This is a genomic window from Streptomyces sp. NPDC013455 (genome assembly GCF_040632975.1).
GTDB lineage: Bacteria > Actinomycetota > Actinomycetes > Streptomycetales > Streptomycetaceae > Streptomyces.
In genome coordinates this window covers 1-57671 of record NZ_JBEYCX010000012.1, presented here as the reverse complement: position 1 = coordinate 57671, position 57671 = coordinate 1, and the positions used below count along the sequence as shown (strand labels likewise).

Here is a 57671-nt window from a genome sequence, read left to right as displayed (position 1 = left end):
GACGCCCGAGATCGCGCACATGGTGATGAACACCCACGTCGCGCCGGCCAGTTCGAAGATGGCGCCGACGAGGAAGACACCGATCGGGGCCGCGCTCATGGACATGAAGAAGACCGCGCCGAGCACCCGGCCCTGGACCTTGTCCGGGGCGACGGCGGCCAGGTAGGAGAGGAACAGCGTGCTGATGATCGGGCCGCGGATGAACACCAGGGTCACGATGATGCCCAGCGGGATCACGCCGGGCGTGACCGCCAGCAGGATCGCCACCACCGGGCCGATCCACGCGCCGTAGAGCACGATCACCGACGGCTTCACCTTCTTGAAGACCCACCCGGCGATCAGCGAACCGAACAGGCCGCCCAGACCGGCCACGGCGAGCGTGGCGCCGATGAACGACTCCGACGCGCCCCGCCCCCGCGCCACCGCGATCAGCGCCAGGAACACACCGGAGTGGGTGAACGCCATGTTCGACCCCATGATCCAGATGATCAGCGGGCGCAGGATGGGCTGCCGGAACAGGAACCGGAAGCCCTCGGCCGTGCCGCGCTTCTCCTTGGCCGCCCCGCTCGACTCGCCCTGCATCGGCTTGCGCACGAACAGCAGGAGCACGGTGGAGATCAGGAACGACACCGCCGACGCCAGGTACGGGAACGCCCGCGCCACACCGAACAGCGCACCGCCGATGGGCGGTCCGGCCACGGTCGCACCGAAGTAGCGGATCTGGTTCTGCGCGGTGGCCTGGGTCAGCTGGGACGCCGGCACCAGCGCCTTGATCGCGGCCAGTCCGGCGGGCTGCGACAGGCCGAAGCAGACGGCCGAGCACAGGGCGATCGCGAAGATCACCACCATGTTCGTGTGCTCGGTGAAGATGAGCACGCTGAACAACGCCAGCAGCGCGACCCGGACCAGGTTGCAGCCCATCAGCAGCAGCCTGCGGTCCACCCGGTCGGCGAGTGTGCCGGCCGGGAGGGAGACCAGGCTCGCCGTGATCAGCTGTGCCGAGCCGACGATACCCGCGTACAGCGTCGACCCCGTGGTGGCCAGGATCAGCATGGGGTAGGCGATTTCCGCGGTCTCCTTGGCCAGCGCGGCGAACGCCTCGCTGCTCCACAGCGCCTGGAAGTCCCAGTTCTTGATCAGCGGCTTCTCCGGGGCCTCCGGTGCCGCGGCCGACGCCTCGGAGGTTGCGGTTTCCGGCGCCTCGGGTGCCGGCACGTCCGCTCCGGGCCCGGCCACGGGCGGGTCGGCCTCGGCCACCCGGTCCGGTGCGCCGTCGAGCTGTTCGCGCGGTTCAGTGGACATGCACGGCCTCAATTCCGCTCCGGCGCGAGGCCGAGCAACGTGGTTCGCAGGTCTTCGGCGAGTCGGTTCACGTGTGGCTCGGTCAGCACCGACCAGTGGTCGCCCGGCACCGGGCGCACGCGCACGCCCCCGCCGTACAGCGGTGTCAGACGGGTGGTGAGCCGCTTCGCCCCGCGTGCGTCCACGCCCACCTTGAACACCACGGCCGGGCAGTCCACCGGGCGCGGCCGGTACGGCGCGAGCACGCGTGCCTTGTCCAGGAACAGCTTGCGCAGCGCGGGGTCGCGGCGCAGCCGCCGGCCGACCTCGCCGACGTTCAGCACACCGGCCACCTGGAAGAAGGCGTGGCTGTACAGGAATTCCGGATCGGTCCCGACGGGCCGGCCGACCCGGCCCGGCAGATACGCGTCGATGCACAGCAGCACGTCGACGGTCTGGCCGCGGGCGACGAGCAGACGGGCCATCTCGTGCGCCACCACGGCGCCGAACGACCACCCGCCCAGCGTGTACGGGCCCTCGCTCTGGACGGCGAGCAGCGCGTCCACGTGGTGCGCCGCCACCTGGAGCACGGACCGGTGCGTCCCGTCCGCCGGGTCGGGCTCCAGCCCGTACACCGGCCGGTCGGTGTCGAGCCGGTCGGCCAGCGCTTGGTAGCTGAGCGCGGTGCCGGCGGCGTCGGCGGCCAGGAACAACGGGCGGCCCGCCCCTTCCCGCAGCCGTACGGCACCGACCGGAGCGCGCGTGGCCGGTGTCTTCGGCCGGTCCCGCTCGGCCAGTTCGACCAGGTGCCCGAACGTGGGCCGGCGGGAGAACTCGGCCAGCGACACCACGAGCCCGGACTGCTGCCGTAGCCGGCTCATCATGTGCAGCGCGTTCAGCGACTCGCCGCCCAGCGCGTAGAAGTGGTCCGCGTCCGAGGCGGGCGGCTGTCCGAGCGCCGTGGTCCACACCTGCTCCAGCGCGGGGCGCACCGAGTCGCCGACCGCCACCGTCCGCGCCTTCGTCCGCACGGCGGCCCGTACCGGCTCGTCGCCGTTCGGGTCCCGGCCGAGGAACGGGTGCGGCGGCAGGGAGCGGCGCGGCAGGGAGCCGGTGCCCGCGAGCACGGTCTCGCCCAGCACGTCCACCCCGCGCTCCCACAGCCCGCCCAGCGCCCGCAGCAGGCCGAGGTCGCCGTCCTCGGCGCGGCCCAGCATCGGCAGGCCGGTACGGCTGCCGTCCCAGCGCTCGTTCCAGCGCACCGTGCCCAGCATGGATCCGCCGGGGCCGAGCTCCAGGAACGTGTCGACGCCCGCGTCCAGCAGCGTCTCCACGCCGGCGTCCAGCAGCACCGGCCGGGTGAACTGCGTGGCCCAGTAGTCCGGTCCGGCCACGGCCTCCGGGTCGGCCCAGGTGCCCGTGGTGTTGGACACCAGCGGCAGCACCGCGGGCGACGCCTCGGTGCCGGCGACGACCCGGTGCAGGATCTCCGCCGCCGGGGCCAGCAGGGAGCAGTGCCCCGGCCGGTCCACGGCGAGGACCCGCAGGTCCAGTCCGGCCAGGGCGTCCCCGGCCAGCAGTTCGTCGACGTCGGCCTCGCGTCCGGACAGCACCACGCCGCCGCGGCTGATCACCGACACCTCGACCGGGCTGTCCGGGCCGATCCTGCGCCGGATCTCGTCGGCGGTGCAGGTCACCGCGACCATGCGGCCCGGCGGTGTCTCGGCCCACGCCACCCGCGCCCGCTCGTGCACCAGGGCGGCGGCGTCGGCGGGCGACCACACCCCGGCCAGGGCGGCCGGCGCGTACTCGCCGATGCTGTTGCCGAACATGGCGACCGGGGTGATCCCCCAGTCCATGAGCTGCCGGCCGAGCGCGTACCCGAGGGCGAACAGGCCGAGTTGCTGGTGGGCGCCCTCCTCGAACCACTCGGGCCCGCCGTCGACCTCGGCCACCACGGGGGTCAGGTCGACACCGCACCGCTCCAGCACGGCCTCCCGCAGCTCGTCGAACCGGCGGCGGAAGCCGGGCAGCAGCCGATAGGCGGGCGCGCCGGCGTTGTACCGCAGGGTGCCGTGCCCGGGGAAGAGGAACGCCACCTTGCCCAGCGGTCGTTGCTCCGGGTCGCCCGCGGCGGCCAGCACCTCCGCGGCGTGCGCCGGGCCGGACACCGCGAGCGCCTGCCGGTGCCGGTGGAGGCGCCGGCCGGCCAGGGTGCGGGTCACCGCGCGCAGGTCCGGCTCCCGGCGTACCGCGCCGGCCAGGTCCGCACGCAGCGCCGCAAGCGCCTCCGGCGTGGCGGCGGACAGCGGAAGAATCGTTCCGCCCGGTGGCGGTGCGTCCTGCTCGCGGGCCGGCGGGCCCTGCAGGACGACGTGCGCGTTGGTGCCGCCCACGCCGAACGAGCTCACCGCCGCCAGCCGGGTGCCGCGGTCGGGCCACGGCTTGTGCTCGGTGCACACCCGGAACGGTGTGTCCGCGAGGTCCAGCATCGGGTTCGGCTGGTCGAAGTGGAGGCTGGGCACCAGTTCGCCGTGTTCGAGCATGAGCACGGTCTTGATGAACGAGGCCACGCCCGCGGCCGCGCCGGTGTGGCCGAGGTTGCTCTTCACACCGCCGAGCGCGCAGTACCCGACCTCGGCGGTGGACATGCGGAACGCCTCGGTCAGCGCCTGCACCTCGACGGGGTCGCCGATCGGGGTGGCCGTGGCGTGCGCCTCGACGTAGTCGATGTCGGCCGCTTCCACGCCGGCGAGCTTCTGCGCGTAGCGGATGACGTCCCGCTGGCCGGGGATGGAGGGCGTGGTGTAGCCCATCTTCTCCGCGCCGTCGTTGTTCAGGGCCGAGGCGAGCACCACCGCCGCGATCCGGTCGCCGTCGGCCAGCGCGTCGGCCAGCCGCTTGAGCACCACCACGCCGACACCCTCGCTGGGCACGGTGCCGGTGGCGGAGGCGTCGAACGGCCGGGTGTGCCCGTCCGCGGAGAGCGGGCCGCCCGGCTCGTGCCAGTAGCCCCACTCACCCTTGGGCGCCACGGCGACACCGCCCGCCAGCGCCGCGTCGCACTCCCGGCTCAGCAGGCTCTGCACCGCCATGTGGATCGCGACCAGCGAGGTGGAGCACGAGGTCTGCACCGTCAACGCCGGTCCGCGCAGCCCGAGTTTGTAGGCGACGCGGGTGGCGACGTGGTCCTTCTCCAGCCCGAGCACCCGGTCCAGGGGGTTCCAGTCCAGCCCCTCGCCGGAGTGGGTGCGGTCGGCGCCCGCGTACACGCCGATCCAGCCGTCGAACCGGGTCGGGTCCAGACCGGCGTCGTCCAGGGCGGCCGACGCGGTCTCCAGGAACACCCGCTGCTGGGGGTCGATGCGCGCGGCCTCGGCCCGGCTGTAGGCGAAGAACGGCCAGTCGAAGTCGGCCGAGCCCTCCAGGACGCCCTTGGCCGGCACGAAGTTCGGCTGACGCACGTCGTCCGGGTCGGCGCCCTTGGTGCGCACCAGGTCCTCGACGTCGAACCGGGTGATGCCCTCCACGCCGTCGCGCAGCAGCTCCCAGAACTCCTCGACGTTGTTCGCGCCGGGCATGCGGCATGCCATCCCGACGACAGCGACCGCGTTCTCGGTGTTGGTCACCTCGTTCCTCTCCCCCTCGGGTGTGCGACCGGTTCGGCGTCCGGTGGCCCGCCCGCCCTCGTGGGGCGGGCGGACCACGCGCGTCGGCTCAGCGGGACCGGGTCAGCTCCGGTCGCCGGTACGGCGGTCGCGCACCGCGCCCATCAGCCTGTCGCGGCTGCTGCCCGGGCCCGCGGCCGTGTTCTCGGCCGGGGCGGCCAGCAGCTCCGCCTGCCCGCGCACGGTTCCGGCGCGGAACAGGTCGACGGTCCGCAGCACCCGCCCGGACTCCTGGTTGAGCCGCTCCACGAGGACCACCAGCCGCAGCGAGTCGCCGCCCGCGTCGAAGAAGCTGATGTCGTCGTCCACGTGATCGGTCTTGAGGATCTCCTGCCAGATGGACCGGACGAGGTCCAACCGCGCGGCGGGGTCGTTCAGATCGGTCTTCTTCGCAGCGGGCTGGTTCAGCACGTTTTCCTCCGGGGCGTGTGCGAGGTCGGCGGCGCTGCGGCGCACTGCCGCCAGGAATTCGGTGGTCGTGGTCTCGGTGAACAGGGCCGCCGGGTGGTTCAGGGACAGCTCCAGCCGGTCCTGCCCGCTCGTCCGGTCCACGCGGACGAACAGCGCCAGGTCCCACTTGCTGTACTCCGGGCGCAGCGGCTGGAAGCGGCCCACCACGTCGGGGGCGAGCTCCAGTGGATCCGGCGCCTCGGCCAGGTTGACCAGGACCGGGGTCAGCGGGGGACGCGCCATGTCGCGGTCGGGGTCGAGCGCGGCCGCGATCGCGTCCAGCGGCACGTCCGAGTCGATGAACGTCTCCATGCCCGCGATCCGCGCGGTCCGGAGCAGCTCCCGCCACGAGGTGTCGGGCTCGATCCGGACGCGCACGACCAGTGTAGTCATGAACATGCCAATGACGTCCGCGGCGGCGGGATCGTCCCGCCCGGGCCAGACGACCGCGAACAGGAAGTCGGTCTGCCCGGTGGTGCGGGCGAGGGTGGCCGCCAGCAGCGCCACACCGGTCATGAAGACCGTGCAGCCCTCCTGCCTGGCGACGGACAGCACGGTCTGGGTGAGGCCGGCGTCCAGCAGCAGGTCCGCGGTGGCCCCGATCATCGACAGCTCGGGGTCCTCGGGGTCGCTGTCGTAGGGCAGCGCCACCGTGGTCGGCGCGCCGCGCAGCCGTTCCACCACGCCCGCGACCCGCTCGGCCAGGCCCTCGTCGTCCGAGGCGCCCTGCACCTGGGCCGGGTGCGCCGGGGTGGGCAGGTCCGGCTCGGCACCGCGGGCGAGCGCCCGGTAGACCGTGCCGATCTCGTCCACCAGCAGCTGCCGGGACACCCCGTCGAACACGATGTGGTGCACGGTCAGCACGAGCAGCGTGCGGTCGGCGCCGAGCCGGATCACCTCGGCCCGGGCCGGCGCCTCCTCGGCCAGTTCGAACGGTGTGTAGCAGAGCGCTTCCACGAGGCGCTCCACCTCGTCGGCGGACCAGTCGTCGGCCACCGCGTCGGTGAAGCCCACCTCGGGCGCGGACCCGTCGGTGCGGTACTCGACACGCATCGCGGCGGCGTCCAGCCGGAACCGGGAACGCAGCGCGGGATGCCGTCCCATCGCGCGTTCCACGGCGGAAGTCAGGAGGAGGCAGTCGACGGGTCCGGTGAATTCCAGGACGCTCGGCAGCAAATAGGTCGGGCGCAGTCGCTCGATCCGGTCGAGAATCCAGATGCCCTGCTGGGTCGGCGTCGCCGGATACCAAGCGCCCTCACCGGGACGCGGGCTATTCATCGAGATGCTCATCCCTCGCCCAAGTGACGAGGGGGCGCCGCGGCAAAGCCGGGACGCGGACATGCGGTAACGATGGCATGATTTCCCCCTAGAGATTCCACCCGAACGGGAGTGAATGCCAGCGTTCCCCCGTTGATCCCAGTCGGCGCGAGCCAGTGGTTTCGACTATCGCCGATGATCTCCAGGCCGGACTCTAGGTCGGGACGTCGAGTCCCGTCAAGCATGATCCGCTTCGCCAAAATCGGGCTCTTTTCAGGGCATTGCACCAGGTCCCGGTCGGCAGTGGTTGACGTTTTCATGAGCGTGATGATTGACTGGCTCGCCGGGATGACCACATGTCAAGTCCACGCACAGAACTGGGAGTTCCGGGGGATGTGATGACGACAGGTGTCGGCCCGTAAACAGCGGCAGATGACGTCATCGGCGAAATGCGACGTCCTGCGCGAATCAGCCGTCGTCCGGCCGAGCGCCCCGAATGGTGCCGGCCGAGGACGGTTCGCCTGATCGAGCGGTCGTACCGCTCTCCATTCTTCGGTCCACGGCAACGACGCCGCACATTCCGGATGCGGTCGGCCGTCGAATCACCATAATGCGCCGGGCCTTCGGGCACCTGGCCCGCGGCCCGCATCCGGAATAGCACCGTGCCCGCCCGCCGACCAGGAGTCTGCCGGATGGCTCGCTCCACAAACCGATGAGGACACCGGCCATGCACGTCCACGACGCAACCGTTTCCGGATGCCCGGTGCACATGGGTGGCACCGATCTGGTCGACCCCCACCTGTACAGCGACGGCGACGCGCACAAGGTATGGCGAGAGCTGCGCAAACAGGACGGGCTGACCTGGCACCAGGTCGACGAAACACGCGGTTTCTGGTCGGTCGTCCACTTCAAGGAAACCGATTATGTGCTGCGCAACACCGCGCTCTTCACGTCCGAGCGCGGCAACATGCTCTCCCTGCTCGGAATGGACGACCCGGCGGGCGGACAGCAGATCGCGGTGACCGACCCGCCGCGGCACACGATCATGCAGGCGCGGCTGAAGAAGGCCCTGGCCGTCCAGGCGGTCGACCGCCAGCGCGAGATGATCCGCGGGCTGGTCACCGACCTCCTCGCCCCGCTCGGCGACGGCGGTGTGTTCGACTGGGGACAGGCCATGCTGGCCATGCCGATGTCGGTCACCGGCACCATGATGGGCCTGCCGGCCGAGGACTGGCCGTGGCTGAGCAGGCTCACCACCATCTGCATCGCCGCCGACGACCCCGAGTACCAGGACGAGGGCGACCGCGCCACGACGCTGAGCATGGCCCACCACGAGCTGTTCGCCTACTTCCAGGACCTGGTGCGGTTCCGCCGCGACAACCTGGGCGACGACCTGATCAGCGTGCTGATGAAGACCACCTTCGAGGGCCGGCAGATGACGCCCAGCGAGGTCGTCTCCAACTGCTACAGCCTGCTCCTCGGCGCGAACGTGACCACGCCGCACGCGCCCAACTTCGTGATGGCCGAGTTCATCGACTCCGACGTGCTGCCGCAGTGGGCGGCCGAGCCGGAGGTCGGCGTCACCGCGGTCGAGGAGGCGCTGCGCTGGTCGTCGCCGGTCAACCACATGCTGCGCTACGCCACGCAGGACGTGGTCGTGCGCAACACCCCGATCGCGGCCGGCGACGCGGTAGTGGTGTGGCTGGGCGCGGCCAACCGCGACGAGACCGAGTTCCCGGACTCCGAGACGTTCGACATCCGCCGCAAGCCGAACAAGCACCTCGCCTTCGGCATCGGCCCGCACTACTGCGTCGGCCACAGCGTGGCCCGGGTGACCCTGCGCATCCTCTTCGAAGAACTCCTCGCGAACTACCGGGACTTCCAGCCCGCGGGCCGGCCCGAGCGGCTGGTGTCCAACTTCGTGTCCGGCTACAAGCACGTGCCGATCACCGCCAAGCGCCGTGACTGACGTCCTCTCCCGCCGGCAGCGGGCACTGCGCCACTTCGGGACGCCGGGCGACACCCGGATCCGGCTCCTGTGCTTCCACTACGCCGGCGGCACCGCCGCGATGTTCCGGGACTGGCCGGACCGGCTGCCGCCGGACGTGGCGACGGTGGCGGTGCAGCTGCCCGGCCGGGACACCCGTCTCGACGAACCCCCGCACCTGCACATGGAACCGCTGGTGGCGGAAGTGCTGGAGGTGCTGGACCCGCTGCTGGACGAGCCGTTCGCGGTGTACGGCCACAGCATGGGCGCCCGGGTCGCGCTGGCACTGGCGCACGCGCTGCGCGCCGCCGGCCGGCCAGGTCCGCGCGCACTGTTCGTGGCCTCCAGCGCCGCTCCCGCGCTGGGCACCAGGGTGCGCGGCTGGGACGAGCCCGACGACGGCCTGATCGCCTACCTGCGTGAGCTGGGCGGCACGCCGCCGATCGTGTTCGAGCGGCCGGACCTGCTGGAGCTGTTCCTGCCGCCGCTGCGCGCCGACCTCACCGTGGTGGCCACCTCCGGCGCCCCCGCGCGACCCCCGCTGGACGTCCCGCTGTACGTCTTCTCCGGCCAGGACGACCAGGAGGCGTCCCCGGAACGGATGGCGGCATGGCGGGAGGAGACCACCGGGCCGTACGCCTTCGACGTCGTGCCCGGCGGTCACTTCTTCGCCCCGGAGGGCGTGGCGCGCGTTCTCGACGTCATCGCCACCACCCTCACCGGACCCCGCTGATCAGTGCGCCGCGTCCAGCAGCGCGCGCTGGTCGGCGGTCAGCTCAAGGTCCACCGCCTCCAGGCTCTCGTCCAGCTGCGCCACCGATGACGCGCCGACCAGCGGGATGACCGGCAGGTCGCCGCCGATCATCCAGGACAGCACGACCTGGTTGGCGGTGGCGCCGGTCTCCCGCACCACCTCGTGCAGCGCCCGGAGCCGGGCCCTGGTGCCCGCGTGGTCGTGCAGCTCGCCCAGCGGCCGGTCCTCGCGCACGTAGGCGCCGGACAGCAGCGGCGTGTACGCCACCAGGGTCAGGTTCGGGCGGCTGCGCAGGTAGGTCATCAACTCCGCGCTGAACAGCCCCTGGTCGCCGTCCTTGGACCGGCGGCCCGGCACGTCACCGCGCGCCCGCAGGTAGGTGTGGTGGTACTGGACGACCTCGTAGCCCGGCAGGCCGGCGGCGTCCGCGAGGGCCCGCCACGACTCCAGCCGCCACGACCAGTGGTTGCTGGCGCCGATCATGCCCACCGACCCGTCCGCCACCAGCGAGGCGAAGGCCTCGACGACGTCCTTCTGCGGCACGTCCATGAAGTCCGCGTGCGCGTACAGCAGGTCCAGCCGCTCCACGCCCAGGTTCGCGCGGCTGCGCGCCGACGACGCGCGGATGACGTCGGGCGCCAGGCCCTCGGGGTTGAAGAAGTCACGGCCCGGTGCCTTCGGCCGGCCGCCGAGCTTGGTGGCGATCACCACCTCGTCGGTGATGCCCCGGCTGCGCCGCCACCGCCCGAGCAGCGCCTCGCTCTCCCCGCCCTGGGTGCCGTTGACCCAGAACGCGTAGTTGTTGGCCGTGTCGAGGAAGGTGCCGCCGGCCTCCACGAACCGGTCCAGGACGGCGAACGCCCGCTCCTCCTCGACGACCGTGCCGAACAGCATGGCACCCAGCGCGAGGGCGCTCACCTCACGGCGGTGCTGCGGGTCGGTGCCGATCTTCCGATACTTCATCCGGGTGTCGTCTCCAATGCGGTGGGGCGGTTCACGGTGCGCGGTCCCCGTCGAGGTCCAGGAACAGGTGGTCCAGCCCGACGTAGGCGAGGTTGGGTCCCCACTCGACGCCGTTCTCCGTCAGGGCGGCGCCCGGGAAGCGCCGGACGAACCGCCGCAGCACGGCGGCGGCCTCCAGCCGCGCCAGCGGCGCGCCGATGCAGTAGTGCACACCGTGCCCGAACACCAGGTGCCGGTCGGCGCGTTCGGCGACCGGCGCCAGGTCGGACAGGTCGTGGTCGAACAGGCCGCCGCCGGCCAGCGACACCAGGACCAGGTCGCCCTCGCGCAGCCGCGCGCCCTCGAACTCGAAGTCCCGGGCCACGACCCGGCCGACGTTGCGCAGCGGAGGCCGTTTCTCCAGCACGGACTCGACCAGCGACTCGACCTCGCCCGGCCGGTCGGCGCGGACCCGCTCCCACAGGGCGGGGCTGTCCAGCACGGCCAGCAGGCAGGAGCCGATCAGGGACGCGGTGGTCTCCAGGCCACCGAAGAGGATCATCGCCCAGGTCGCGGTGGTGCGGGCACGGTCCTCCGCGGTGTCGCGGGGGAAGCCGTCCAGGGCGGGGGAGAGCTCCAGCGCCTCGGTCATCTCCAGCATGACGCGGTGCGCGGTCTCGGCGTGGTCGCGCCGGTACATCGCGGCGATGAACCCGGACAGGGCCCGGGACCACGCGTGCAGGACGGCCGGTTCCTGCGGCACACCGACGATGTGGCCCATCACCCGTCCCGACACGCCCTCGGCCACGGTCGGCACGGCGTCGTGCCGGGCGTCGGCGGCCAGGTCGTCCAGGCAGGCGTCCACGATCGCCTCGATCGTCGGGGCGAGGGACCGGGTGTGGGAGGCGGAGAACATGCGCTGCATCGGTTTGCGCAGCGAGGCGTGCTCCGCGCCGTCGGTGTGCACGAACCACAGCCGCAGGAACTCGGTCAGGTCCCGGTGCTCCTGCCGGGACTCCTGAGTCATGTAGAGCTCGCCCAGCCGCTTAGACGTCTGGGACGAGAACCCCTCGTGGTTGAGGACGACGCGGGCCAGCGCCGGGTCGGACACGACCCAGCACTCCAGCCCGTCGTCCCACGTCATGCCGTCCACGTCGGCGCGGACCGCCCCGGTCACGACTGCTCCGCCTGCTCGATGAGCTTGTTCAGGCCCGCGGGGGTCGGCGCCAGCAGGAACTCCCGCAGCCGCACGGACACCCCGAGCTCGTCGCGGATCAGGCGCAGCAGCTGGAGCGCGCCGAGGGAATTGCCGCCGACGGTGAAGAAGTCGGTGTCCGCGGTCAGCTCGACGGGCTGCTCCAGGACGCGGGCGAACAGGTCGGGCGCCTTGCCGAGCGGGTCCGGTTCGGGCGTGGCGACCCGCTGCCCGGCGGGTGCCGCCACCGCCGCGAGCTTCCGGCGGTCCACCTTGCCGTTGCCGGTGACCGGCATCCGGTCCACCACGGCCCACAGGCTCGGCACCATGTACGCGGGCAGCCGGTCGGCCACCAGGTCGCGCAGTTCGGCGGTGCCCACCGGCGCGTCCGCCGGGACGACCGCGGCGAGCAGCCGCTTGTCCGCGCTGTCCCCGTCGTCGGTGACCACGACGGCCGCGTCGCGCACCCGCGGGTCGGCGGCCAGCACGTCCGCGATGGCCGACAGCTCGATGCGGAATCCGCGCAGCTTCACCTGGTCGTCGCGGCGGCCGAGGAAGCGCAGCCGCCCGGCGCGGTCCACGCGGACCAGGTCACCGGTGCGGTAGAGCCGGTCCGGGACGTCGGGGGAGAAGTGGCCGAAGCCCCTGGCCGACTCGGCCTCGTCGTCCACATAGCCGTGCGCCAGGCCCTCGCCCGCCGCGTACAGCTCGCCGACCGCGCCCGGCGGAACGATCCGGTGCCGCCGGTCGAGGACGTACACCCGGGTGCCCGGCACCGGGGTGCCGATGGGCAGGGGGCCGTCCGCCTCCGCGGCCGACGTGACCGAGTGGGTGGCGGTGAAGGTCGTGTTCTCGGTGGGGCCGTAGCCGTTGGTGACGACGATCCCGGGGTGGCGCTCCAGCACGCGCGCCACGTGGGCGTGCGGCACCACGTCGCCGCCGGTGAGCAGCTGCCGCAGGCCGCCGAGCCCGGTCGGCGCGAACTCCTCGACCAGCCGGAACAGGCCGGCGGTCAGCCATGCGACGGTGACCTTCCGGTCGAGGAGGAACGCCCCCAGCTCGCTCGGCGACGGCAGGCCCGCCGGGAACACCTCCACCGCCGCACCGGCCGCGAGCGGACCCCACACCTCCAGGGTGGACGCGTCGAACGCCAGCGGGGACAGGCGCAGCATCCGGTCGTCCGGTGCGAAGGGGGCGAAGGCGCATTCGTGCACGAGCCGTACGACCGCCCGGTGGGGCACCGCGACACCCTTGGGCAGACCCGTGGAACCGGAGGTGAACGCGATGTAGGCCAGGTCGTCGGGGCCGGCCGCCGTGGGCTCGTCGGCCGCGGGCTCCCAGGCCGGCTCCCAGGTCGCACAGGCCGGCACACCGAGGCACGCGACGGCGTCCGGGGAGGAGGCCAGCGCGGCCTTCGGCGCGGCCTTGGCCAGGATGTGCCGGACCTGCTCCTCGGGCTGGCTCATGTCCACACCGACGTAGGCGGCACCCGCCCAGGCGGTGCCGAGCACCGCCACGATCTCGGCGATCGACCGCTCCAGCGCGATCAGGACCCGGTCGCCGCGGCCGACGCCGAGCTCCCGCAGGCGGCGCGCCTGCTCGGCCGCGGCGCCCGCGAGCTGCGCGTAGGTCAGCTCCAGGTCGCCCTCGCGCACCGCCACGGCGTCCGGCGTGCGCTGCGCCGCCCGGCGGAACAGCTCGTCCGCGGTGACCGCCGGGAAGGTGCGGCGCGTGTCGTTGAGGGCGTCGAGGACCGCCCGCCGCTCGGCGGACAGGCAGCGCAGGTCCTCCACCGCGCCGCCGGCCGTGGCAAGTTCCCGGGTGGCCGAGGTGAAGTCGTCCAGGAAGGCACGCGCGTCGGCCTCCTGCCACAGCGCCGTCGCGTACTCCAGCTGCGCGCCCAGGGTCGGGCGGGACCGGCCGAACAGCAGCGACAGGTCGAACTGGGCGCCGCCGCCGTGGCCCTCCTCGATCCGCAGCCGCACGTCGCCGGCCTCGATGTGCTGCGGAACCAGCTGGTCGTGCATGCCGAAGCAGACCTGCACCAGCGGGTGCGCGCTCAGCCCGCGTTCCACACCGAGCCGGGTGACCAGCTCGTCGAACGGCAGCGCCCCCGCCTCGATGCCGCGCGCCAGGGAGTCCTGCACGGCGCGCAGGTAGTCCGCGGCGGACGCGTCGTCGTCGACCTCCAGCAGGATCGGCACCAGGTTGCCCGCGACGGCGATCAGCTCGGCGAGTTCGGTGGTGTCGCGGCCGTAGAGGGAGACGCCGACCAGGAGCCGGTCGACGCCGGTCCAGCGGCTCAGCGTCAGGCCGTAGGAGGCGAGGAGCAGGGCGAAGGGCGTGATGCCCAGCTCCCGCGCCCGGTCCTCCACCAGGATTGTCAGGTTCTTGTCAAGGTTGAGGGGGATGCGGTCGCCCGCCGGGTCCTGGACCGTGGGGCGCGGCTGGTCGGTGGGCACTTCCAGGACGGTGGGGGCGCCGTCCAGGTGCTTCAGCCAGAAGTCGGCCAGGCGGTCCCACTCGCCGCTGGTGCGGTCCCGCTCGTGGCGGCGCAGCAGGGCGTCCGTGGTGGGTGCGGGGCCGGTGTACGGCAGGGGCTCGCCCGCCTTGAGTGCCCGGTAGGTGCCGAACAGCTCGTTGAGGAGCAGACCGACCGCCCAGCCGTCGAGGAGCACGTGGTGCGCGACCAGTACGACCGCCTGCCGGTCCGTGCCGGTGACGAAGAGGTAGCGCAGCGGGGGAGCGGCGGTGAGGTCGAAGGGGGCGCGGCCGCGCTCGGCGGCGGTGGCGCGGACGAACTCCTCGAAGTCCGGGCCGTCGTGCTCGACGTCCACGATCTCCGGCTCGGCCCGGTCGAGTACGACCGGCACGATCTCGCCGTCCTGTTCGCGCAGCACGGTGCGCAGGGAGGCGTGCCGCGCCGCCGTGGTGGCGGCGGCGCGCCCGAAGACCTCGCGGTCCAGCGTGCCGCTGTCCACGTAGGACGTGAAGACCAGGTTGTACGTGGAGCCGCCGAGGACGTTCTCGATCATCCACATGCCCCGTTGCGTCGGGGTCAGCGAGGGCGTCGCCGGCTCGGGCGCCGTGGTGGGGGCGGGCGCCGTGCCGACGGCGTTCGCGAGCACCGTGGCCAGCGGCGCGGACGACAGCAGTTCCGCCATCGACAGCCGCAGCCCCAGCCGCTCCTGGGCCAGGGCGGTCAGCCGCATCGCCCGCAGCGAGTCGCCGCCGAGCGCGATGAAGCTGCTGCCGGCGAATGCCGTCCTGTCTGTCGCCGGTCCGAGGACCGAAAGCGCGAACTCGTCCAATGACATGCCGACCTCCGGGTTCTTGGGTGAAACTGCTGCCTGGACGCTGCCGACCGAGAAGTGGTCACAGCCAGGCGAGACCCCTTGACGGGGCCGTTCTCGCAGGCCGGATCAGCGTGTGAAACGGCGGGCGCGGGAGGAGCGAGGTGAAGTCCGTGACGGCGTCCGGGCGCCTCGTCGGATACGAGCGCGTGAGTCTGCGAAGGTCCGGTGAACGCGCGATTTGATCTCCCCCATGTTTAGGGATGCTAAAAGCCCTCCTTGATCACTGTCAACAGCGGATCCGCTGGTAACACGCTGGGGAAAAGGGGCAGTTGGCCGATTCCACCCTCAGCGAATGGCCGGTTTCATACTGCGGTGAACAATTCTCGTCGTACCGCCCGGGAAATTCGGTGGCACGCGATGCGAAGTGCGGCCAAAACCGTCCGGCGCGTGTGAATGCACCGGTTCCGTGCCGGGGACGTCAATGCGGTGCGACCGGTGACGTCTGGCATCAGAAAGGGCGGATGCCGATCGGCGGGCCATTATCCGAAGAGTCCGCCTTCGGCCGGCCTGATGGCCCGGCTTCCTCCCCGGCTGTCACGCTTGGTTACTATGCTCACTTCCATGCCCGAGGCCGACGAGCGAGGGCGGCGCCGTCATCGACGGACCGCGGAGGGGAGAGGGACGAGCATGCAGGCCGGCACTCCGCGTCCTCGCACCAGGACTGCTCGTGGCCGTTTCCCGGATCGCGGCACCGCGGAGGCGACCGCGGAACGCACGGCGGACGAGCGATCGGGGCCCCCGGCATGCTGAGGGAAGTCGCCGCCACCCGCTACCTCGAACCCCTGCGCTCCGGCGGCTCGGTCCCCGCGCTCGTGGAGGCCGACGACCTGGGCACCTACGTCGTCAAGTTCACCGGATCCGCGCAGGGCCACAAGGCGCTGGTCGCCGAGATCATCGTCGGGGAACTCGCCCGCGCGCTCGGCCTGCGCTTCCCCGAGCTGGTCCTCGTCCACTTCGACCCCGCCGTCGCCGCCGCCGAGCCGCACCAGGAGGTCCGCGAGCTGCACAGCGCGAGCGCGGGCGTCAACCTCGGCATGGACCACCTGCCGGGTGCCCGGGACTTCACCCCGGAGATCGCCCGGACGTTCCCGGTGGACCCGCTGGAGGCCGGCCGGATCGTCTGGCTCGACGCGCTGACCGCCAACGTCGACCGTACGGTGCACAGCTCCAACCTGATGGTCTGGCCCACGTTCGGCACCACGCCCCCGCGCCTGTGGCTCATCGACCACGGCGCGGCCCTGGTCTTCCACCACCGCTGGGACACCACCACGCCCGGCAGGGCGTACGACTTCCGCCACCACGCCCTCGGCCACTACGGCCCCGACGTGCGCGCCGCCGACGCCGAGCTGGCCCCCCGGGTGACGGAGGAGCTGCTGCGCGGCATCGTCGCCGAGGTGCCGGACGCCTGGCTCGCCGAGGACGCCGGGTTCGCCACGCCCGACGACGTCCGGGACGCCTACGTCGGCTACCTGGTGGAACGCGTCCGGCTCTCGCCCCAGTGGCTGCCCACCGATTTCCCGGGCCGCGAGCAGCTCGCGGCCGAGGAGGCCGCCCGCGCGGCCAGAACCCAGGCGGGCCGTCCGGACTGGCTGAAGTGGGTCCCCGACCTGCACGGCAAGCCGGCGGCGGAACAGGATTGGTCGGTGCACCCGCGATGAGTCGGACGGTCCAGATCGAGTACTGCACCCAGTGCCGTTGGCTGCCGCGTGCCGCCTGGCTGGCGCAGGAGCTGCTGACGACCTTCGAGGCCGAGCTGACCGAGCTGTCGCTGAAGCCGGGCACGGGCGGGGTCTTCGTGGTGCGCGTCGACGGCGAGGTGGTGTGGGACCGCCGCGAGCACGGCTTCCCGGAGCCCACGGCGGTGAAGCGGCTCGTACGCGACCGGGTGGCCCCGGGGAAGTCCCTGGGCCACTCGGAGAAGTAGGGCCGTCCGGCCGGGCGGGTGCCTCCCGGCCGGCCGGGGCCGCTCAGCCGCGCAGCTGCCGGTACGCCGGCAGGGTGAGGAAGTCGGCGTAGTCCTCGTCCAGGGAGACCTGGAGCAGCAGGTCGTGCGCCTGCTGCCAGTGCCCGGCGGCGAACGCCTCCTCGCCGATCTCCTTGCGGATGGCGTCGAGTTCCTCGGCGGCGACCTTGCGGGCCAGCTCCGGCGTGGCCCGGTCGCCGTTCTCGAACTCCACCCCGGCGTTGATCCACTGCCAGATCTGCGAGCGGGAGATCTCGGCGGTGGCCGCGTCCTCCATCAGGTTGAAGATGGCGACCGCACCGAGCCCCCGCAGCCAGGCCTCGATGTAGCGGATGCCGACCTGGACGGCGTTGACCAGGCCCGCGTACGTCGGCTTCGCGTCGAGTGAGTCGATCGCGATCAGGTCGCCGGCCTCGACGCGGACGTCCTCGCGCAGCCGGTCCTTCTGGTGGGGCTTCTCGCCGAGGACCTTGTCGAAGGACTCCATGGCGATCGGCACCAGGTCGGGGTGGGCGACCCAGGAGCCGTCGAAGCCGTCGTTCGCCTCGCGGTCCTTGTCGGCGCGGACCTTCTCGAAGGCGACCTTGTTGACCTCGGCGTCCTTGCGGGACGGGATGAAGGCCGCCATGCCGCCGATGGCGTGCGCGCCGCGCTTGTGGCAGGTGCGGACGAGGAGCTCGGTGTAGGCCCGCATGAACGGGGCGGTCATGGTGACCGCGTTGCGGTCCGGGAGGACGAACTGCGGCCCGCCGTCGCGGAAGTTCTTGACGATGGAGAACAGGTAGTCCCAGCGGCCGGCGTTCAGCCCGGAGGCGTGGTCGCGCAGTTCGTAGAGGATCTCCTCCATCTCGTACGCGGCCGTGATGGTCTCGATCAGAACGGTGGCCCGGACGCTGCCCTGCGGGATGCCGACGTAGTCCTGCGCGAAGACGAACACCTCGTTCCACAGGCGGGCCTCGAGGTGCGACTCGGTCTTCGGCAGGTAGAAGTACGGGCCCTTGCCGAGGTCGAGCAGCCGCTGGGCGTTGTGGAAGAAGTAGAGGCCGAAGTCGACGAAGGCGCCGGGGACGGGGGTGCCGTCGGCGTCCACGAGGTGGCGCTCGTCCAGGTGCCAGCCGCGCGGGCGCATGACGACGGTCGCCAGCTCCTCGTCGGGCCGCAGGGCGTACGACTTCCCGGACGCGGGGTCGGTGAAGTCGATGTTCCGGGTGTAGGCGTCGATCAGGTTGATCTGGCCGCGGACCACGTTCTCCCAGGTGGGCGCCGAGGCGTCCTCGAAGTCGGCGAGCCAGACCTTCGCGCCCGAGTTGAGCGCGTTGACGGTCATCTTGCGGTCGGTCGGGCCGGTGATCTCCACGCGCCGGTCGTTCAGCGCGGCCGGGGCGGGGGCGACCCGCCAGGAGTCGTCCGCGCGGACGGCCGCCGTCTCGGGCAGGAAGTCGAGCGTGGAGGTGCGGGCGATCTCGGCGCGGCGCTCGGCCCGGCGGGCCAGGAGTTCGTCACGGCGCGGGGTGAACCGACGGTGCAGCTCCGCCACGAAGGCGAGCGCCGCGTCCGTGAGGACCTCCTCCTGCCGGGGCAGGGGCTCGGCGTCGACGATGGCCAGCGGAGACGGCGCTGGTGCGGACATGAGCTGTCACTTCCTTCAGCGGGTGGCACCAAGTGCCAAGCGGCACGAATAGGGCGTTCAGCGCCCGCTGTGCGGACAGGCGCTTCTGATCAGTGGATAGTAGTTTCCTCATCGTGGAACTTCAATGGTTTGTTGATGTCGAGATTCTCTGAGTCGAGGCAAGGTGGCGCTCGGTGCCACCCCGTTCACTCAAGGTGGCTCAGATCGGCCTCGGTGTCGATGTCGTACGGCTCGGCGACGTCCCCGCACTCCACGAGCCGGATCCCGGCCTCGTGCGCCGCCAGGTAGGCCCGCGCCCCGCGGTCCCCGGTGGCCGTCCCGGCGATCCCCGCCCAGTGCGCGGCACCGAACAGCACCGGGTGTCCGCGCACCCCCGCGTAGGCGGCCGAGACCAGCGACGTTCCGTTCTCGTACGCGGCGAGCACCCGGGCCACCGCGGCCGGCCCGATGCCGGGCTGGTCGACCAGGGACACCAGGGCCGCCATCGCGCCCGTACCGGCGAGCGAGTCCAGGCCGGCGCGCAGCGAGGTGCCCATGCCCTCGGCCCAGTCCGGGTTGTCCACCAGGACGCAGCCGGGCAGCTCGGCGCGCCGCCGCACCTCGTCCGCCCGGGCGCCGAGCACCACGTGGATCCGCCCGCACCCGGCCGCGCGCAGCACCCCGGCCGCGTGTTCCACCAGAGGCCGGCCCCGGTGCGGCAACAGTGCCTTGGGGCGCCCGCCGAGCCGCCTGCCGCCGCCGGCGGCGAGCAGCAGCCCCGCGACGTCCCCTCGAAGATCCCGGTTGTCCGTCATGGGTCCTGCATACCCGACGGCGGCGGAACCGGCCGGTTGTTCCGGTGCCCGTTCCGTTGGGCTGAATTTCGGTCCGCGCTGTGGCGCTCCCGCACGGGGTGGCGTTTACTGACCCGCGCACGACGGCGTGCCAGGGGGAGGGCTGTGTTGCGGAGCTTGGAGCAGAGGCCGGTGACCGGCAGCGACGAGGACCCGAGGGTGGCGGAACTGCGGACCGCGGTGTCCCGCCTGCGCCGCGAACTCGCCGCGTTACCGGCGGACTTCCCCGACCGGGCGATAGCCGAGGACGAACTGGCGGCCCTGGCGGCGATGGCTGCGGGCGGTCCGCCGGAGATCCCGCGCCTGCGTGGCTCCCTGCTGCTGATAGCCGGGGCGATCGGCTCGGTGAGCGCGCTGGCGAGGGGGCTGCGGGGGGTGCGTGAGGCGGTGGACCTGTTCGGGGAGCCGCCACGCCGCTGAGGGACCCGCGACGGCGCCGCCCGCCGCACGCGGGGGAAGGATGTGCCGGTCGGCGGTGGGTGCGGGTGGCTGCCGGCACCGGTTGCCGGACGGGGCGTTCACGGTGGTGGTGCCGACGTCCGCCTGGCCCGGCCCGGCGGCCGCGGCCCCGGCGAGGGGCGGCGGGACGGCGCCTGGGGACGATGGAGGGCGGCTGCCCCGGGGGCGCCGCCGCTTGTGTGCGATCCCGCCGGGATCAGCCTCCCGAGCTGGCCAGCGCCTGGGACAGTTCCGTGGCCACCCGCTGGAGCGTCGGCACGATCTTCTCCGTCGCCGCCTCGGTGACGCGCCCGGCGGGGCCGGAGATGGAGATGGCGGCCGCCGTCGGGGAGTCGGGGACGGACACCGCGAGGCACCGCACCCCGATCTCCTGCTCGCTGTCGTCGACGGCGTACCCCATCCGCCGCACGTCCTCCAGCGCGGCGAGGAACCCCTCGGGCGTGGTGATGGTCTTGTCCGTGGCCGCGGGCATGCCGGTGCGCGCGAGCAGCGCCCGCACCTCCTCGTCCGGCACGCCGGCCAGCAGCGCCTTGCCCACACCGGTCGAGTGCGGCAGCACCCGCCGGCCCACCTCGGTGAACATCCGCATGGAGTGCTTCGACGGCACCTGTGCCACGTACACGATCTCGTCGCCGTCGAGCAGCGCCATGTTGGCCGTCTCGCCGGTCTCCTCCACCAGCCGGGCCAGGTACGGGCGCGCCCAGGTGCCGAGCAGCCGGGACGCCGACTCGCCCAGCCGGATCAGCCGGGGGCCCAGCGCGTACCGCCGGTTGGCCTGCTGCCGTACGTAACCGCAGGCGACCAGGGTGCGCATCAGCCGGTGGATGGTCGGCAACGGCAGCCCGCTGGCCGCGGACAGCTCGCTCAGGCCGACCTCGCCCCCCGCGTCCGCCATCCGCTCGAGCAGGTCGAAGGCGCGCTCCAGGGACTGCACACCGCCGGCGGCGGAGGGCTTGGCGGAGTCGGTGGTGCTGGCGCTGGACGTCGGCACGGCGCGTTCCTTTCGGGGTGGCAGGAGGGCAGAAGCCTACCCGGCAGCCGGTTGACTCCCTGCTTGTGCGTAGCTACGTTCTGCCTGCTGGAATTCTAATTCCGCTTTGTGGAAACGTCTAGAGCCGGACGATCGGTCCCCGTTGCCCTGAAGTGTGCCTCTTGACGGCGGGGGAGTGGGAGTGAAGACTCCTTCAACAGAACGTTGAAGTCCGTTACGTGGCTGTAAATCCCGTTTCCTGGACGTACAACGGCGGTAGAGAAAGGGGTTCGGGTGTCCGACGCTGAACTGGTGCTGCGCTCGACGCGCGTGATCACTCCGGAAGGGACGCGGGCCGCCACGGTCACCGTGTCCGCCGGCACCATCACGGCCGTCCTGCCGTACGACGCCGAGGTACCGGCCGGGGCCCGGCTGGAGGACGTCGGCGACCACGTCCTGCTGCCCGGCCTGGTCGACACCCACGTACACGTCAACGACCCGGGCCGCACCGAGTGGGAGGGCTTCTGGACCGCCACCCGCGCGGCGGCGGCCGGCGGCATCACCACCCTGGTCGACATGCCGCTCAACTCCCTCCCGCCGACGACCACCGTCGAGCACCTGCGGATCAAGCAGGACGTCGCCCGGGACAAGGCGCACATCGACGTCGGCTTCTGGGGCGGCGCCCTGCCCGACAACGTCAAGGACCTGCGCCCGCTGCACGACGCCGGCGTCTTCGGCTTCAAGGCCTTCCTGTCCCCGTCCGGCGTGGACGAGTTCCCGCACCTCGACCAGGACCGGCTCGCCCGGTCGCTGGCCGAGATCGCCGGGTTCGACGGACTGCTCATCGTGCACGCCGAGGACCCCCACCACCTGGCGGCCGCCCCGCAGCACGGCGGCCCGAAGTACGCCGACTTCCTCGCCTCGCGCCCGCGCGACGCCGAGGACACGGCCATCGCCACGCTGATCGCCCAGGCCAGGCGGCTGAACGCGCGCGTGCACATCCTGCACCTCTCCTCCAGCGACGCGCTGCCGCTGATCCGCGCCGCCCGCGCCGAGGGCGTCCGCGTCACCGTGGAGACCTGTCCGCACTACCTCACCCTGACCGCCGAGGAGGTCCCGGACGGCGCCAGCGAGTTCAAGTGCTGCCCGCCCATCCGGGAGGCCGCCAACCAGGACCTGCTCTGGGAGGCCCTCGCCGACGGCACCATCGACTGTGTGGTCACCGACCACTCGCCCTCCACCGCCGACCTGAAGACCGACGACTTCGCCACCGCGTGGGGCGGGATCTCCGGCCTCCAGCTGAGCCTGTCGGCGGTGTGGACCGCGGCCCGTGAGCGCGGCCACGGCCTGGAGGACGTGGTGCGCTGGATGTCCACGCGCACCGCCGCCCTGGTCGGTCTCGACCGCAAGGGCGCCATCGAGGCCGGCCGCGACGCCGACTTCGCCGTCCTCGCCCCCGACGAGACCTTCACCGTCGACCCGGCCGGTCTCCAGCACCGCAACCGGGTCACCGCCTACGCCGGCAGGACCCTCCACGGCGTCGTCAAGTCCACCTGGCTGCGCGGCGAGCGCATCGTCGCCGACGGCGAGTTCACCGAGCCGAAGGGCCGGCTGCTCGACCGCCCCCAGTGACCCTCCCCCGCGCTCCCGGCCCCGCCCGGGCGACGGACCCCTCCGCACCCCGGCCGACTCCAGAAAGGACCCCCTGATCACCGTGACGGCGCAGCAACAATCGAGTTGGGCCAGCTTCACCGGCGACGCGAACCCCTACGGAGGCGGCGACCCGTACGCGGACTACCGCACCGCCGACTTCCCCTTCACCCAGTACGCCAACCTCGCCGACCGGCAGCTCGGCGCCGGCGTCGTCGCCGCCAACGACGAGTTCTTCGCCCAGCGGGAGAACCTGCTGGTGCCCGAGCGCGCCGAATTCGACCCCGAGCACTTCGGCCACAAGGGCAAGGTCATGGACGGCTGGGAGACCCGCCGCCGGCGCGGTGCCTCCGCCGAGCACCCCTGGCCGACCGCCGAGGACCACGACTGGGCGCTGGTCCGCCTCGGCGCGCCCGGGGTGATCCGCGGGATCATCGTCGACACCGCCCACTTCCGCGGCAACTACCCGCAGGCCGTCTCCGTCGAGGGCACCTGCGTACCCGGCTCGCCCTCCCCGCAGGAGCTGCTCTCCGACGAGGTGAAGTGGACGACGCTCGTCCCGCGCACGGCCGTCGGCGGTCACGCGGCGAACGGGTTCGCCGTCTCCTGTGAGCAGCGCTTCACGCACCTGCGGATCAACCAGCACCCCGACGGCGGCATCGCCCGCCTGCGCGTGTACGGCGAGGTCGTACCGGACCCGGAGTGGCTGGCCGTCCTCGGCACCTTCGACGTGGTCGCCCTGGAGAACGGCGGTCAGGTCGAGGACGCTTCCAACCTCTTCTACTCCCCGGCCACCAACACCATCCAGCCGGGCCGCTCCCGCAAGATGGACGACGGCTGGGAGACCCGGCGCCGCCGCGACCAGGGCAATGACTGGATTCGCTACCGGCTGGTGGCCCAGTCCCTGATCCGGGCGATCGAGATCGACACCGCCTACCTGAAGGGCAACAGCGCCGGCTGGGCGTCGGTGTCGGTGCGGGACGGCGCGGAGGGCGAGTGGGCCGAGGTCCTGCCGCGCACCCGCCTCCAGCCCGACACCAACCACCGCTTCGTCCTGCCCGCGCCGGTGGCCGGCACTCACGCCCGGATCGACATCTTCCCCGACGGCGGCATATCCCGCCTGCGCCTGTTCGGCTCGCTGACGGAGCAGGGCGCGGCCCGGCTGGCCGCCCGGCACCAGGAGCTCGGCGGCTGATCCGCCCCCGCGCCCGCGTGGGGCGTCCCGGCTCGACAGCACCGGGGCGCCCCACGTGTTTCTCGTGGCTCCCGGCCTTGAGACCGGACGACGTGGCCGCCGGCCATTCCGGCGGCCACTGCTTTCCCGGCGGCGTGTCACTCCGGCGGCCGCTCTTCCCCCGGACCCGGAACTCTTCCGTCCGCCTCCCGCGTTCTCTCTCACGTGACCCTTCAGCAAGAGATCGTCGGCAACGCCATGCAGATGGCGGTCGTCAACCTGCGCCCCGGCCAGACCGTGTACTGCGAGGCCGGCAAGTTCCTGTTCAAGACCACCGGCGTGACCATGGAGACCCGGCTGTCCGGACCGTCCGGAGGCGGCGGACAGCAGCAGGGCGGCGGTGGCGGCGGCATGGGCGGGCTGCTGCGCCAGGCCATGGGGACCGCCATGCAGGTCGGCCAGCGCATGCTCGCGGGCGAGTCCCTCGCCTTCCAGTACTTCACCGCTCAGGGCGGCGAGGGCACGGTCGGCTTCGCAGGCGTGCTCCCCGGCGAGATGCGCGCCCTGGAACTCGACGGCACCCGCGCGTGGTTCGCCGAGAAGGACGCCTTCGTGGCCGCCGAGTCCACCGTCGAGTTCGGCATCGCCTTCGCCGGCGGCCGGACCGGCACGAGCGGCGGCGAGGGCTTCATCCTGGAGAAGTTCACCGGGCACGGCACGGTGATCATCGCTGGTGCGGGCAACTTCATCGACCTGAACCCGGCCGACTTCGGCGGCCGGATCGAGGTGGACACCGGCTGCGTGGTCGCCTTCGAGGAGGGCATCCAGTACGGCGTCCAGCGCGTCGGCGGCCTCAACCGGCAGGGCATCATGAACGCCGTCTTCGGCGGCGAGGGCCTGTCCCTGGCCACCCTGGAGGGCAACGGCCGGGTGATCCTCCAGTCCCTCACCATCGAGAGCCTCGCCAACGCCCTGAAGAAGGCCCAGGGCGGCGACAAGCAGGGCCCGACCGGCGGACTCTTCTCGACGCACACCGGCTGAGCCGGGGACGGCCTCGCCCCGCGCCGGTACGGCTGTGGGGGGAACGCGGGGCGAGGAGCATCCGGCGCCGGCCTCAGCAGTCGAAGTCGATCAGCAGTCGAAGTCGATCAGCCTGAACGTGGCGTAGTGGTCGGCGGTGTAGTAATCCTCCTCGTACCGCTGGCCCGTGACGATGCGCCGTGCCCCGCGCGTGGAGGAGCCGGGGGTGATGACGGTGTACTCGTGGTAGTAGCCGGAGGACTGGCGGGGCAGGACGCCTTCCCGGTTCTGGAAGACGGTGCCGTCCTGCGCGTACGGGTACGGGCCGCCCTGGTCGATCAGGTCGAGGGTGTCGTACGCCTGCGCGGGGAGGGCGCTGTGGCAGATGCTGCCGACCGCGGCGTTCGCCGTGGTGGCGGAGACCGTGCCGCCGACGAGGAGCGCGGACAGGACGGCGGCTGCGGCGCCGATGCGAGTGAGGCTGTGGGGGATTCTCATGCCCTCATCGTGACGCGCGTAGAGCATGGCATGTCAATGACAAGCAGGTAGTGTTAACCGTCAGGTCCGGTGAATTTCCCGGGAGTTCACCCCGCCCGGCCCTCCCCACCGGGCAGCCGGGCGAGGCCGGCCTGGACGCAGTAGTCGGTCAGGGCGTTGTAGCCCACCCGGACCTGGCCGAAGCGCGTGATGTTGGTGTTGTCGCCGGGGCTGCCCTGTGTGTTGCTGGCCCACACCGGCCGGTTGTCGGCGGTGTACACGACGTGGCCGGGGCTGCCGTGCCGCCCGCCCGGGCCGGTCCGCACCGCGGGTCCTACGAGGGCTGTTCCCGGCCCGGGATCTCCGCGAGGGCCACCGGCCGCCGTTCGCGCCGGGAGACCTCGCAGGCCTCGGCGATCCGCAGCGCCTGCAGCGCCTCGCGGCCGTCGCACGGGTTGGCCCGCTCGCCGCGCACCACCTCCACGAAGGCGTTCAGCTCCGCCTCGTACGCGGACCCGAACCGCTCAAGGAAGCCGGTCCACGGCTTGTCGGCGGGCGGCGGTCCGGTCGGCTCGGTGGAGGCGAGGGGCGTACGGTCGTCCAGGCCCACCACCACGGTGTCACGCTCCCCGGCCAGCTCCATGCGGACGTCGTACCCCGCGCCGTTCAGCCGGGTCGCCGTCGCCGTGGCCGGCGTGCCGTCGTCCAGCGTGAGCAGCGCCGCGCCGGTGTCCACGTCCCCGGCCTCCCGGAACATCGCGGGCCCGCCGTCCGACCCGGTGGCGTACACCTCGGCCACCTCGCGGCCCGTCACCCAGCGCAGCACGTCGAAGTCGTGGATCAGCGTGTCCCGGAACAGCCCGCCGGACAGCGGCAGCCACTCGGCGGGCGGAGGGGACGGGTCGCAGGTCATCGCGCGTACGGTGTGCAGCCGGCCGAGCCGGCCCGAGCGCACGGCCTCCCGGGCGCCGGCGTACCCCGCGTCGAACCGTCGCTGGAAGCCCATCTGCAGCACCGTTCCGGCCGTCTCCACCTCGGTCAGCGCCTGCAGCGTGCCCGGCACGTCGAGGGCGATCGGCTTCTCGCAGAAGACCGGCAGGCCCGAGCGGGCCGCCCGGCCGATGAGTTCCGCGTGGGCGGCCGTCGCCGTGGTGATCACGACCGCGTCCACCCCCCAGGTGAAGATCTCGTCCACGCCCGGCGCCGCGGTCTCGCCCAGCCGGTGCGCCAGGGCCTGCGCCCGTGCCGGGTCCGCGTCCGTCAGGATCAGGGAGCCCACTTCGCGGTGACGGCTGAGCGTCCTCGCGTGGAGGGTGCCGAGGCGGCCCGTACCGATGACCCCGATGCGCATGAGACCAAAGTGAGGGCCGACCCCGTACCCTGTCAACGTGTATGTCAGGACAATCGGACTACACGACTTCCCGTCAACCATGCACGGGACTACGCTCGGGCCCGTGCCGAAACCAGATGCCAACCCGACCGTGTCGCTCGACCTCCGTGTGGACCGCAGCTCCCCGGTGCCGTTGTACTTCCAGCTCTCCCAGCAGCTGGAGGCCGCCATCGAGCGCGGCGGCCTCACCCCGGGCAGCCTGCTCGGCAACGAGATCGAGCTGGCCGCGCGGCTCGGCCTGTCCCGGCCGACCGTCCGCCAGGCCATCCAGTCCCTGGTCGACAAGGGGCTCCTGGTCCGCCGCCGGGGCGTCGGCACCCAGGTCGTGCACAGCCAGGTCAAGCGCCCGCTCGAACTGAGCAGCCTGTACGACGACCTGGAGGCGGCCGGCCAGCGCCCCGCGACCAAGGTGCTGGTCAACACGGTCGTGCCGGCCTCCACCGAGGTCGCCGCCGCCCTCGGGGTCACGGAGGGCGCCGACGTCCACCGCATCGAGCGGCTCCGGCTCGCGCACGGCGAACCGATGGCCTACCTGATCAACCACCTCCCGCCGGGCCTGCTCGACCTCGACACCGACCAGCTGGAGGCGACCGGCCTCTACCGGCTCATGCGGTCCGCCGGGATCACCCTGCACAGCGCCCGCCAGTCCATCGGCGCGCGCGGCGCCACGGCCGCCGAGGCCGAGCGGCTCGCCGAGGCCGAGGGCGCCCCGCTGCTCACCATGCAGCGCACCACCTTCGACGACACCGGCCGGGCGGTGGAGTTCGGCGACCACACCTACCGCCCGAGCCGCTATTCCTTCGAGTTCCAGCTGCTCGTCCGGCCCTGACGGCTCCCTGGACGTTCGTCGCAATGTCCGGACAAGGTGACCGGCCGGTGCTCCCCGGTCGTGTCATGGGTGTCCGCCGTGTTCGATACTGGAGTGTTCGGGGCCGGTGAGGTCGCCGTCGGGACACGCCGGCGACGAGGTCGCCCGCCCCTCACGCGCGTCGGAACGCAGGAACACACCAAGCAGGAACACAACAAGAAGGGCACGGCCTCGTGGCACGGTTTCGGACCTGGGTAGGCATAGCGCTGGCGGGGGCACTCTCCGTGTCCCTGGCGGGATGCAGCAGCACCGGCGGCAAGCGGGCGGAGGACGCCCGCAAGGCCGCCGCCGCCCAGGGCAGGGCGGCGGTGAACACCCCGCGCTGGACCTTCGCGATGATCACCCACTCCGGGGACGGCGACACCTTCTGGGACATCGTGCAGAGCGGCGCCGAGCAGGCCGCCGTCAAGGACAACATCGAGTTCCTGTACTCGCACGACGACGAGGCCCAGCAGCAGGCCCAGCTGGTGGACGCGGCCGTGGACAAGAAGGTCGACGGCATCATCCTCACCCTCGCCAAGCCGGACGCCATGAAGGCCGCCGTGGCCCGCGCCGAGAAGGCCGGCATCCCGGTGATCACGGTGAACTCCGGCTCCGCCGAGTCCAAGGCGTTCGGCGCCCTCACCCACATCGGCCAGGACGAGACGATCGCCGGCGAGGCCGTCGGGGACGAGCTGAACGAGCGCGGCAGGAAGAAGGCCCTGTGCGTGCTGCACGAGCAGGGCAACGTCGGTCACGAGCAGCGTTGCGACGGCATCGCCAAGACCTTCCGCGGCACGCTGCGCAAGCTCTACGTCAACGGCACCAACATGCCCGACGTGCAGTCCGCGATCGAGGCCAAGCTCCAGGCCGACGAGTCCATCGACTCCGTCGTCACCCTCGGCGCCCCCTACGCCGACACCGCCGTGAAGGCGCGGACCGACGCGGGCAGCAAGGCCGAGATCGACACCTTCGACCTCAACGCCAAGGTGGCGGGCGCGCTGGAGGACGGCACCCTCGGCTTCGCCGTCGACCAGCAGCCGTACCTCCAGGGCTACCAGGCCGTCGACCTGCTGTGGCTGTACAAGTACAACGGCGACGTCCTCGGCGGCGGCAAGCCGGTGCTGACCGGTCCGCAGATCATCACCAAGGACCAGGCGGCCGAGCTGGCCGAGTACACCGAGCGGGGCACCCGATGACCGCCACCGTGGACCGCACCGGTGACGAGACGGCCGACGAGAGGCTCCTGCGCGTCTCCCCGTGGCGGAAGCTGCTCGCCCGCCCCGAACTGGGCTCGGTCGTCGGCGCCCTCGCCGTCCTCGTCTTCTTCGCCGTCGCCGCCGACGGCTTCCTGCGCGCCTCCAGCCTCAGCACGGTCCTGTACGCCTCCTCGACCATCGGCATCATGGCCGTACCCGTGGCCCTGCTGATGATCGGCGGCGAGTTCGACCTCTCGGCGGGCGTCCTGGTGACGTCCTCCGCGCTGGTCTCCTCGATGTTCAGCTACCAGATGACGGCCAACACCTGGGTCGGCGTGGGCGTGTCCCTCCTGGTCACCCTCGCCATCGGCGCCTTCAACGGCTACGTGCTCACCCGCACGAAGCTGCCCAGCTTCATCGTCACGCTGGGCACCTTCCTGATGCTGACCGGCATGAACCTCGGCTTCACCAAGCTGATCGACGGCACCGTCTCCACCAAGACCATCGGTGACATGGAGGGCTTCCCGAGCGCCCACGCGGTGTTCGCCTCGACGCTCTCCGTCGGCGGCGTCGACGTCAAGGTCACCATCCTGTGGTGGCTCGGCCTGGTGGCCCTGGCCTCCTGGATCCTGCTGCGCACCCGCGCCGGCAACTGGATCTTCGCCGTCGGCGGCAACGAGGACGCGGCCCGCGCCGTCGGCGTCCCGGTCGCGAAGACCAAGATCGGCCTCTACATGGGCGTCGCCTTCGGCGCCTGGATCTCCGGCCAGCACCTGCTGTTCTCCTTCGACGCCGTCCAGTCCGGCGAAGGCGTCGGCAACGAGCTGATCTACATCATCGCGGCCGTCATCGGCGGCTGCCTGATCACCGGCGGCTACGGCAGCGCGGTCGGCTCGGCCGTGGGCGCGCTCCTGTTCGGCATGACCAGCAAGGGCATCGTCTTCGCCGAGTGGAACCCCGACTGGTTCAAGTTCTTCCTCGGAGCGATGCTGCTCCTCGCGACCCTGCTCAACGCCTGGGTCCGCAAGCGTGCGGAGGCCGCCAAGTGACTCTCGTCGAGCTGACCGGCGTCAGCAAGTACTACGGCACGGTCCGCGCCCTCGAAGGCGTCTCGCTGCGGGTCGAGCCCGGGGAGATCACCTGCGTCCTCGGCGACAACGGGGCCGGCAAGTCCACCCTGATCAAGATCATCGCGGGCCTGCACCGGCATGACGGCGGAACCCTGAGCGTCGAGGGCGAGGAGACGGTCTTCTCCTCCCCGCGTGAGGCCCTGGACCGCGGGATCGCCACGGTCTACCAGGACCTGGCCGTCGTCCCCCTCATGCCGGTCTGGCGCAACTTCTTCCTCGGCTCCGAGCCCCGCAAGGGCGCCGGGCCCTTCAAGCGGCTGGACACCGGCCTCATGCGCCGCACCACCCGCGAAGCGCTGCTCCGCATGGGCATCGACCTGCGCGACGTCGACCAGCCCATCGGCACGCTGTCGGGCGGCGAGCGCCAGTGCGTGGCCATCGCGAGGGCGGTCCACTTCGGCGCGAAGGTGCTGGTCCTGGACGAGCCGACGGCGGCACTGGGCGTGAAGCAGTCCGGTGTGGTGCTGAAGTATGTGGCAGCGGCACGGGACGAGGGCCTGGGTGTTGTCTTGATCACCCACAACCCGCACCACGCGTACCTGGTGGGCGACAGGTTCGTGCTGCTGAGGCGCGGCACGATGGTGGGCCACCACACACGGGACGACATCACGCTCGACGAGTTGACCCAGCAGATGGCCGGGGGATCCGACCTGGATGCCCTCCGCCATGAACTCCAGCGCGGCTGAGGCGCGCGCGGCCGTAGCGCCATGAGGCTGCGCCACGGCGCGCGCGGCCGTAGCGCCGTGATGCTGAGCCGCGGGGCGGTACCGGCATGCGGCTCCGCCGCGGGGCGCGGGACACCACGGCGTACCCGCGCCCGGCGCCGGACGCGCACACCTCCCGCCCGCCCCGCGCAGCACCGGGCGTGAGCGTGCGGCAGAATCGACAAGCGATGAGCACCTACCGCGACCTCACCGCCCCCATCGGTTCCCGCCGAGCCCCGGTCCTGCGCACCGTCGGCACCCGAGAGCGCCGGTCACACCTGACCGCGCCCCGCGTGCCCACGGTCGGCATCGACATCGGCGGCACCAAGGTCATGGCGGGTGTCGTGGACGCCGACGGCAACATCCTGGAGAAGCTCCGCACCGAGACCCCGGACAAGTCCAAGAGCCCCAAGGTCGTCGAGGACACCATCGCCGAGCTGGTCCTGGACCTGTCCGACCGGCACGACGTGCACGCGGTCGGCATCGGCGCCGCCGGCTGGGTCGACGCCGACCGCAACCGCGTGCTGTTCGCGCCCCACCTGTCCTGGCGCAACGAACCCCTCCGCGACCGCCTCGCCAGCCGGCTCTCCGTGCCGGTGCTGGTGGACAACGACGCCAACACCGCCGCCTGGGCGGAGTGGCGCTTCGGCGCCGGCCGCGGCGAGGACCACCTCGTCATGATCACCCTCGGCACCGGCATCGGCGGCGCCATCCTGGAGGACGGCCAGGTCAAGCGCGGCAAGTTCGGCGTCGCCGGAGAGTTCGGCCACATGCAGGTCGTCCCCGGCGGCCACCGCTGCCCGTGCGGCAACCGCGGCTGCTGGGAGCAGTACAGCTCCGGCAACGCGCTCGTGCGCGAGGCCAGGGAGCTGGCCGCGGCCGACTCCCCGGTGGCCTACGGGATCATCGAGCACGTCAAGGGCAACATCGGCGACATCACCGGCCCGATGATCACCGAGCTGGCCCGCGAGGGCGACGCGATGTGCGTGGAGCTGCTCCAGGACATCGGCCAGTGGCTCGGCGTCGGCATCGCCAACCTCGCCGCCGCCCTCGACCCCTCCTGCTTCGTGATCGGCGGCGGTGTCTCGGCCGCCGACGACCTGCTCATCGGCCCGGCCCGGGACGCCTTCAAGCGCCACCTCACCGGCCGCGGCTACCGCCCCGAGGCCCGCATCACCCGCGCCCAGCTCGGCCCCGAGGCCGGCATGGTGGGCGCCGCCGACCTGGCCCGGCTGGTCGCCCGCCGGTTCCGCCGCGCCAAACGGCGCCGGGTGGAGCGCTTCGAGCGCTACGAGCGGTACGTCCAGGCCCGCCGCGACCGGGACAGCGCATGACCCCGACGCTGCCCCACCAGAGCGGCCCGCCACAGCGGCCGCGGCAGCCCGCCGAGGAGCCGGGCCACAAGGCCCGGCGGCGGGCCCTCACCCTGCTGATCATCGGTCTCCTCATCGGCGTGCCGGCCGGCTACCTGGTGATCTCCGCGAACCAGAGTCGCGACAGCGGCAAGGACAAGGAGGCGAAGTACTCGGCGACCGGCCTCACCGCGGGCTGGCCGTCGAAGGTGCAGCGCCGCCTCTACCAGGTGACGGTCCCGCACCCCGCGGACGACATCGCCTACTACGAGACGAACAACTGGAAGACCAGTCGCCTCTACGTGCAGTTCCGCACCAACCCCGCCGGCCTGGACAGCTTCCTCCAGGCCATGGGCGTACGCCGGGACCAGCTGAAGGAGGACGACATCACGGTCGGCGAGCGCGACCGCAAGGTCAGCGGCTGGACCTTCGCCGGGCCCGGCCCCTGGTGGGGCCTGACCCACCGGCAGAAGAACCCGGCGCCCACCCAGGACGTGGTCGTCAACCTGGCCGACCCGGAGCGCCCGCAGGTGTTCGTCGTCTCCCGCACGGTCCCCTAGGGGGTGTCTCGCCGATCATCCCGGGCTCCCGGCGCCCGGCACCGCGCCCCGCCGCGTTGTCGTCGGTCGCCCATGCCTCCGCACCGACTCCCTCCTCCGCCTCGCGATGCACGGCACCGGACGCCGCTCGCTGATCCGGCCCGATCGACGAGACACCCCCCAGCCGGGAACGCCACCCGGCCCCGGAGCCGATTGTCAGACCCCGCCCGTAGAGTCGGAGACAGCTGATCCGAGGCACGGGCGGGAGGTGGCAGGACGTATGAGCGGCACGGCGGCGGTGGCCGAGCGCACGGGAGGTTCCGTGGCGACGGGGACCGGGCACCCGGTCCCGGTGCGCCTCGCGTCCGTCTACCTGCCCGCGCCCCTGCCCCGCGAGGGCCGCCTCGCCTTCTGGGACCCCGCCGGCGACCCGCTGCCCCCGGCGGCCGGCGCCGCCGCACGGGAGCTGACGGTCGTACGCCGCCATGGCGCAGGCGTGCGCCGCCGGCAGGTGCCCGCGCTGACCCTGCCGCTCGCCGAGGCCCTCCCCCTGCTGGTCCACGCCCGCCGCGACCCGGCCGCCCACCCGGCCACCGCCTGCTGGGGCGCCGCCGCCCTGCACGCGCTGCGGCTCGTCGCCCGCGGCCGGCTGCTGCCCGGCCTGACGCCGGACGGCCACGACGCCTGGTGGGCCGGCCCCCTGGACCCCGACGACATCGCCCACCTGCGCGCGATCGCCGCCGCCCTGCCCGTCGAAGGCCACGCCGTGCCCCTCCCGGGCCCCGGCGCGCTCCGGCTGCCCGAGCCGGAGGCCCTCGTCCGCTCCTTCCTGGACGCGGTCGCCGACACCCTGCCCCGCACCCCCGCCGCCCCCTGGACCGCCGGCCGCCCCTTCGCCGCCCGCGACCCCCAGCACCTGCCCGCGGCCCACGCCTGGGCGGCCGAGGTCGCCGCCGGGATGGACGCGGGCGTGAGGATCTCACTCCGCCTGGATCTGGCCGCGTACAACGTCTTCGACGCCGGCGTGGGGGAGGGCGCCCGCGCCGCCGGAGCGGCCGTCGTGCAGGTGCACAGCCTGGCCGACCCCACCCTGGTGGCCGACGCGGCGGCCCTGTGGGCGGGCGAGGCCGACACGGCCTTCGGCCCCCGCGCGCGCGTGGACGCGGCCCTCGCCGTACGGCGCGCCGCCCGGGTGTGGCCGCCACTGGAGCGCCTCGCCGAGCAGGACGCACCCGACGTCCTCGCCCTGTCCGAGGAGGAGCTGGGCGAGCTGCTCGGCGTGGCGGCAAGCCGGCTGGCCGCCGCCGGGGTCGCCGTGCACTGGCCGCGTGACCTCGCCCGCGACCTCACCGCCGCCGCGGTGGTCCGCCCCGCGCCCGGCTCGGCGACGGACGGCACCGGCTTCTTCGAGAGCGAGGACCTGCTCCGCTTCCGCTGGCAGCTGGCGCTCGGCGGCGATCCGCTCACCGAGGCCGAGATGGACGCCCTCGCCGAGACCCACCGCCCGGTGGTACGGCTCCGGGACCGCTGGGTGCTGGTCGATCCCGCGCTCGTCCGCAAGGCCCGCAAACGCGAACTGGGCCTGCTCGACCCGGTCGACGCGCTGTCCGTGGCGCTCACCGGCGAAGCCGAGGTCGACGGCGAGACCGTCGACGTCGTCCCCGCCGGCGCGCTGGCCGCCCTCCGCGACCGCCTCACCGCCGGCCTGCGCCCGGCCACCCCGCCGCCCGGCCTGCACGCCACCCTCCGCGACTACCAACTGCGCGGCCTCGCCTGGCTCGACCTGATGACCTCCCTCGGACTCGGCGGCTGCCTCGCCGACGACATGGGCCTCGGCAAGACCGTCACCCTCATCGCCCTGCACCTCAAGCGGGCCCGTCCCGAACCGACCCTCGTCGTCTGCCCGGCCTCCCTGCTCGGCAACTGGCAGCGGGAGATCACCCGGTTCGCGCCCGGCGTCCCCGTCCACCGCTTCCACGGCCAGGGCCGCACCCTGGACGGCGTCGACGGCGGCTTCGTCCTCACCACCTACGGCACCATGCGCTCCACCGCCGCCCACCTCGCCGAGCGGCCCTGGGGCATGGTCGTCGCCGACGAGGCCCAGCACGTGAAGAACCCCTACTCGGCCACCGCCAGGGCGCTGCGCGGCATCCCGGCCCCCGCGCGCGTGGCGCTCACCGGCACGCCCGTGGAGAACAACCTCTCCGAGCTGTGGGCCCTGCTCGACTGGACCACCCCCGGACTCCTCGGCCCGCTGAAGTCCTTCCGCGCCCGGCACGCCCGCGCGGTGGAGACCGGCGAGGACCAGGAGGCGGCCGAGCGCCTGGCCCGCCTGGTCCGTCCGTTCCTGCTGCGCCGCAAGAAGTCCGACCCCGGCATCGTGCCCGAGCTGCCGCCCAAGACCGAGACCGACCACCCCGTGCCGCTCACCCGTGAACAGGCCGCGCTGTACGAGGCGGTGGTGCGCGAGTCGATGCTGGCCATCGAGACCGCGCAGGGCATGGCCCGCCGGGGCCTGGTGCTGAAGCTGCTCGGCGCGCTCAAGCAGATCTGCGATCACCCGGCGCTCTATCTGAAGGAGGAGGCCCGCGCCGACCGGCTCGCGGCCCGCTCCGGCAAACTCGCCCTCCTGGACGAGCTGCTGGACACCCTGCTCGCCGAGGACGGCTCGGCGCTCGTCTTCACGCAGTACGTCGGCATGGCCCGGCTCCTCACCGCCCACCTGTCCGCCCGCGCGGTCCCCGTCGACCTGCTGCACGGCGGGACGCCGGTGCCGGAGCGCGAGCGCATGGTGGACCGCTTCCAGAGCGGCGAGACCCCGGTCCTCGTGCTGTCCCTGAAGGCGGCGGGCACCGGCCTGAACCTCACGCGCGCGGGCCATGTCATCCACTTCGACCGCTGGTGGAACCCGGCCGTCGAGGAGCAGGCCACCGACCGCGCCTACCGCATCGGCCAGACCCAGCCCGTCCAGGTCCACCGCCTGGTCACCGAGGGCACGGTGGAGGACCGCATCGCCGAGATGCTCGCCGCCAAGCGCGCCCTGGCCGACGCCATCCTGGGTTCCGGCGAGGCGGCCCTCACCGAACTGACCGACCGTGAGCTGTCCGACCTCGTCTCCCTGCGGAGAACACCATGACGGGCCCCACCGCCCCCCGCCCCGGCGACGCCGCCCGCCGCGCCCTGCGAGCGGCGCGGGAGAGGACGCGCGCCGAGCGGGAGGACGCGACGCGTGCGGGGACGGAGACTGCGGGGGCCGGGCTAGGCGACGTGGCGGGGGAGGTGACGGAGACCGCGGAGGCCGGGGCCCGAGTGGTGCCGGAGGGTGCGGGGGCCGAGCGCGGGGATGCGGCGCCTGCGGTGACGGGTGGTGCCGAGGCCGGTGATGCCGTCGGTGGTACCGGCACCGGCGCCGGGCGTGGGACGGCTCCCCGTCAACCGGCGGAGTCACGGCCCGGCGACAGGGCCCGAGCGGCACTGCGGATCGCGAGGTCCGGGCGGGGAGGTACCGGTGAGCCCCGGCCGGCCTCTCCCACCGCTTCGGGAGGAGGCGAGGCCCCGGAGGAGAGCGCACGGCTCGCACCAAGTCCGGAGCCGAAGTCGGTGTCGGACGCGATGCGGGAGCCGGAGCCGGAGCCGGTGCGGGAGCCGCAGGCGGTGCCGGAATCGATGCGGGAGCCGGGCTCGAAGCGGGAGCCGGAGTCGGACTCGATGCGGGAGCCCGAGTCGGAGTCGGACTCGATGCGGGAGCCGGAGTCGGCGTCGAGGCCGGCGCGGACGTCGGAGTCGGCATCGGGTGGTGGCGTGAGCAGCCGTCCCGGTGACGCGGCCCGGCAGGCCCTGCGCGCGGCCCGACGGGAAGCGATGCGCGCGGAGGCGGCGCAGCCACGCGTCCCGACGCGTCCCGCTCCCCCCTCGCGGGGTACCGGGTCCGAGTCCGGGCAGCAGGGCCGTTCCGCCGAGGTCAGGGCCGTGCAGGACATGCGGCACTACCTGGCGACGGCGTTCCGCATGCCCACCTGGCCGGAATCACCGGAGGAGCCACGGCGGGAACCGGACAGCACCGGCACGCCCGCGCGGACCGACGAGCACCGCTCGGCCACGGCCGAGGCCCATCCGGGCCCCGCGGCCGAGTCCGCGAGCACGGAGCCCGTGACTGCGACCCGGGCCCCCGGCGGCACGCCCACGGCGCCCGGCGGCACGCCTTCAACGTCCACTGACACGCCTGCGGCGCCTGGCGCCATGCCCTCGCACCCGGCGCCTGCGGCCACGTCCCCGGCGCCCACTGCCGCGTGCTCGGATCCCGCACCCGACTTCGTCCACTCAGCCCCCACCACCCACTCCGCCTCCACCTCCGCCCCACACTTGCCCCCCACCTCCGCTGCCCACTCAGCCCCCCACCCGGCCCCCACCCCGGCCCCCACCTCCGCCCCCCACCCGGCCCTCACCCCGGACCCCACCTCCGCCTCCCACTCGGCCCCCACGTCGGACCACCGGACCGCCCCCGCCCCCCGGGTGCCCGCCACCATGGCCACCCCGCACCGAGACGGTGAACTCCGGCGCACCTTCCCGGCGTTCGGGGTCCGGGAGGGGCGTGGCAGCGGGGCGTTCGCCGGGACCTGGTGGGGGAACGCCTGGGTCGGTGCGCTGGAGCAGGGGGCGCTGGACGCCAAGCGGCTGCTGCGCGGGCGCGCCTACGCGGAGCGGGGGCACGTGGACGCGATCACCGTGACACCGGGCCTCGTGCTGGCGTACGTGCGGGGGAGCCGGCCGCGTCCGTACCGGGTGCAGGTGCGGGTGCGGACCCTGGAGGACGCGGACTGGGAGCGGTTCCTGGACGCCGCGGCCGACCGGCCGGGGCACATCGCGGCGCTGCTCGACAAGGAGTTGCCCCACTCCCTCGCCGACTGCGGTGTCCCCCTGCTGCCCGGCCCCGGCGACCTCGTCCCGCGGTGCAGCTGCCCCGACTCCGGCCACCCCTGCAAGCACGCGGCGGCTCTCTGCTACCAGACGGCCCGCCTGCTCGACGCCGACCCCTTCGTCCTGCTCCTGCTCCGCGGCCGGGGCGAGCGCGAGCTGCTCGACGCACTGTCCCGGCGCAGCGCCGCCTGCGCCGCCCGTGCCGCGCGGGAACGGCAGCCGCAGACCCTGCCCGGGGTCCGGGCCACCGACGCCCTGGCGCCACGTGACCTCCCGCCGCTGCCCCCGCCGTTGCCGGTGCCGCCGCACCCGGAGCAGCCGCCGGTGTATCCGTCGGCCCCGGGCGGCCCGGACCCCTTCGCCCTGGACCAGCTGGCGACCGACGCGGCCGCCCGCGCCCACGCGCTGCTGGGCACCGGACGCGATCCGGTCGGCGGTCTGACGCTGTGGCAGGACGCGGTGCGGCTGGCCGCGGCCCGCCCGGGCTCCGGGCTGACCGCGGCCACCCGCACGCTGTACGCCACGCTCGCCGACGCCGTCGACCGCACCCCGGCCGACCTCGCGCGCGCCGTCGCGGCCTGGCGGCAGGGTGGGCCGGCGGGGCTGGACGTGCTGGAGGAGCCGTGGGACCCGCCGGCCGGCCGCTTCGACCGGGCCCGCCCGCTGCTGCTCGCCGCCGACCTGCCGGCGTTCCGGCCCTGGCGCAACCGCCTCACCCACCCGCGCGGCCATGTCCAGCTCCGGCTGGGCCGCGACGGGCTGTGGTACGCCTACGAGTCGGAGCCCGGCCGGGACGACTGGTGGCCCCGGGGCACCCCGGACCTCGACCCGGTGGGAGCCCTGACCGGTCTCGGCATGGCGGACGGCCTCTGAGCGGCGCCCCGTGCCCTGCGCGCGCCGGGCCGGGGACGGCCGCCCGCGCGGATCGCTCACCCCGCGAGCGGCTGGTGGCACGGCGACCAGGACGGCATCGCCGCACCCTGCGCGCCCCGTCCCCGCTCCCCGGCACGGCCGGCACCGGTCGGCGGCGGGAACTCCGCCGCGGTGCCGGCCGGACTCGCCGGTCAGGTCTCCCGGGCGTACCTGTTGCGGGGCGTGGGCAGGCCCAGCCGGCCGCGCAGGGTCTCGGTGCCGTACGCGGTGCGGAACGCGCGGCGCCGGCGCAGTTCCGGCACCAGCCGCCGGGTGATCGCGGTGAGGTCGTGCGGCACCGCGCCGGGGCGCAGCCGGAAGCCGTCGAGCCCGGTGGTCCGCCAGTCGAGCAGCAGATCGGCCAGTTCACCGGGGGTGCCCGTGAAGACCAGGGCGTCGGAGGTGAACGTGGCGCCGTCCAGCGCGTCCAGGCGCGCCTTGCGGCCGGCGGCGGCGCCGGGCTCGTCGTCCAGGAAGACGACCAGGTCCGCGAATCTGCGCAGCGGCTGGGCCCGTACGTCCCTGCCCACCCGGTCGACGGCCTCGTCCACCTGTGCGAGCACCGCCTTGGCGCCCACGCGGTCGAACGGCGTGACGAAGACGACGTCGCTGCCGCGTGCCGCGAACTCGTACGGCGTCGAGGCGTGCGCGAGGCTCGCCACCACCGGCTGCCCCTGGGGCGGGCGCGGTGTGATCGACGGGCCCCTGACGCTGAAGTGCTCACCCTCGAAGTCGATGTGGTGGAGCTTGGCGCCATCGATGAAGCGGCCCGTGGCCGTGTCCCGTATCTCCGCGTCGTCCTCCCAGCTGTCCCACAGCCGCCGTGTCACCTCCACCACGTCGGTGGCCTCGGCGAACAGCGGGCGCAGCCGCTTGGCGATCAGCTCGGGGTCCCGGACGTCCTCGTCGGTCAGCTGCGGTGTCGAGCGGCGGCCGAAGTGGGTGGCGTCGGCGGCGCGGGAGGCGATCTGCGGACGCCAGCCCGCGCGGCCCCGGCACACGTGATCGAGGGTGGCGATGCCCACGGCGACGTGGAACGGCTCGGTGTGGGTGACGTTGACCGTGGGGACCAGGCCGATGTGCGTGGTGAGCGGGCCGAGGTGGGCCGCGAGCAGCACCGCGTCCAGGCTGCCGCGGACCTGGTCGGTCCGGTCGTCGGGGCGGTGCGGCGCGGCCGACTGCAGCCCGAGGGCGTCTTCGAAGGTGACGAAGTCGAGCAGTCCGTGTTCGGCCTCCGTGACCAGGCGTGCCCAGTGCCCGGGAGTGAACAGGGCGCCGGCGTCGGCGTCCTCGGACCGCCAGGCGGCGGGATGCCAGCCGGCGTCGCGGAGGGCGACGGCGAGGTGCAGCGGGCCGGTGCTCACGATGCCTCCCCGAGGTTCCCGGTGCGGTCCGCCGGGCCCGGCCGGTGCGGCAGACCCAGGTGGTCCCGCAGCGTCGTCCCCGTGTAGTCCGGGCGGAAGACGCCTTTCTCCTGCAGCAGCGGCACCACCCGGTCCACGAAGTCGTCCAGGCCCCCGGGCGTCAGGTGTGCGGCGAAGACGAAGCCGTCCGCGCCGTCGGTCTGCACGAAGTGGTCGATGGCGTCGGCGACGGTGCGCGGGCTGCCGACGAAGGTCTGCCCGCCGTGGACCTCGACGACCAGCTCGCGGATGCTCAGTCCGCGTTCCTCGGCGAGGGCCCGCCACTGCCGGGCGGTCTCGGCGCGCCCCTTGCGGAACACGGAGTGCCCCTTGAGGACCAGCGACTCGGGTTCCGGGTCGATGTCGGGCAGCGGACCGTCCGGGTCGTACGCGGACAGGTCACGGCCCCAGACGGCCTCCAGGTGGGCGATCGCGGTCTGCGGGCTCACCTGGGCGCGGGTGACCTCGTCGGCGTAGGCGGCGGCCTCTTCGTCGGTGTCGGCGACGATGACCGTGGCGGTGGGCATGATCCGCAGGTCGTCCGGTGAGCGGCCGTGCCGGGCGAGCCGGCCCTTGACGTCCCGGTAGAAGGCGCGCGCCTCGTCCAGGCGGTTGTACTTGCTGAAGACCACCTCGGCGTCCGACGCCGCGAACTCCCGGCCCGCTTCGGACTCCCCGGCCTGGATGATCACGGGGTGGCCCTGCGGGCTGCGCGGGGTGGTGAAGCGTCCCGCGATGTCGAAGTGGTGCCCCCGATGGGCGAACGCACCGGCCCCCGGGCGGACGAACTGCCCGGCGGCGGCGTCGGCGGGGACGTCGCCGCCGCTCCAGCTGTCCCACAACTCGCGTGCGGTGGTCAGGAATTCGGCGGCGCGCGTGTAGCGGTCGGCCTCGGCGAGGAAGCCGCCTCGGCGGAAGTTCTCGCCGGTGAAGGCGTCGAAGCTGGTCACCACGTTCCAGGCGGCCCGCCCGCCGCTGAGGTGGTCGAGGGTCGCGAGCCGGCGCGCCACCTCGTAGGGCTCGTTGAACGTGGCGTTGACGGTGGCGGCCACCCCGAGGCGCGTGGTGACGGCGGCCACCGCGCTGAGCATCGTCAGGTTGTCCGGGCGGCCCACCACGTCCAGTTCGTAGATCTCGCCCTTGTGCTCGCGGACCCGCAGTCCTTCGGCGAGGAAGAAGAAGTCGAACCTGCCGCGCTCCGCCGTCCGCGCGAGGTGCGTGAAGGAGTCGACGGCGATCTGGCTCCGGGAGCGCGGGTCCGACCAGACGGTGACGTTGTGAATGGCGGGCAGCTGGGCGGCGAGGTGGATCTGCTTGGTCATATGCCGCTCGCCCGGCCGTACGGGGGAGTTCCGCCGTTCACGCCTTTTACTCCTGGTGCCATCTTTCCCACCCTCCCTCGGCTGCGGACGCATGCCGAATAGTTGCGCCGTAAAGAATGCATGGCATTGCCGGGTCCCGGGCGGCGGCGCGTTCGACGCCGGCTCCGCCCGGGACCCCCGATCACGGAATCGTGAATTCAGCCCACGGACGTCTCGGGCATCTGTCCGACGTGGCCCATGCGGTAGCCGACCCCGCGCACGGTGATGATCCACCGGCTGGAACCGAGTTTCGCCCGCAGGCTGCTCACGTGCGTGTCGATGGTGCGACTGGTGCGCACCCAATTGCTCCCCCAGACCTTCGCCATGAGCTCTTTGCGGGAGACGACGGAATCCGGTCGCGCGGCCAGCGTGTAGAGGAGCTCGAATTCCGTGGCCGTCACATCGACGACCCGGTCGCGCAGGCGCACCTCACGCGTGCGCGGATCGATGTGCAGCGGCCGCAGGGAGATGCTGTCCGCGCCGACGGACTGCGGCCGGGTGCGCCGCAGCACCGCTTCGATCCGCGCTCCGATCTCCCGCGGACCCCACGTCCGCAGCACACAGTCGTCGGCTCCGGCCTTCAGCGCGAGGACCCGCTCCAGTTCGTTGTCCCGGTGGGTGCAGGCGATCAGCGGAATGTCGCTCTCCGCCCTGAGCGTGCGGCACACCTCCAGTCCGTCGAGGTCGGGCAGGTCCAGCGAGAGCAGCACCAGATCGGCATCGTGGTACGTGCGCAGTATCCGGGCCCCCCGGTCGACGGTGTGGGCGACGTACCCCTGCCGGCGCAGGTCGCCCGCCGTCATCTCGGCCGCGGCGGCGTCCGGCTCCACCACCAGCACCTTCTTCACGCGCCCAGGCCCTTCACTCCGGCGTCCGCCCAGCTCGCCGCTCCGGCAGGGACCATCGGCAGCGGGCCGGCGGCCGGGGAGGCCGTGCCGTCGGCGCCGTACAGGTGCCGGTAGGCGTACGCGGCCGAGACCATCGTCATGTGGTGGTGCCAGCCGGGATAGGAGCGGCCCTCGAAGTCGAGCACGCCGAACCCCTCCCGCAGCCTGGCGATCGTCGCGCGGGCGGCGGCCTGGCTGCGGGCCAGCAGCAGCACCTCCTCCACACCCCGGCTCATCAGGTTGGTGATCCAGTACCGCGCGGGCTGGCCGCCGTCGACGGAGGGCCGCTGGAGGACGTGGTACGGACGCGAGACGCCGTCCTTGGCGGCACCGCGCTGCGAGAGGCGGACCGTTCCCGCGTACATGTTCACCCGGACCGGCCGCGAGCTGCCCGGTTCGGACTGGCGCAGCAGCACGTGCGGCTGGCGGGCGTGCGGTTCGTCCAGCAGTTCCCCCACCGTGATCACCGTCGGGGACTGGCGTCCGATGAGCACGATCTGTCCCGGATCCACCTCGCACACGAAGTCGAGGTCCCGGCGGGCGAGTCCGGCCATGACACCGCTGGCGTCGTCGCACCGCCGGGTGAGGTCGAGGACCCAGGGCGCATGGGGTAACCGCGGGTGCGCGGCGGTGACACCGGCGGCGAAGTCGAGGACGATCGCGCCCACCGGGCGCCTGGTCTCGGCCTCCGGGATGCGCGCGCGGCGCCTGCGCAGGTCGTCCCAGTCCCACGCACCGTCCAGCACGATGCCCCAGTCGACCGGGAAGCACTGGGTGCCCGTCGCCAGGAACAGGCCGACGGCGCGCTGGCAGTTGATGGTGCGTCCGGTCGCGGGGTCAGGGCGCCGGTGCACTCCCACCGAATGCTCACCTTGCTTGGGGATGAGCAGGTCGGCGGTGGTCCAGGCGTATGCCGGCCTGCTCGCCGCGACCGTCTGGGCCAGTCCGCGGCGCACCGGCTCCCACTCCCAGGGGCTGGCATTGATGAACTGGTGCAGACCGTGCGCCGCGCCCGCGGGAAGCGATCCGGCCTGGGCCATGCTCCGCGGGGTTTTCTTGCCGGGCGAGTGGAGCAGGCCCCACAGGTATGCCCCGGCCCAACGGCGTTGCTCGGCACGGTGCAGCGGTTTGAATACTTTATCGATGAACATTTGTATGCGCTCGCGCTCCCCAGCTCCGGCGCACACTTCCACTGACGACATGTTTAACTACGCCCCCTCGCAGTCGTGTCGCCCAACGTGTCGATGCACAGGGCAGTCGTTCGGTGGATAAAGCTACCGGCTCGGTCGCCAAATTCACGCGATCTTCGGTCACTTCGAGATTTCGCCCGCTGACCAGCGTATTCGCGACCGGGCAAGGGGGGTCCCGGGGTGCGCGGCCGAGGTGGAGGAAGCGCTTGCCACCCGGTGGGGGCCCGTGGAGAAAGGATTCTTTCCGCAGGTCACGCGGCCGCTCGGGGTCGCTCTCCCGGGGCCGTGGCCCTTAGCGGAGAAGATCCGTCCGAATGGCCGCAACCGTGCAGCGCATTATGAACATCACATTGCGGGCCGGGGGGAAGTGCTGGGCCGCCGAAGGCCGGGGGATTGTTTACCTTCGGCGGCCCGTCGAAGGGGCGGCTCACCGGTCGCCGGGTGCCGGACCCGGTCGCGGGTTTCCGGGGTCCCGGGTCCCGGGCCCGTGACCAGGGGCCGGACGCCCGCTGGAGGCCGCGGGTTCCCCGGACACTCCCGGCCGGGTCCCGGGGCTAGGCGGCCCCGGGCCGCCGGGACGGGAACCCGTGGCCCCGGGCGGTGAGGACGACGGCGAGCACCGGCGCGAGGAGCAGCAGTACCGTCCACGGGAAGGAACCGCTGCCGCTGGTGTCGAGCAGCACCCCGCCCAGCACCCCGCCGCCGGCCATGGCCACGTTCCACAGCGTCACCAGCATCGCCTGCGCCGCGTCGGCGTGGTCGCCGCCCGCATCGCCGGCGGCCGTCTGCAACAGGGTGGGCAGCCCGCCCCAGCCCAGCCCCCACAGCGCGGCGGCGGCGTACACCAGGGCGCCGCCGTCGGCGACCACCGCGAACGCGGCCGCGGCGGCGGCCACCAGCAGCGTGCTGGCGATGGTCAGGGTGCGCAGCCGGCGGTGGATGTGGGCACCCACGACCCAGATGCCGAGCAGTGAGGTGGCACCGAAGGCGAGCAGGACGAGGTCGGTCTCGTCGCCCATCCCCAGGTCGTCCAGGAACGTGGCGATGTAGGCGTACAGGACGGTGTGCGCCAGTACGAAGACGAGCGTCACGAACAGCACGGGACGCACCCCGGGGACCGCCAGCGCCCGCAGCATGGAAGGCCGTTCGCCGCGCGGCTGGCCCGGGTGGTCGGGCACCGCGGCCATGATCCAGCCCACGAGGACCACCGTGAGTGCCGTCATCGCCAGGAACGCCACCCGCCAGCCGAGCGCCTGGCCGAGGAAGGTCCCGGCAGGCACACCGAGCGAGAGCGCCACCGGAATGCCCGCCATCGCGACGGCGATCGCCCGGCCCTGGAGCGGGACCGGTGCCAGGCGCCGTGCGTACCCGGCGAGCAGTGCCCACGCCAGACCGGCGGCGACGCCCGCCGTGAACCGGGCCGCCATCGTCAGGGCGTAGACCGACGACACGGCCGTGACCGTGTTGGCGACGGCGAAGCCCGCCACGGCGGTGAGCAGCAGCCGCTTGCGCCGCCAGCCCGCGGTGGCCGCCGTCAGCGGGATCGCGGTGAGCGCGGTGCCGATCGCGTAGATGGTGACCGTCTGTCCGGTCGCCGACTCGCCCACCCCCAGAGCGCGGCTCATCTCCGGGAGCAGGCCGGCGGGGAGCGTCTCGGTGAGGCTGGTGATGAACACCGCGGTGGCGAGCGCGAGCAGCGCGGACATCGGCAGTCCCGGCCGCTGCTCCGCGCCCTTCCGTGCCGTCGGCGGTGTGGCGCCCGACCGCCTGCCGGACGCGGCGGCCGTATCGGGTGTGGCGGTCATGGGTGGTACTCCGTATCTGTGCTGGGTGGCCGGTGCCGGCGCGTCGCAGGACGAGGGGGGGTGCCGGCTTCGCTGCGGCCGTCGGGGACTTCGCAAGCGACTGTGCGCGCGGGCACTTCCGGAATGCTTCCGGAATTCTTCGGGAACGCTTCGGAACCCGCGATGGGACGGTCGAGGGCCGTACCGGACGGGTACGGTTGTCCACATGCGGTTTGGCGTGCTCGGACCACTCGCGGTGTGGGACGACGAAGGGGAGCCGGTGCAGGTCCCCGAGACCAAGGTACGGGCGCTCCTGGCGGACCTGCTCGCGCACGGCGGTGGCCCCGTCTCCGCGGACCGGCTCATCCACGACCTGTGGCGGGACAGCCCGCCCGGCAATCCGGCGGGCGCGCTCCAGGCCAAGGTCTCGCAGCTGCGCCGGGTGCTCGGCCGCGAGCGGCTGGTGCGGCAGCCGCCGGGCTACCGGCTGCGGCTCGCCGCCGACGACGACGTGGACGCCCGGCGGTTCGCCGACCTCGTCGCCGAGGCCCGCTCCGCCGCGGACCCGAGGACGCGGGCGGCGCTGCTGTCCGACGCCCTCGGCCTGTGGCGGGGAGCGGCGTACGCCGACTTCGCCGACGAGGAGTTCGTGCGGGCGGCCCGGGAGTGCCTGGCCGAACAGCGGCTGGCCGTGCTGGAGGAGCGGGCCGAGGCCCGCCTGGCGGCCGGGGACCACCTGCTCCTCGCCGGCGAACTGGCCGCCCTGGTGTCCGAGCACCCGCTGCGGGAACGGCTGCGCGCCGTGCAGATGCGGGCGCTGTACCGGGCCGGCCACCAGGGGGAGGCGCTCGCCTCGTACGAGGACCTGCGCACCCGCCTCGCCGGGGAACTGGGCGTCTGTCCCGGTCCCGCACTGAGCGCCCTGCACCAGGCGATGCTCCGTCAGGACCCGGCCCTCGACGCCACCGCCGCGGCACCGGGCACGGCGGAGGCCGGCGGGGCACCGGGCACGGCGGAGGCCGGCGCCACGGCGGCCGGCGCCGCGGCGCCGCTCCGCCCCTCGCCGCAGGCGCGCCCCGGAACCGTCCCCGCGCCCGCCGCACCGACCAACCTGCCCGTGCCCCTCACCGCCCTCATCGGCCGCGAAGAGGCCCTCGGCGACCTCTCCCGGCTGCTGCGCGGCCGGCGGCTGGTCACCCTCACCGGACCCGGAGGCGTCGGGAAGACCCGCCTGGCCGTGGCCGCCGCGCAGGACGTCGCCGCCGGCGGCGCGGCCGCCGGGCTGCCCGACGGGGCCTGGTTCGTCGAGTTCGCCGGTGTCCGCACCGCCACGCCCGACGACCTCGCCGAGATCGTCGCGGCCACCCTCGGCATCCGCGACGACGCCCCCTCCGCGCCGCCCGCCACCGGCACCGTGGGCACCCGTCCCGTGCAGCGGCTGACCGCCGCCCTGCGCGACCGCCGGACCCTGCTCGTGCTGGACAACTGCGAACACGTCGTCGCGGCCGCCGCCGACCTCGTCGCCGTGCTGCTGCGCAGCGCCCCCCACCTGCGCGTGCTCGCCACCAGCCAGGAACCGCTCGCCCTGGCCGGCGAGGCGGTGTTCCTGGTCGAGCCGCTGCCCACCGCGGACGCCGTGCGCCTGTTCACCGAGCGGGCCGCCGCGAGCGCACCCGGCTTCCGGCTCGGCTCCGACGGCAACGACGGCACGGCGGAGGACACCGGCTCCGACCACGCCGCCGTGGCCGAGATCTGCCGCCGGCTGGACGGCATCCCGCTCGCCCTGGAACTCGCGGCCACCCGCGTACGCGCCCTCGGCGTACGCGAGCTGGCCGCACGCCTCGGTGACCGGTTCCGGGTGCTGACCTCCGGGCAGCGGGGCGCGCCCGCCCGCCAGCAGACCCTGCGCGCGATGATCGACTGGAGCTGGGAGCTGCTCAGCGGGCCCGAACGCATCGTCCTGCGCCGCCTCGCCGTGCACAGCGACGGCTGCGACCTGGGCGCCGCCGAGGCGGTGTGCGCGGGCGAGGGCGTGGCCGGCGGCGCGGTGCTGGACCTCGTCACCCGGCTCGTGGAGAAGTCCCTGGTGGTCGTCACCGACAGCCCCACGGGCCCGCGCTACCGGCTCCTGGAGTCGGTCGCCGCGTACTGCACCGAGCGGTTGCGGGAGGCGGCCGACGACACCGCGGTCCGCGAGCGCCACCTGCACCACTACCTCACCCTCGCCGAACGCGCCGAGCGCCGGCTGCGCGGGCCGCACCAGCAGCGCTGGCTGGTCCGCCTGGACACCGACGCGGGCAACCTCCGCGCCGCTCTGGACGAGGCCGTACGCCGTGCCGCCGCGGGACGGAGCGAGGAGGCCGTACGGCTCGCCACCGCCCTGTCCTGGTGGTGGCTGCTGCGCGGCCGCCTGACCGAGGCCCGCCGCGGCCTGGCCGCCGTCCTCGCGGCCACCGCGGGCGACACCGATCCCGAACTCGCGCTGCTGCACGGCGCCTTCGTGCTGCTGACCGGGGAGCGCACCGAGCCGCCCGCCGCCGACGCCGTACCCGACCCGGTGCGCCGCGCCCGCGCCCTGTGGCTCACCGCCTACGGCATGTTCAGCGTCGGCGACCTGGACCGCAGCCGCGCGCTGAACACCCGTGCCCTCGCCCATTTCGAGGCCACGGACGACCGGTGGGGCACCGCGGCCGCGCTCGGCCTGCGCGCGGTCCTGGCCCTGGTCCGCGGTGACCTGGACGGTCTGGCCCGCGACGGACACCGCAGCCGTGCCCTCTTCCGGGAGCTGGGCGACCGGTGGGGCGAACTCCAGACCGTCTCCCCGCTCGCCGCCCTCGCCGAGATCCGCGGAGAGTACGCGCAGGCCGCGCACTGCCAGCACGAAGGGCTCCAGATCGCCCGGGAGCTCAGCCTGGAGGCGGAGGTCTCGGCACGGCTCTCCGGACTCGGCCGCCTCGCCCTCCTCTCCCGTGACTTCGGCCGCGCCCGCGAACTGCACGAACAGGCACGGCGCATCGCGGTCGAACAGGGTTACAAGTACGGGGAGATCCACGCCGACATGGGCCTGGCCCTCGGCGCGCGGCGCTCCGGCGACATCGACGCGGCCGAGGCGCACCTGCTGCGCATCCGGGACGACCACGCCGACGTCTCCTCACCGGCCGGTGACCACCTGCTCCACGCGGAGCTCGGCTTCATCGCCGAACTCCGCGGCCGGGCCGCCCAGTCCGCCGCCCACCACCTGCGCAGCCTGCGGATCGCCTGGTCGCTCGCCGAACCGCGGGCCCTCGCCCTCTCCCTGGAGGGGCTCGCGGGCACGGCGACCCTGTACGGCCACCGGCCCGGCGCCACCTGCGCCGCGCTGCTCCTCGGCGCCGCCCACGCCGCGCGCCGCAGCGTGGGCGCACCGCTGCCGACCGCCGAGCGCGGCGACGTCGACCGCGTCACCGCGGCGGCACGGTCCGTCCTCGGCCCGCGCGCCTTCGACGAGGCGTTCGAGCGCGGCACACGGCTGAGCCCGGCGGAAGCGGAACGCCAGGCACGGGTCACGCTGGCCTGCCTGATGGACGAGGCCGCCTGACACGGCACCGGCCGGCCCGCGTGTGCGGCGGGGCGGCCGGCCCCGTGCGGTCCCTCGCGGGGCCGGTGCCGCGACCGCACGCGCGGGCGACCGTCGGGGCCGGCGCACCCGGTGGGCTCCTGACGCGGTGTGCCCCCGGTCGCGGCGGCCCGGCGGATCACGGCTCAAGCGCGCTCACGGCTCCCGCTCGCTCACGGCTCCCACACGGTCACGGCTCTCGCTCGCTCACGGCTCCCACACGGTCACGGCTTCCGCTCGCTCACGGCTTAAGCGCGCTCACGGCTCCCGCTCGCTCACGGACTGCCCGCGAGCGTGCCCTCACCGGCGGAGAAGGCGGTGGAGCCCAGCCCCGCCGACGCGGTGGTGATGATGTCGTCCAGGACCCCGCGCGACCGGATGAGGTCGGCGATCATGCGGTCCAGGCGCTCGCGCTCGGCGGTGAGCTCGTCGACCAGCCGGGGCGTCGCGCTCTCGCTCGGTGTGCCGTCGCCGTCCCGCATGCAGGGGAGCAGCTGGGCGATCTTCTTGCTGTTCAGCCCCGCGGCGTACAGCGCCTGGATGCGGATGACCCGGTCGACGGCCCATTCGCCGTAGTCCCGGTGGCCGCCGGGGGTCCGCTCGGCCCGGAGCAGACCATGTGCCTCGTAGTAGCGCAGCGACCGCTCGCTCACACCGCTGCGCCGGGCCAGTTCACCGATCCGCATCTCCCACCCCGCCCGTTTCCCGCAGGACTTGAATCTGACGCTGGTGTCAACTCCTAGCGTAGCCGCATGACGCATACGCAGCCGTCCACGGAGGGGGCATCGATGAGTGAGCTGACCGGCAAGGTGGCGCTGGTGACCGGCGGCAGCCGGGGGATCGGCGCGGCGATCGCCAAGCGGCTGGCCGAGGCCGGAGCGGCGGTCGCGGTGACCTACGTCCAGGCGGAGGACAAGGCGCGCGCGGTCGCCAAGCAGATCGAGGCGGACGGCGGCAGGGCCACCGTGATCCAGGCCGACCTGACCCGGCCGGACGCCGCGGCAAAGGCCGTGGAGCAGACGGTGCGGGAGCTGGGCGGCATCGACATCCTGGTGAACAACGCGGGCTTCCTCGCCTACGGCCCGCTCGACGAGGTATCCGCCGAGGACCTGGACCGGGTGCTGGCCGCGGACGTCCGGTCGGTCTTCCTCGCCGCGCAGGCCGCCGCCCGGCACATGGGCGACGGCGGGCGGATCATCAGCATCGGCTCGTGCTTCAACGGGCGTACTCCCGGCGCCAACTTCGTCCTCCAGGCCATGGGCAAGTCGGCGCTCATCGGGCTGACCAAGGGACTCGCCCGGGAGCTGGGTCCGCGCGGGATCACCGTCACCACCGTGGACCCGGGCCCGATCGACACCGACATGAACCCGGCCGACGGCGACAGCGCCGACTACCAGCGCTCCCTGACCGCCCTCGGGCGTTTCGGCGAGGCCGAGGACATCGCCGCCGCGGTGGCCTACCTGGCCGGCCCCGGCGGCCGTTACATCACCGGCACCGGGATCGCCGTGGACGGCGGTTACACCACCTGACGGTCCGTCGTCCCGTCAGTGGCCCAGCGGCGCTCAGCCGCTGGGCCACTTCGCGTTCCCGGGGCGTCGCCGCCGGCGCTCTCCATTCGCTTGTCGGAGAAGCAGTTTCTCTTTCATCCAATCTGCAATCACCGGCACACCTTGCCCGGCGTGACACTCCCTGACAGCCCTTGACAGACCCCTGACACAGGACGCAGCGCATCTTTGCACGGGGTCGCGCAGCATGTTCGAGGCAGCGCACATCCAGCGCGGAGCCCGGCGGAAGAAGAAGCCGGCTCCGGAAAAGGAGGGAACGCCATGGCCGTACCCGAGCACGGAGGGAGCCTTCCGGGGCTGCCCCGTCTGTCCGACGCGACCCTGCGCGACAGCGCCCACATGGGAGGCGTCGAATTCGGTCCCCGGGACGCCACCGTGATCGCGGAACTGCTGGTGAAGACCGGCATCGACCTGGTCGAGGTCGGCATGGTCTCCGGGCCGGACTCGAAGGACGCCGATCTGGTCCTCGCCACGCACGAGGCGATCGGCCCCGAGCGCAGCATGACCCTCGTCGTGGTGCGGGACCGCGAGCAGGTCACCAGGGCCCTGGACGAAGCCGAACGCCTGGGCGTGCGGCACATCATGTACTCCATCCCCACCTCCGAGCAGCACGCCAAGCTGAAGCTCGGCTCGCCGAGCCCGAAGTTCCTGAACGTGCTGGCGCGCGCGGCGATCTCCCAGGCGAAGGAGCGCGGCTTCCACGTCACCTTCAGCGGTGAGGACGGCGCCCGCACCCCCAAGGGCCGGCTCGTGCCCTACGTCACCGCCGGCTTCGAGGCCGGGGCCGACCGCTTCCGGCTCGCCGAGACCGTCGCCTACCTGTCGCCCTGGCAGATGGAGGAAGTGATCTCCGACCTCACCGCGATCGACGGCTCCGAGATCGAGATCCACTCGCACAACATGCTGGGCATGGCCGTCGCGAACTCCCTCGCCGCGGTCCGCGCCGGGGCACAGTGGATCTCGGCGACCGTCGGCGGCATCGGCGAACGAGGCGGCAACGCCCCCCTGGCCGAGCTGCTCACCTCGCTGCGCGTCATCCACGGCGACACCCGCTTCGACCTGACCCACCTCACGGAGCTGTCGCGGGTCGCCCTCAGGGGCGCCGGACTCGGCGACGCCTTCCAGTCCGGCCCGACGACCCCGCACGCCTTCGCCTACGAACTGCCGGGCCAGCTCAGCCACCCCGAGGCGTACGAGACCCTGCCCGCCGAACTCGTCGGCAACACGCGCGAGCTGCGGGTGCGCACCCGGATCACGCCCGCGCTCGTCAAGTGGGCGCTCGCCGACTCCGACGTCTTCGTCGACATCGACGCCTTCACCCCCTGGCTCATCGCGCGCCAGGAGCGGAACGGCCGCCCGGTGCTCGACCGCGACGCGATCCGCAAGGCCGCCGTCGACTTCCAGGCCGCCTGACCGACGTCACGCGCCGACCCCGACGCACCCACATCGACACCTCCTCCACAGAAACGGAGTCCACCCATGAGCACCGCTGTTCTCACCGGTTCGTGCCCCGAGTGCGAGACCGACCTGACCGTGCCGGAGATGGTGGAGGGCGAGACCCTCTCCTGCCCCGAGTGCATGCTGACGCTGCGCGTCGAGTCCATCGCCGACGGCCGGCTGACGCTCCAGATGGTCGAGGTCCAGCTGCGCGACTGGGGCCAGTGACATGGGCAACCGAGTCGCCGTCGTCGCGGACCGGATCGGCTGGGAGGAACGCCGGCTGATCGAGATCGGCGCGGAGTTCGGCCTGCGGATCGACTGGGTCAACGACGAGTCCCTGTGCGCCGGCCACCGCGACGCCGAGCCCGTCAAGGACTACGACGCGCTGCTGGTGCGCAGCCGCAGCTACACCCGCGGCGGTCTGATCGCCACCCTCGCCGAGGCCGACGGCCTGCGGGTGCTCAACTCCGCTGCCGCGATCCACGCCTGCGAGAACAAGCTGGTCCTGCGCGCCGTACTGCGCGAGGCCGGCGTGCCGGTACCGGACTTCCGGCTCGTCCTGTCCCGCAAGGACTACGAGAAGGCACTCGACGGCATCGGCCTGCCGGTGGTGCTCAAGCCGGTGTACGGCGGCATGGGCAAGCGCGTGACCCTGGTCCGCGACAGCGACCTGGCGCACTCCGTCTACGACTACGTCGAGGACCTCGGACACGCCTTCGAGCAGGCGTGCCTGGTGGAGCCGTACCTCGGCGGCGGGTCCATCCGCTGCCTGGTCGTCGGCCGGGAGATCGTCGCCGCCGCCGAGTTCGAGAGCGCCGGCACCGACTGGCGCAGCAACGCCGCCCTCGGCAACCAGACCCGGGCGATGGCCCTCGACCCCGACGTGCAGAAGGTCGTGGACGGGGTCGTGGACCGCCTCGGCAGCGGCATCTACGGGGTCGACCTGTTCAAGACCCCGTCGGGCTACCTCGTCAACGAGGTCAACCACGCACCCGCCTGGCGGGGAGTGGCGTCGGCGACCGGCGTGGACGTCGCGTCCGCCGTCGCGCGTTACGTACAGGAGACACTCGAATGATCCGTGTGGGAATCGTCGGCGCGTCCGGACTCGCCGGCGGCGAACTCATCAGGCTGGTCAACCAGCACCCCGAGATGGAACTGACCTTCCTGGGCGGCAACTCCAGCGCCGGCCGCCGCCCGGCCGAGCTGCACCCGGGACTCCGCCTCGACCTGGGCGTGACCGTCGAGCCCGTCACCGCCGACCGGGTGGCCGACCGGTGCGACGTGGTGTTCCTCGCCACGCCCGCCCCGGTGTCCGCCCGGCTCGGCGCGGAGCTCGCCGACCGCGTCCCGTGCGTCACCGACCTCAGCGGCGCCTTCCGGATCCGCACCCCGGAGCTGCACGAGCGCTGGTACCCGAAGGCCGAGCGGGCCACCGAACTGGCCGACCGGTTCGTCTACGGAGTGCCCGAGCTCGTCGGCGACCAGCTCGTGGACGCCCCGCTCATCTCGGTGCCCGGCTGCTACGCGACCGCCATCACGCTGGGTCTCGCGCCGCTGACCCTCGGGCTCGGCCTGAACCTGCGCACGGTGGTCGTGGACGGCAAGAGCGGCTCCAGCGGCGGCGGCCTCCAGCTGCGCGTCCCGGACCTGCACCCGCTGCGCAACGGCGCCATCGCGCCGTACGCCCCCACCGGTCACCGGCACGCCGCCGAGGTCGGCGACTTCCTGGAGCGCAGCAAGCCCGGCAGCGTCGGCTCCCTGGCCATGTCGGCGTACGGGGTGTCGCACGTGCGCGGGCTGCTCGCCAGCAGCTACGTGTACACCGACGACGAGGTGGACGAGCGCGCGCTGCAGCGGGCGTACTTCCGGTTCTACAAGGAGCACACCTTCGTCCGGGTGCGCCGGCACAACGAGACGCTGATCCCGGTGCCCGACCCGCAGGCCGTGCTCGGCTCCAACTACTGCGACGTGACGGCCATGTACGACCCGGACGGCGGCCGCATCGTCGTCCTCGCCGCCCTGGACAACCTGGTCAAGGGCGCCGCCGGCCAGGCCGTCCAGGCAGTGAACAAGCGCTTCCGCCTGCCCGAGGAGACGGGCCTGACCATGCAGCCGGTGATGCCCGCATGAGCGTGACCCCGACCCCGCACGTCCCCACCGTGGTGAAGCTCGGCGGCAGCTGCCTGGCCGACCTGGCCGGCGCCTGGTGGGACGACCTCGCCCGGCACGGACGGGAGCGGCCGCTGGTCCTCGTCCACGGCTGGTCCAAACCGCTCAAGCAGCTCAGCCCCCGCTACAGCGAGCCGTCCGCGATCCTGCGCGACCGGTACGGCAACCAGAGCCGCTGGACCACCCCCGAGGTCATCGCCGACATCAAGACCGTCAGCGCCGAACTCGGCCAGGAGGTCCTGCGGCGGCTGGAGCAGCGCGGCATCACCGCCGAACGGCTGCTCGGCAGCGACGGCCTGGTCCACGCCGGCGAGGGCGAGCGCTGGTGGTGGAAGGAGAAGAAGCTGGTCGAACTGGAGAACCTGGTCGGCCCGATCACCGGTGTCGACCCGGCGCCGCTGAAGAACCTGGCACCCGGGCACGCCTACCTGGTCACACCGCTGGCCCGGAACGCCGCCGGACAGGAGGTGAACACCGACGCCGACCGGGCCGCCGCCGCCGTCGCCGGCGCCACCGGCGCCACCGACCTGGTCCTCGTCACCGATGTCGCGCACCTGCTGATCGACGGCGAACCGGTGCGCGAGATCACCGCGCGGGCGGCGGCCGAGTTCCGCGACAAGGGCGCCACCGGCGGCATGCGCAAGAAGCTGCGCGCCGCGGGGGAGGCCCTGGAACGGGGCGTGGAGCGCGTCGTCATCGGCAGCGCGCCCGTCTCCGACCTGCTCGCCGCCCGCACCGGCACCGTCATCACACGAACCTGAGGAGCACGGACATGGCGAAATCCCGCGTCCTGGTCGTCAACAACCGGACCCTGTCGCTGAACCAGCTGCGCGGCCGCTTCGAAACGCTGGGCTCGGACACCGACACCGTGGACGCGGCCTCCGTGCCCGCCCGGCTCGACGGCCGCTACCAGGCGGTCGTCCTGAGCGGCACCAAGGTCCGCGCCTACGACCAGGAGTACTACAAGCCGCTGGTCGACCTCGTCATGAACGCCGACGTCCCGGTCTTCGGGATCTGCGGCGGCATGCAGATCCTCGCGGTCGCCGCCGGCGGGGAACTGGCCGAGGGCCCCCAGCGGGTCGGCGGCTACGAGGTCCAGGTCGACAAGGAGGAACCGCTCTTCACCCATGTGAAGCCGACGGTGACCGTCTTCCACCGGCACACCCTCTACCTCAAGGAGGCCCCGCGGGGCTTCCGTTCCATCGGCCGCTCCGAGCACGCCCCGGTGGAGTTCCTGCGCTCCGACGACGGCCGGATCTTCGGCTCGCAGGCACACCTGGAGTTCCGCACCGACGGCCTGGAGATCCTCCGGGGCTTCGCGCAGCTGTACCAGTGAGCGCGCCGATCCGCCCGTGCACGCACCTCATCAACGGAAATGGAGAGAACGGCACATGAGCCTTGTCGACGACAACACGCAGGATCCCGCGCTCGTCGTGCACCTGAACGGCAGCGGGGGCGCCATCAAGAGCTGGGTCGTGATCGACACGCTGGTCGACGGCCTCGCGATGGGCGGCGTGCGGATGACTCCCGGGGTGACCCAGGAGGAGGTGGCCGGCCTCGCCCGCGACATGACCCACAAGTTCACCCTCGCCGGCCTGCGCATCGGCGGTGCCAAGGGCGGCATCGTCGCCACCGGCGGCGACCGCGAGCAGACCTTCCGCACCTTCGGACGCACCGTCAAGCCGCTGCTGCACGGCGGCATCCACCTCGGCATCGACATGGGCGTCACCCCCGCCGACCGGGCCGTGTTCTTCGACGAGGCCGGCTACGACCCGCGGTACCGGCTCGGCGCCCCCGACATGCCGATCGACTGGCGCACCTACTACGAGCCGCTGATCGACGTCACCGGGCACGGCGTCGGCGTCGCCGCGGTCACCGCCCTGGAGGCGAGCGGCCGCACCGGGCCCGCCCGGGTCGTGGTGCAGGGCTTCGGCGCGGTGGGCCGCGCGGTCGCGCGGTTCCTCGAGGACCGCGGACACGTCGTCGTGGGCGTCGCGGACGCGCAGGGCACCATCAGCGCCGACCGGCTGCCCGTGGCCGACCTCATCGCGGTCACCGACGAGTTCGGGCTGATCGACCGCTCCCGGCTGCCGGAGCGGGTCACCCTCTCCAGCGGTCCGGACGCCTGGCTCGACGTCGACGCCGACCTGCTGATCCTCGCCGCGCAGAAGCACGCGCTGAACGCCGGCAACGCCCACCGACTGCGCGCCGGCCTGGTCGTCGAGGGCGCCAACCTCGCCTCCGACGCCGAGGCACGGGAGAAGACCAGGGCCGCGGGCGCCACCCTGGTGCCGGGCGTCATCGCCAACATCGGCGGGGCCGGCGCGGCCGCCCTGGCCGTCACCCGGGTCGTGCCCTTCGAACTGCCGGCCGACGCCCGCAAGCAGTGGGTCTTCGACTGGATCGGCGACCGGGTGCGCGACAACACCCGGGCCCTGCTGGAGATCGCCTCCGCACGCGCCGGCGACCCGCTGCCGGAGCTGCTGTCGGTGCGACGGGGGGAGCTGCGGTGACGACGACCGTTCCACCGGCCACGGACCGCCGGAGCGAGTACCTGCACCGCGGGTGGTGGCGGGAGGAGACCTTCCTCGACGACCTCCGCCGGCAGGCCCGCATACGTCCGCGCAAGCTCGCCATCGCCGGGCGCCGCCTGACCGAGGCCCGCACGGACACCCTCGACTACGCCGAACTCTCTCTGCTCACCGACCGGTTCGCCGGGGCACTGCTGGAACTCGGCGTCCGGCGGGGGGACGTCGTAGCGGTCCAGCTGCCCAACCGGTGGGAGATGGTGCCGCTGATGTTCGCCTGCATGGCCGTCGGCGCCGTCATCTGCCCCATCGCCCCGGAGTGCCAGGACGAGGAACTGCGCCACCGCCTCGTGCTCACCGAGGCCCGGGTGTGCGTCACCGTCCCCGAGTGGGAGGGCTACCCGCTCGCCCGGACCCTCACCGAGCTGCGCTCCGAACTGCCTCTGGAGCACGTGGTGGTGGTCGGCGGCCACGCGGGCGAGGGAGCGGTCGACTTCCACGACCACTTCGTCGCGGTGCCCTGGGAGGTGGAGCACACCGACGACCTGGCGGGCCGCGCACTCGGACCCGACGAACCGTTCGTGGTGCTGTTCACCTCCGGCACGACCGGCTTCTCCAAGGGCGTGGTGCACAGCCAGAACACCGTCCACTCGGGCGTGCGCGGCTACGTGGACACCTTCCTGCTCCGCGACGACCTCGTCGCCGTCGTCACCACTCCGCTCGTGCACTACTCCGGCTTCGGCCAGGGCATCCTCGCCGGGGTGATGCTCGGCGGCACGGTCGCCTTCCAGGACGGCCGGGATTACGGCAGCCTGCTGGACCTGGTGGAGCGGTACGGCGGCACCCTGCTGTACGGGCCGCCGCCCACCCAGTCCGGGGTGGCGGCGGCCCAGCGGGCCGACCGGCACGACGTGTCCACCCTGCGCTACACCGTCACCGGCGCCGCACCGGTGCTCCAGGAGCTGGTGGACGAGCTGCGCGACACCTTCGGCACCGCCACGTACTCCGTGTGGGGCATGTCCGAGTTCGGCCCGATCACGATCAGCCGGCTCGACTACGACCAGGACTGGTCGGCGCACAGCCACGGCCGGCCGATCGACGCCATGGAGATCCGCATCGACTTCTGCACCAACTCCGACAAGCGCGCGGAGGTCGGGCGGCTGCGGGTGCGGGGCGCCTCCCAGGCGCTCGGCTACTTCAGGAACCAGAGCGCCTTCGAGGCCGAGCTGACCGCGGACGGCTGGTTCGACACCGGTGACGTCGCACGGGAGGACGGGCGCGGCGGCATCCGTGTGCTGGGCCGCGCCAAGGACGCCGTCCTGCGCGACGGGACCGTGGTCCCCATGGCCGAGCTGGAGGCCATCCTCTCGGCGCACCCGAGCGTGGCCGACGCGACCCTCGTCGGTCCCACCGGGCGGCCGGACGACCCCATCGTGGCGGTCCTCGTACCCCGCGAGAGTGCCCGGCCCACCCTGGAGGAGCTCCGGTCGCACCTGCTGGAGCGGGGGCAGGACGAACGGTTCCTGCCCGACCGGCTGGAGCTCGTCGAGGCCCTGCCCAAGACCCTGACCGGCAAGGTGCGCAAGGCCGAGCTGCGGCGGCGCCCTGACCGGCGACGCCAAGTGGCTGCGCCTGTCGAAGGGGAAGCTGACCGACGCCCAGAAGGCGAAGTTCCCGCACCTGAGCGAGTACA

Annotated in this window: 45 protein-coding genes and 1 pseudogene (1 of these 46 running past the window's edge); 27 read left to right on the top strand and 19 right to left on the bottom strand. The window is 73.1% G+C overall.

The features are described 5' to 3' along the window. The 3 genes from ABZ576_RS20370 to ABZ576_RS20360 form a co-directional block, all read right to left on the bottom strand. Window positions 1–1302 carry the 5' portion of an MFS transporter gene (locus ABZ576_RS20370; RefSeq protein ID WP_360742254.1) on the bottom strand. Its footprint begins 66 nt before the window's first position, so only the first 1302 of its 1368 coding nucleotides appear in the window; the start codon lies at window positions 1300–1302; the stop codon falls past the left edge of the window. A gap of 8 nt (window positions 1303–1310) precedes the next feature. Then, entirely contained in the window at window positions 1311–4910 is a 3600-nt protein-coding gene (locus ABZ576_RS20365) for a beta-ketoacyl synthase N-terminal-like domain-containing protein (protein ID WP_360742251.1), read from the bottom strand. 102 nt (window positions 4911–5012) lie between these two features. Next, complete coding sequence (locus tag ABZ576_RS20360) at window positions 5013–6677, bottom strand: condensation domain-containing protein (RefSeq protein WP_360742248.1); 1665 nt, start codon at window positions 6675–6677, stop codon at window positions 5013–5015. A 748-nt stretch (window positions 6678–7425) separates the two neighbouring features. On the opposite strand from ABZ576_RS20360, the gene ABZ576_RS20355 reads away from it, so the two are divergent. Continuing rightward, window positions 7426–8625 (top strand): cytochrome P450, encoded by a 1200-nt coding sequence (locus ABZ576_RS20355; RefSeq protein WP_360742245.1) that lies wholly within the window; start codon window positions 7426–7428, stop codon window positions 8623–8625. Beyond that, on the top strand, window positions 8618–9376 hold the full coding sequence (locus ABZ576_RS20350) for an alpha/beta fold hydrolase (protein WP_360742242.1): 759 nt from the start codon (window positions 8618–8620) through the stop codon (window positions 9374–9376). Before ABZ576_RS20355 ends, ABZ576_RS20350 begins: the two co-directional genes overlap by 8 nt. Here ABZ576_RS20350 and ABZ576_RS20345 read toward each other — a convergent pair whose 3' ends face one another. Genes ABZ576_RS20345 through ABZ576_RS20335 form a run of 3 tightly spaced genes read right to left on the bottom strand, consistent with a single transcriptional unit; the run spans window position 9377 to window position 14851 of the window. After that, window positions 9377–10360 carry an aldo/keto reductase gene (locus tag ABZ576_RS20345; RefSeq protein ID WP_360742239.1) on the bottom strand — a complete coding sequence of 328 codons (984 nt, stop codon included), beginning with the start codon at window positions 10358–10360 and terminating at the stop codon, window positions 9377–9379. A gap of 31 nt (window positions 10361–10391) precedes the next feature. Then, window positions 10392–11516 carry a cytochrome P450 gene (locus tag ABZ576_RS20340; protein ID WP_360742237.1) on the bottom strand — a complete coding sequence of 375 codons (1125 nt, stop codon included), beginning with the start codon at window positions 11514–11516 and terminating at the stop codon, window positions 10392–10394. Further along, a complete protein-coding gene (locus tag ABZ576_RS20335; RefSeq protein WP_360742234.1) occupies window positions 11513–14851 on the bottom strand; it encodes an amino acid adenylation domain-containing protein in 3339 nt (1112 codons plus the stop codon). The genes ABZ576_RS20340 and ABZ576_RS20335 overlap by 4 nt, the downstream gene beginning before the upstream one ends. A 782-nt stretch (window positions 14852–15633) precedes the next feature. On the opposite strand from ABZ576_RS20335, the gene ABZ576_RS20330 reads away from it, so the two are divergent. Together ABZ576_RS20330 and ABZ576_RS20325 are read left to right on the top strand one after the other, a co-directional pair. Beyond that, entirely contained in the window at window positions 15634–16548 is a 915-nt protein-coding gene (locus ABZ576_RS20330) for a HipA family kinase (RefSeq protein ID WP_360742231.1), read from the top strand. Continuing rightward, window positions 16545–16814, top strand: coding sequence for a SelT/SelW/SelH family protein (locus ABZ576_RS20325; RefSeq protein ID WP_360742228.1), 270 nt, complete (start codon window positions 16545–16547; stop codon window positions 16812–16814). The genes ABZ576_RS20330 and ABZ576_RS20325 overlap by 4 nt, the downstream gene beginning before the upstream one ends. Window positions 16815–16857: 43 nt before the next feature. On the opposite strand, the gene aceB is transcribed toward ABZ576_RS20325, so the two are convergent. Next, window positions 16858–18483: a malate synthase A gene (gene aceB, locus ABZ576_RS20320; RefSeq protein ID WP_360742225.1), complete on the bottom strand. Its 1626-nt coding sequence runs from the start codon at window positions 18481–18483 to the stop codon at window positions 16858–16860. Between the two features lie 185 nt (window positions 18484–18668). Next, the gene (locus ABZ576_RS20315; RefSeq protein WP_360742222.1) at window positions 18669–19277 is read right to left on the bottom strand and encodes a nucleotidyltransferase family protein; all 609 of its coding nucleotides are present in this window, start codon (window positions 19275–19277) and stop codon (window positions 18669–18671) included. Window positions 19278–19421: 144 nt separating this feature from the next. On the opposite strand from ABZ576_RS20315, the gene ABZ576_RS20310 reads away from it, so the two are divergent. Next, entirely contained in the window at window positions 19422–19736 is a 315-nt protein-coding gene (locus tag ABZ576_RS20310; protein WP_360742219.1) for a DUF5955 family protein, read from the top strand. A 235-nt stretch (window positions 19737–19971) separates the two neighbouring features. Here the strand turns inward: ABZ576_RS20310 and ABZ576_RS20305 are convergent, their stop codons facing one another. Further along, window positions 19972–20766 (bottom strand): IclR family transcriptional regulator, encoded by a 795-nt coding sequence (locus ABZ576_RS20305; protein WP_360742216.1) that lies wholly within the window; start codon window positions 20764–20766, stop codon window positions 19972–19974. Window positions 20767–21039: 273 nt separating this feature from the next. Between ABZ576_RS20305 and allB the strand changes: the two genes are divergently transcribed. The 3 genes from allB (at window position 21040) to ABZ576_RS20290 (ending at window position 24610) form a co-directional block, all read left to right on the top strand. Continuing rightward, window positions 21040–22377: an allantoinase AllB gene (gene allB / locus ABZ576_RS20300; RefSeq protein WP_360742213.1), complete on the top strand. Its 1338-nt coding sequence runs from the start codon at window positions 21040–21042 to the stop codon at window positions 22375–22377. Window positions 22378–22459: 82 nt separating this feature from the next. Next, entirely contained in the window at window positions 22460–23590 is a 1131-nt protein-coding gene (gene alc, locus ABZ576_RS20295) for an allantoicase (protein WP_360742210.1), read from the top strand. A 204-nt stretch (window positions 23591–23794) separates the two neighbouring features. Then, entirely contained in the window at window positions 23795–24610 is an 816-nt protein-coding gene (locus tag ABZ576_RS20290; protein WP_360742207.1) for an AIM24 family protein, read from the top strand. 90 nt (window positions 24611–24700) lie between these two features. On the opposite strand, the gene ABZ576_RS20285 is transcribed toward ABZ576_RS20290, so the two are convergent. The 3 genes from ABZ576_RS20285 to ABZ576_RS20275 form a co-directional block, all read right to left on the bottom strand. Next, window positions 24701–25087, bottom strand: coding sequence for a ribonuclease domain-containing protein (locus ABZ576_RS20285; protein WP_360742204.1), 387 nt, complete (start codon window positions 25085–25087; stop codon window positions 24701–24703). Between the two features lie 86 nt (window positions 25088–25173). Then, window positions 25174–25392, bottom strand: a complete 219-nt coding sequence (locus ABZ576_RS20280; protein ID WP_360742201.1) for a hypothetical protein — start codon at window positions 25390–25392, stop codon at window positions 25174–25176. A gap of 8 nt (window positions 25393–25400) precedes the next feature. Continuing rightward, a complete protein-coding gene (locus ABZ576_RS20275; protein ID WP_360742198.1) occupies window positions 25401–26417 on the bottom strand; it encodes a Gfo/Idh/MocA family oxidoreductase in 1017 nt (338 codons plus the stop codon). 130 nt (window positions 26418–26547) lie between these two features. Here ABZ576_RS20275 and ABZ576_RS20270 point away from each other — a divergent pair, with 130 nt between their 5' ends. The 7 genes from ABZ576_RS20270 (at window position 26548) to ABZ576_RS20240 (ending at window position 35363) form a co-directional block, all read left to right on the top strand. Further along, window positions 26548–27285 carry a GntR family transcriptional regulator gene (locus tag ABZ576_RS20270; RefSeq protein WP_360742691.1) on the top strand — a complete coding sequence of 246 codons (738 nt, stop codon included), beginning with the start codon at window positions 26548–26550 and terminating at the stop codon, window positions 27283–27285. 212 nt (window positions 27286–27497) lie between these two features. Further along, window positions 27498–28502 carry a sugar ABC transporter substrate-binding protein gene (locus ABZ576_RS20265; RefSeq protein WP_360742195.1) on the top strand — a complete coding sequence of 335 codons (1005 nt, stop codon included), beginning with the start codon at window positions 27498–27500 and terminating at the stop codon, window positions 28500–28502. Next, entirely contained in the window at window positions 28499–29551 is a 1053-nt protein-coding gene (locus ABZ576_RS20260; protein ID WP_360742192.1) for an ABC transporter permease, read from the top strand. The genes ABZ576_RS20265 and ABZ576_RS20260 overlap by 4 nt, the downstream gene beginning before the upstream one ends. Next, window positions 29548–30318 carry an ATP-binding cassette domain-containing protein gene (locus ABZ576_RS20255; protein WP_360742189.1) on the top strand — a complete coding sequence of 257 codons (771 nt, stop codon included), beginning with the start codon at window positions 29548–29550 and terminating at the stop codon, window positions 30316–30318. The genes ABZ576_RS20260 and ABZ576_RS20255 overlap by 4 nt, the downstream gene beginning before the upstream one ends. A gap of 206 nt (window positions 30319–30524) precedes the next feature. Next, window positions 30525–31670, top strand: coding sequence for an ROK family glucokinase (locus ABZ576_RS20250; protein WP_360742186.1), 1146 nt, complete (start codon window positions 30525–30527; stop codon window positions 31668–31670). Further along, on the top strand, window positions 31667–32248 hold the full coding sequence (locus ABZ576_RS20245) for a sugar kinase (RefSeq protein ID WP_360742183.1): 582 nt from the start codon (window positions 31667–31669) through the stop codon (window positions 32246–32248). Before ABZ576_RS20250 ends, ABZ576_RS20245 begins: the two co-directional genes overlap by 4 nt. Before the next feature lie 259 nt (window positions 32249–32507). Further along, window positions 32508–35363, top strand: coding sequence for a DEAD/DEAH box helicase (locus ABZ576_RS20240; RefSeq protein WP_360742180.1), 2856 nt, complete (start codon window positions 32508–32510; stop codon window positions 35361–35363). Window positions 35364–35658: 295 nt separating this feature from the next. On the opposite strand, the gene ABZ576_RS20235 is transcribed toward ABZ576_RS20240, so the two are convergent. Continuing rightward, entirely contained in the window at window positions 35659–36207 is a 549-nt protein-coding gene (locus ABZ576_RS20235) for a hypothetical protein (RefSeq protein ID WP_360742719.1), read from the bottom strand. Here ABZ576_RS20235 and ABZ576_RS20230 point away from each other — a divergent pair. Further along, window positions 36089–38017, top strand: coding sequence for an SWIM zinc finger family protein (locus tag ABZ576_RS20230; protein WP_360742688.1), 1929 nt, complete (start codon window positions 36089–36091; stop codon window positions 38015–38017). The two genes, ABZ576_RS20235 and ABZ576_RS20230, sit on opposite strands and share 119 nt — an antisense overlap. A 191-nt stretch (window positions 38018–38208) precedes the next feature. On the opposite strand, the gene ABZ576_RS20225 is transcribed toward ABZ576_RS20230, so the two are convergent. The 5 genes from ABZ576_RS20225 to ABZ576_RS20205 all read right to left on the bottom strand — a co-directional run bounded on the left by ABZ576_RS20225 (window position 38209) and on the right by ABZ576_RS20205 (window position 44702). Then, window positions 38209–39420: an LLM class flavin-dependent oxidoreductase gene (locus ABZ576_RS20225; protein WP_360742176.1), complete on the bottom strand. Its 1212-nt coding sequence runs from the start codon at window positions 39418–39420 to the stop codon at window positions 38209–38211. Continuing rightward, a complete protein-coding gene (locus tag ABZ576_RS20220; RefSeq protein WP_360742173.1) occupies window positions 39417–40781 on the bottom strand; it encodes an NtaA/DmoA family FMN-dependent monooxygenase in 1365 nt (454 codons plus the stop codon). The genes ABZ576_RS20225 and ABZ576_RS20220 overlap by 4 nt, the downstream gene beginning before the upstream one ends. Before the next feature lie 197 nt (window positions 40782–40978). Continuing rightward, window positions 40979–41668: a response regulator transcription factor gene (locus ABZ576_RS20215; protein WP_360742170.1), complete on the bottom strand. Its 690-nt coding sequence runs from the start codon at window positions 41666–41668 to the stop codon at window positions 40979–40981. Then, entirely contained in the window at window positions 41665–42858 is a 1194-nt protein-coding gene (locus ABZ576_RS20210; RefSeq protein ID WP_360742167.1) for a transposase, read from the bottom strand. Before ABZ576_RS20210 ends, ABZ576_RS20215 begins: the two co-directional genes overlap by 4 nt. 593 nt (window positions 42859–43451) lie before the next feature. Continuing rightward, window positions 43452–44702, bottom strand: a complete 1251-nt coding sequence (locus ABZ576_RS20205; RefSeq protein ID WP_360742164.1) for an MFS transporter — start codon at window positions 44700–44702, stop codon at window positions 43452–43454. Between the two features lie 205 nt (window positions 44703–44907). Here ABZ576_RS20205 and ABZ576_RS20200 point away from each other — a divergent pair, with 205 nt between their 5' ends. After that, a complete protein-coding gene (locus tag ABZ576_RS20200; protein ID WP_360742161.1) occupies window positions 44908–48258 on the top strand; it encodes a BTAD domain-containing putative transcriptional regulator in 3351 nt (1116 codons plus the stop codon). A gap of 293 nt (window positions 48259–48551) precedes the next feature. Here ABZ576_RS20200 and ABZ576_RS20195 read toward each other — a convergent pair whose 3' ends face one another. Beyond that, window positions 48552–48962 (bottom strand): MerR family transcriptional regulator, encoded by a 411-nt coding sequence (locus tag ABZ576_RS20195; RefSeq protein WP_360742158.1) that lies wholly within the window; start codon window positions 48960–48962, stop codon window positions 48552–48554. 102 nt (window positions 48963–49064) lie between these two features. Between ABZ576_RS20195 and ABZ576_RS20190 the strand changes: the two genes are divergently transcribed. The 10 genes and pseudogenes from ABZ576_RS20190 to ABZ576_RS20145 all read left to right on the top strand — a co-directional run. Further along, a complete protein-coding gene (locus ABZ576_RS20190; RefSeq protein ID WP_360742155.1) occupies window positions 49065–49805 on the top strand; it encodes a 3-oxoacyl-ACP reductase family protein in 741 nt (246 codons plus the stop codon). A 297-nt stretch (window positions 49806–50102) separates the two neighbouring features. Next, window positions 50103–51254, top strand: a complete 1152-nt coding sequence (locus ABZ576_RS20185) for an isopropylmalate synthase (protein WP_360742152.1) — start codon at window positions 50103–50105, stop codon at window positions 51252–51254. Window positions 51255–51320: 66 nt separating this feature from the next. Beyond that, window positions 51321–51506 carry a lysine biosynthesis protein LysW gene (locus ABZ576_RS20180; protein ID WP_360742149.1) on the top strand — a complete coding sequence of 62 codons (186 nt, stop codon included), beginning with the start codon at window positions 51321–51323 and terminating at the stop codon, window positions 51504–51506. A gap of 1 nt (window position 51507) precedes the next feature. Beyond that, window positions 51508–52356 (top strand): RimK family alpha-L-glutamate ligase, encoded by an 849-nt coding sequence (locus ABZ576_RS20175; RefSeq protein ID WP_360742146.1) that lies wholly within the window; start codon window positions 51508–51510, stop codon window positions 52354–52356. Continuing rightward, the gene (gene argC / locus ABZ576_RS20170) at window positions 52353–53411 is read left to right on the top strand and encodes an N-acetyl-gamma-glutamyl-phosphate reductase (protein WP_360742143.1); all 1059 of its coding nucleotides are present in this window, start codon (window positions 52353–52355) and stop codon (window positions 53409–53411) included. The genes ABZ576_RS20175 and argC overlap by 4 nt, the downstream gene beginning before the upstream one ends. A gap of 2 nt (window positions 53412–53413) precedes the next feature. Further along, on the top strand, window positions 53414–54211 hold the full coding sequence (locus ABZ576_RS20165) for an acetylglutamate kinase (protein WP_360742685.1): 798 nt from the start codon (window positions 53414–53416) through the stop codon (window positions 54209–54211). 11 nt (window positions 54212–54222) lie between these two features. Continuing rightward, window positions 54223–54786 carry a gamma-glutamyl-gamma-aminobutyrate hydrolase family protein gene (locus tag ABZ576_RS20160; RefSeq protein ID WP_360742140.1) on the top strand — a complete coding sequence of 188 codons (564 nt, stop codon included), beginning with the start codon at window positions 54223–54225 and terminating at the stop codon, window positions 54784–54786. Between the two features lie 55 nt (window positions 54787–54841). Further along, window positions 54842–55963 carry a Glu/Leu/Phe/Val dehydrogenase dimerization domain-containing protein gene (locus ABZ576_RS20155; protein ID WP_360742137.1) on the top strand — a complete coding sequence of 374 codons (1122 nt, stop codon included), beginning with the start codon at window positions 54842–54844 and terminating at the stop codon, window positions 55961–55963. Then, window positions 55960–57495, top strand: a pseudogene (locus ABZ576_RS20150) (AMP-binding protein); the annotation flags it as partial. The gene ABZ576_RS20155 and the pseudogene ABZ576_RS20150, both read left to right, overlap by 4 nt. A gap of 88 nt (window positions 57496–57583) precedes the next feature. Beyond that, the coding region (locus ABZ576_RS20145; RefSeq protein WP_360742682.1) for a hypothetical protein at window positions 57584–57671 on the top strand (88 nt) is incomplete at its 3' end.

Excerpts from the sequence above, each read along its gene's own strand:
- ABZ576_RS20360 (WP_360742248.1), bottom strand. The coding sequence starts at position 6,677 with ATGAATAGCCCGCGTCCCGGTGAGGGCGCTTGGTATCCGGCGACGCCG.
- ABZ576_RS20355 (WP_360742245.1), top strand. The coding sequence starts at position 7,426 with ATGGGTGGCACCGATCTGGTCGACCCCCACCTGTACAGCGACGGCGAC.
- ABZ576_RS20345 (WP_360742239.1), bottom strand. The coding sequence starts at position 10,360 with ATGAAGTATCGGAAGATCGGCACCGACCCGCAGCACCGCCGTGAGGTG.
- ABZ576_RS20335 (WP_360742234.1), bottom strand. The coding sequence starts at position 14,851 with ATGTCATTGGACGAGTTCGCGCTTTCGGTCCTCGGACCGGCGACAGAC.
- ABZ576_RS20330 (WP_360742231.1), top strand. The coding sequence starts at position 15,634 with ATGCTGAGGGAAGTCGCCGCCACCCGCTACCTCGAACCCCTGCGCTCC.
- ABZ576_RS20325 (WP_360742228.1), top strand. The coding sequence starts at position 16,545 with ATGAGTCGGACGGTCCAGATCGAGTACTGCACCCAGTGCCGTTGGCTG.
- aceB (WP_360742225.1), bottom strand. The coding sequence starts at position 18,483 with ATGTCCGCACCAGCGCCGTCTCCGCTGGCCATCGTCGACGCCGAGCCC.
- ABZ576_RS20315 (WP_360742222.1), bottom strand. The coding sequence starts at position 19,277 with ATGACGGACAACCGGGATCTTCGAGGGGACGTCGCGGGGCTGCTGCTC.
- ABZ576_RS20285 (WP_360742204.1), bottom strand. The coding sequence starts at position 25,087 with ATGAGAATCCCCCACAGCCTCACTCGCATCGGCGCCGCAGCCGCCGTC.
- ABZ576_RS20275 (WP_360742198.1), bottom strand. The coding sequence starts at position 26,417 with ATGCGCATCGGGGTCATCGGTACGGGCCGCCTCGGCACCCTCCACGCG.
- ABZ576_RS20260 (WP_360742192.1), top strand. The coding sequence starts at position 28,499 with ATGACCGCCACCGTGGACCGCACCGGTGACGAGACGGCCGACGAGAGG.
- ABZ576_RS20250 (WP_360742186.1), top strand. The coding sequence starts at position 30,525 with ATGAGCACCTACCGCGACCTCACCGCCCCCATCGGTTCCCGCCGAGCC.
- ABZ576_RS20245 (WP_360742183.1), top strand. The coding sequence starts at position 31,667 with ATGACCCCGACGCTGCCCCACCAGAGCGGCCCGCCACAGCGGCCGCGG.
- ABZ576_RS20240 (WP_360742180.1), top strand. The coding sequence starts at position 32,508 with ATGAGCGGCACGGCGGCGGTGGCCGAGCGCACGGGAGGTTCCGTGGCG.
- ABZ576_RS20230 (WP_360742688.1), top strand. The coding sequence starts at position 36,089 with ATGCGCGCGGAGGCGGCGCAGCCACGCGTCCCGACGCGTCCCGCTCCC.
- ABZ576_RS20235 (WP_360742719.1), bottom strand. The coding sequence starts at position 36,207 with ATGTCCTGCACGGCCCTGACCTCGGCGGAACGGCCCTGCTGCCCGGAC.
- ABZ576_RS20220 (WP_360742173.1), bottom strand. The coding sequence starts at position 40,781 with ATGACCAAGCAGATCCACCTCGCCGCCCAGCTGCCCGCCATTCACAAC.
- ABZ576_RS20210 (WP_360742167.1), bottom strand. The coding sequence starts at position 42,858 with ATGTTCATCGATAAAGTATTCAAACCGCTGCACCGTGCCGAGCAACGC.
- ABZ576_RS20205 (WP_360742164.1), bottom strand. The coding sequence starts at position 44,702 with ATGACCGCCACACCCGATACGGCCGCCGCGTCCGGCAGGCGGTCGGGC.
- ABZ576_RS20200 (WP_360742161.1), top strand. The coding sequence starts at position 44,908 with ATGCGGTTTGGCGTGCTCGGACCACTCGCGGTGTGGGACGACGAAGGG.
- ABZ576_RS20195 (WP_360742158.1), bottom strand. The coding sequence starts at position 48,962 with ATGCGGATCGGTGAACTGGCCCGGCGCAGCGGTGTGAGCGAGCGGTCG.
- ABZ576_RS20190 (WP_360742155.1), top strand. The coding sequence starts at position 49,065 with ATGAGTGAGCTGACCGGCAAGGTGGCGCTGGTGACCGGCGGCAGCCGG.
- ABZ576_RS20185 (WP_360742152.1), top strand. The coding sequence starts at position 50,103 with ATGGCCGTACCCGAGCACGGAGGGAGCCTTCCGGGGCTGCCCCGTCTG.
- ABZ576_RS20180 (WP_360742149.1), top strand. The coding sequence starts at position 51,321 with ATGAGCACCGCTGTTCTCACCGGTTCGTGCCCCGAGTGCGAGACCGAC.
- ABZ576_RS20175 (WP_360742146.1), top strand. The coding sequence starts at position 51,508 with ATGGGCAACCGAGTCGCCGTCGTCGCGGACCGGATCGGCTGGGAGGAA.
- argC (WP_360742143.1), top strand. The coding sequence starts at position 52,353 with ATGATCCGTGTGGGAATCGTCGGCGCGTCCGGACTCGCCGGCGGCGAA.
- ABZ576_RS20160 (WP_360742140.1), top strand. The coding sequence starts at position 54,223 with ATGGCGAAATCCCGCGTCCTGGTCGTCAACAACCGGACCCTGTCGCTG.
- ABZ576_RS20155 (WP_360742137.1), top strand. The coding sequence starts at position 54,842 with ATGAGCCTTGTCGACGACAACACGCAGGATCCCGCGCTCGTCGTGCAC.